The following is a 48,723-nucleotide window of genomic DNA, read 5'->3' as shown; positions in this document are numbered from 1 at the left end:
ATTTTAGGTCGCCTTGTATATCTGCGATAGCTTGATTTAATTTTTGAAGCATGGGATTGATATAAGCAACAAACAATGTTTGTCCCGCTTTATAGGCAGCACCTGATAAGGTGCCTGAATCAATCACACCGATTAGATGTTGACTACCTTTAGAGAGACGATTGAAGATTTGGTGAGCGCCTGAAGTGAGTACAAATTCAAATTTTACACTACGAAAAAATGACTTACTTACCAATTTCTCTGCAATAGCTAATTTCAAGCAAGATTTACATTTTCTAACTTTTTAGAATCAACATTAATTTTAAGATTATATTGCGTTCTTCCATACTTGTCTGCATTTTTAATACTTGTTGCAACAACAGATATATAATCTGGAAATTCTTGAAAATATTCCAAAGAATAGTCAACAGGACTAGATATTAAAAATAACTTATTTCCCATGGAATCAAATATTAAAACACCATTATTAACAAGTATCGTTGTCATATTTTTGCTAGGAAAGTAACCAACTTGTGAAAAATCATAATTTTGAATAGAGTTTCCAGTACTCCAATTAAGGACTCCTTTTTCTAAATCAAATGATAATAATAATACGCCAGAGAAATCAAAAAAATATCCAACCTGCGCAACAAAATTCTTTCCTGTTTCAACATAAACATAATGATTAGAAGTATTTTCAGTAGCAGTAATTATATCATCTAAATCCTTTTCAATAATCGCAGTTTCAAAACTCCACTCAACCTTGTTTGTTGTATAATTTAAATCATCTAACATTACTTTCTCCCTTATTTAATAGTTTTTACAGATACAATCTCTAAATATTTCATTATATCTTGATTAGGAACATCAATTTGAAACTGATTTGCTCCACCTGAAAGATATTTATCAGTAACAAGATCAATCTGAGGACCAACTGGTCCACTTTTTACTGGTAGTTCGACACCTACTTTCACTCGATATTCAACAACCCTGTCAATGGTAGGTTTCCATTCTTGTTTTACCGCTAAATTTTCTCTGACAGAATCAATAGAAGGTATCGTATTACTTTCTGTTGCAAAATTTCCAGGTTTATTAATTGGTTGTCCTTGACTTAAAGCTATTTCAAGGGTGTCTCCTGATTTTAAAGTTTCAGATACTGGAATAAAATCTTTAAGCCATGGCGATTGCTCTTTGATAAGTAATTCATAATCTTTTAAAGTATTTTCTGGATTATACTTTAAGTACTCTTCAAGCGTCACTTGACTACCAATATTATCAACATAAATTTTCCCCTTGCTAGTTCCTTTCAAATCATCCATAACATTCGCAACATTAGCACCAGTACTAGCCTTAGTCTGCAACTTACTAGCCGCATAAGAAAGTCCAGCAATCAGCGCCAAATCAAGCAAACCACTCTTTGAACTATACCAATAAATAGAGTCCGCAAAGCCTCCAGCTTGACCCCACTTTTCCCAGCCACTAGGCAGCTGACCGTCCGTAAGATAATTCTTGCCGTTCCCTTTTCGCATTGCCGCAAGGTCTAGCTCATAAATCTTCTCCCAACCAACAATTTCATACATACCAACAAAGTTTTTGCCATATTTTTCGACATAATCTTGTAATTCCTCATCAAAAATACGCACACCGTCCTTGTCAATAAACCACATGATTTTAACTTCTTTGGTTTTCGGGTCTTCATATGGCATGGCATAAATGTTATATTTCTCTAACACTTTTATTTTCGATTTGTGATAAATTTCTTCCTTACTTTCCGAAAGATTGGAACTTGAATTTATTTATAGAATTAGTTTTACAAACCTAAAGCTGTTTTCACTTCTGATAAAAGATGTTCATATTCAGCTTTATCGCTAGGTGTTTCGGCAATTCTTTCATTAACGACTTCTACCAAATAATCATAGAATTCATCAAAATTGAGATATAAATTTTCTTCTACTGGTGCTGCTGGTGGGTCAGCATTTAATAAAACTTGATTATCTTTAATTTCGGATAATTCTTGTTGAAATTCGTACGGATCTTCTTCTAACTCTTCTTTAAAATATATTCCAATAAAATCATTCCCATAGCCTATTTTTTTTGAAAACATTTTCAAACTTCTTTTGTCTATATTACTTGCATAAGTTCTTAATAAAATATGTCTTTCTTCTTGATTAGTAACTATCAATGCCATTTCATTCTCCTTAATTTAACATTGGAAAAAAATTAGTTATTTTTCCATCTTCAATGAATCCTTTAAATTTTAAACCATTATTTGCTATTCCAGTAATTTCACGTTTATCTATAACCCCATTCTTCATTGCCTCTTGTCCCCACACATATATTTGCTTATCACTAATAATACCAGGGTCATAAACAGTTTTAGGTCGGTTGATAAGTCTATATTCCGGTGGAGTTAATGCCTTACCATCAATTCCTTTTTTAGGAACTTCATAGAATATCTCTTTAATTCCTGAAATATTTGGATGAGATGTTTCTGATGTAATTCTTCCGCCAACTTCATCTAAACTTTCAAAGAAAGCCTTAGAATTGTGACCACCACTAATACCTTTTTTTCCAACTCCCTCCACATTCTTCAAATGATTTACAGCATTTTCCCCTATCGGAATACCATTCACATCATCCATAACATCCACAACATTAACACCAGTACCAGCCTTAGTCTGCGACTTACTAGCCGCATAAGAAAGTCCAGCAATCAGCGCCAAATCAAGCAAACCACTCTTTGAACTATACCAATAAATAGAATCCGCAAAGCCTCCAGCTTGACCCCACTTCTCCCAGCCACTAGGCAGCTGACCGTCCGTGAGATAATTCTTACCGTCCCCTCGCCGCCTTGCCGCAAGGTCTAGCTCATAAATCTTCTCCCAACCAACAATTTCATACATACCAACAAAGTTTTTGCCATATTTTTCGACATAATCTTGTAATTCCTCGTCAAAAATACGCACACCGTCCTTGTCAATAAACCACATGATTTTAACTTCTTTGGTTTTCGGATCTTCATAAGGCATGGCATAAATGTTATATTTCTCTAACTCTTTTATTTTTGATTTGTGATACCTTTCTTCCTTACTTTCCGAAAGATTGGAACTAAATTTTTCACTACCTAACTTCGCAGCCCAACTCATATCAGCACCCGCAGGAAAAGTAATCGTACCGTCTGCACTTGCGGTTGACTGATTGATAACATCAACGCCTTTCATCGCATTTTCAAAAGCACGTAAGCTATCTCGAAAAAGTGAGTTAGTCGAACTTGCAAAGGTTTCTAGCGCTTTCAGTTCTTTTTGGCGTGTCGCTTTAATTTTTTTTAAATTTTCTAGTTGGTCATAGAGGGCGGGCAATTCTGATAAAGCATTACCAACCTTTTCAAATCCACCACTATAAAACTGATTGATAAAATCTCGGTCATCTTTGATTTTTTGCTCAACCAAGTCAATCATATTCTGAGTGAGTTTTAGAAGTTGTTCATTATTTGACAATGACTTTGGAAATTCGGAATTTGATAAATACTCATGCTTTTTTTCCTCGCTTTATCAAATTTTATGCCAACAGGAATTTCCTATTTCTCAATATAACTCTCTGCAATATCAATATCGTTAGTCATCTCTAATTTTGGAAATTTTTCATCCAATTTTCTTAAACAACTTATAAATTTCGGACTTTGAAAAATTTCGGATAAATCTTCAAAAATCTCGCTGATATAATACAAATCTTCTTTTTCAACTGATTCAAGATAGTTTATAGTACTATCTTCATTTTGAGACAAAAGCTCTACCATTTCTTCCCATGATTTTTCAATTCCAAAATCATCGTTTATATTCAAAATTTTTCTATTTTGTAATTTTTTATTCATATCGTTTTTTAAATTCATTTTTTATTCCCTCCATTCGCATTAAGGTTGTTGTGTAGCATCTGGAAAAATAGTAGCCGGTTTACCTTCAGTCTTTATCACACCTACTCGAACTCCATTATAATCTCCAAAAATAACTTCCCCATCTTTAATTACATTAAAATTTGATTGACTAGCAATGTGCTGACCTGCATTTTCTATATCTTTAGCTGTCCAATTATCTGGAAACCAAGATTGATTGTTACCAGTCCTCTTGGCTTTAGTTTTATGGCTTGGCACATTCCCTGTTCTAACACCATTAGGATAAGTGTTTTCAATATTGACTTCAAATCCATTTTCTTTAAGAAAATCAATATTAGACTGTCCATGACCACCGCCTTTCATTTTTGATATTTCATTAGTGGAGGGATTAACTGTAAAGCCACCTAAATCAGCATGCTTAATGCTTTCTGAAGAAATTCTAATTTCTACACTTTGCGAATTTCCTTTTCCAACTCCTGAAGCAACATCATCCATAACATTCGCAACATTAACACCAGTACCAGCCTTAGTCTGCGACTTACTAGCCGCATAAGAAAGTCCAGCAATCAGCGCCAAATCAAGCAAACCACTCTTTGAACTATACCAATAAATAGAATCTGCAAAGCCTCCAGCTTGACCCCACTTTTCCCAGCCACTAGGCAGCTGACCGTCCGTGAGATAATTCTTGCCGTTCCCTTTTCGCCTTGCCGCAAGGTCTAGCTCATAAATCTTCTCCCAACCAACAATTTCATACATACCAACAAAGTTTTTGCCATATTTTTCAACGTAATCTTGTAGTTCCTCGTCAAAAATACGCACACCGTCCTTGTCAATAAACCACATGATTTTAACTTCTTTGGTCGTCGGGTCTTCGTAGGGCATGGCATAAATGTTATATTTCTCTAACTCTTTTATTTTTGATTTGTGATACCTTTCTTCCTTACTTTCCGAAAGATTGGAACTAAATTTTTCACTACCTAACTTCGCAGCCCAACTCATATCAGCACCCGCAGGAAAAGTAATCGTACCGTCTGCACTTGCGGTTGACTGATTGATAACATCAACGCCTTTCATCGCATTTTCAAAAGCACGTAAGCTATCTCGAAAAAGTGAGTTAGTCGAACTTGCAAAGGTTTCTAGCGCTTTCAGTTCTTTTTGGCGTGTCGCTTTAATTTTTTTTAAATTTTCTAGTTGGTCATAGAGGGCGGGCAATTCTGATAAAGCATTACCAACCTTTTCAAACCCGCCACTAAAAAATTGATTGATGAAATCTCGATCATCTTTGATTTTTTGCTCAACTAAATCAATCATATTCTGAGTGAGTTTTAGAAGTTCTTGAATTTGGTCGCTATCCAAATGATTACCCACAGCACTTATGGCACTATCTGCCGATTGATAAGATTTTAGGTCGCCTTGTATATCTGCGATAGCTTGATTTAATTTTTGAAGCATGGGATTGATATAAGCAACAAACAATGTTTGTCCCGCTTTATAGGCAGCACCTGATAAGGTGCCTGAATCAATCACACCGATTAGATGTTGACTACCTTTTGAAAGACGATTGAAGATTTGGTGAGCGCCTGAAAGGTTAGCTTCTAAGGCTGTTATCAGATTGCTTGAATCGCCACTGTCATAGATTACCACGGTAAGTTGTTCCTTTCTCTGCTCAAGTTATCAATCTTATCTTCAATATCACGTCTTGTTCTATTTGAGGACTGCCTAATCTTCTCATTTTGGATTTCAAAGCGAGATTTTAAGTTTGCATAAACACTTTGATAAATTTCATTTTCACCTTGTGCTTGCCTAGAATTCAATTGTGAATTTTCAAAAATAGAGCGTGCATTATCAATATTACGCCTGATGTCTGAAATGAAGTTTTCATTATTTTGAGTAAGCTTGTTAGTCATACCCTTGAGTTCATCTATATCTGATTCTTGACGCATAATTTCTTGGTAAAGTGCGTTACGTTTAGCTTCAATGTTATCTTTCGGTTGTTGCTTATAGCTTGTAGTATTCTCAAAAAGAGAAGTTGGAACTGCTTTTTCTTTTTTCTCAGCAGCAAACTTTTTCAAAGATTATTGATACTTGACCCTATCAGCTTCTTTTTTAGCAAGTTTTTGACGTTTTTCTTCAGCTTGTTCATGAATTGTTCGATTAGCATAAATTAAGCTGACTTTTTCTTCGTCGTCTGCCTTTTCAAAGTTTAGCCGTGTCCGTTCAATGCTAATATGCCAATATTCTGCCCAGTCTGTCCAGTCATAATCTTCCCACCGAGGATTTTCGATGATTTCTTCTTCAACTTTTTTGGTATCATCTACTAAATCACGCTCGGGGGAAATTGTCCAAAAATCATCAAAAAGCCCTTTTTTAGCTGTTTCTTTAACCATTATCTAAACCTCTGACTATCTGCAATATCACGTTCTTCAATCGCACGAGCTAATTCTGGAAATTTATTAGCTTGTGATAAGACGCATGAAACAACTTTTGAAGTATGATTCATGAGTTGATTGACTAGTATCTGACCTGCAAGCATACTTGAAATATTACTTGAACTGAAATCAACAGATTGGTTCGCAAAATTAGTTGCGCTTATCCCTGTAAGTTCTGAAATTGCGGCTTGTGCATCTACGGTACTTGATTTTATTTTCCCTGTTGGCATAAATTCTCCTATATCTTAGTTACATTTTAAGATATTATAACATTTTATTGAAAGCATTTCCATAATTTGATATATATTAAGATATATTTTCAAATAAATCATTAGTTCTTTTATTCATTTATCTACAAAAAAAGCGGTAGGTTCCTACTCGCTTAAATTTATAGATATTTTATTAGTTATTATTTGGGAAAGTTTCAAAGTCGTTTTTCTTGATATAATCAATTTTCTCAGCCGTCTTTTATCACTTCATATAAATTTTGTTCATAACCTAATCGAAAATACTCCTAATCTAGTCACTTTCCTAACTCTTATAATTACGACAGATTTTTCTTAAAGGAACATCTGTTGCGAGTTCTGTTATATCCTTAATAGTATTTTCAGTAAGTATTGTCTCACTAGTTTTACTATTCATTTATCATAAATTTGCGCTAAATGTGTCAAAGCATGCGGGATATTTTTCTCAGGCGTTGCCTCCAAACTTGCAAACATCAGTGGTTTATCTCGTTTTAAAAATTGTAAGATTTGGTCATATTTCATCATGCCAGTACCAACAGGAACAATTTTGATTTGCTCATTTTCAACGATAAAATCTTTCAAATGTAGCGAACAAATATCATCACGGAGTAAGTCTAACGCTTGATAAACAACCTTTTCTTGCGATTGATAATTCTCGATTGAAATCAAATTAGCACAATCTAGTATCACTTTCAAGTTTGGCGATGCCATTTCTCGAACCAAGCGTTTGGCTAATTCAGCAGTATATAAGGGATGATTAATGCCAGCCTCAATGCCAACAATTACCCCCAAATGTTCTGCATAGTCAACCAATTCACTCACAGAATTTCTCGCCACACAATAAGCAGTTTCGGTAAAATTTTCCTGCGTATAACCATTGCCAAGACTGCCTGTCTCAGTTCCAACAACACTAGCATTAAACTGATTCGCAAGCGATAAATGATGTTGGAAGGCTTGAATTGCTTGCTCACGAACAAAGTTATCTGGACTAGAAATATTGACATAACAGCCCAAAATTGAAATTTTTATCCCTAATTTCCCCAGATAATCGCCGAGATAATGTCCTGTACCACTAGAAATAGCTGTCACATTTGGCGCAAATTCGGGAAAAGATTTGCCGACAGCCAACTGAATATGGCTAAAACCAAAATCAAGCAATTTACGCCCAAGTTCCTCGCGAGAATTTGCCGAAATGTCATGCGCACGAACTCCAATATTAAATGGCATCATGGCTAGTCCTCCAATAAATCATACACCGCTAAAACAGCCCAAATAAAGACGGCAACACCATGCAAGTCATTTTCAGAAGTCGGACGCGACACATAATAATCATAAGTCCCCGCAGAAGTGCCGATACAAATACTGTTTAGCGCAAAATGCTCGCCAGAAACGACCACCATTTGCTTGATAATACCAGCCAATGCCGTCTGAATCGCCTCAGATAAGTCTTTACCAATCAAGCCATGATTCATTGCCTCAGCAATTGTGTAGACAAATAGCGCACTACAAGAAGATTCTAGCCAATTATCTGCGTGCGTCCCCTTATCCACGATTTGATACCAACAATGGCTATCATTATCTTGATAGGACATCAACGTCTTGCTATATGCGGCTAATTTTCGCATCAATTCAACACGTTCAGGGTGTTTTGGGGGCAATAATTTCAGCATATCAACCAAAGCCGTACCATACCATCCAGCACTCCGCCCCCAAACTTCAGGCGAACACCCTGTTTTCTGATTTGCCCATGGTTGCTGACATTTTTCGTCCCAAGCGTGATATAACAAGCCTGTTTCACGATTATACAGATGCGCAAACATCAGTTTTTCTTGATACAAAACTTGCGCAATCAAGTCTGATTCGCCAAAATATTTGGCACAAGTCAACAAGAACGGTCCCGCCATATACAAACCGTCAAGCCACATTTGATAAGGATATTTATCCTTATGCCAAAAACCACCCTCAGAAGTTTTATTAATGCCGTAGACAATATGCAGCAATTTTTTCGCCGCAATTAGATAGCGCTCATCCCCCGTTTCTTCAAACAAGGGAAAGAGTAATAAACCAACTTGTAATGAATCCAACTGATCACGGTCAAACATCAAATTTCCATACTCATCAATTATCGAGTCATAATAACTTTTAATATAAGCAAGGTATTTCTCCTCGTGATTGAGCTTGTAAAAACGGTACATACCGTCCAAAAACACCCCTTGATGATAATGAAAATGCCCAGCAGGTGGTAAAGTTTCAGGTGTAAATTTCGCCATTAGCGTCTCACAAGCCTTGCGTGTTAAGGCAAGTAATTCTTTTTTATTTAACATGATTTTATCATTTCCTTATATTATACTGATAATCAAATAACTGCTGTCTTATTCTAACTATCAGCTAAAATTCAACAACAGTTATTTACGGACAGGTCTAAAAACTCAGATTTCTCAAATTTCAGACATGCCTTTATTTATTTCATCGCTTTGTCATATTTTTCTTTTGAGGCTTCCAAGTCTGCCGCCCATTCGTTCAAAAACTCTTTGACTGTCTTATCGCCACTCATCACAGATTGAATACCTGGGTCAACTTTATTATCCAAGATTGAACGGTAATCTGGCAAATAAAATGGTGGTTGATATAATTTGGTGCTATCATCATCGTAGACATCAAACGCCACTTTCAAATGCTGCGCATCTTTCATCCAATCTTCTTTTAACACATCAGAATTAGTCGGAATTTGCCCAACTGCTTGATTCCATGTACTTTGGCTAGCTGCATTGTTCATAAACTCAATCAATTTAAAGGCTTCATCTGGATGTTTAGAATTTTTAAACATCGCAAGTGAAATTGTATTGCCACCCTCAGCAACATAGTTACCTTTCACTGATTTAGGCAATGGTGCTGCCTCAAATTGATTAGCTTCAAGCGATTTGCTGTGTTCGCCAAATGAGCCAATATTATGATGCAAAATGGCTACTTTACCTGTATCAAAACCTGCAACCATTTCCTTATAACCATTGGTAATATCACTCTTAGGCGTATTTTTTTGGTACAAGGCAAAATATTTTTCCAAAAATTCAACATGTTTTGGATCATTAACCGTCGCCTTACCATCTTTGGTAATGTAGTCAGTAATACCAGAATAAGCGTACATCAAACGTTGCAGCTGCAACGAACCACCAGCACCTCCACGAATCGTATAGCCATAAGTATCGCCTTCTGTCAATGTCTTCACATCTGTGAAGAAATCATCCCAATTTTCAGGCGCATTCAAATTATTCTTAGCAAATAAATCTTCCCGCAACCATAAAATATCCAAGTTTTGCGTGTAAGGAATGCCATAAAGCCCGCCGTCTTTAACAATTTCTTTGTTAAATTCAATCGCACCTTTATTAATCAACGTTGAAATATCAGATTTTTCATAATAATCATCAAGTGGTGCTAAAGCGCCACGGATAGAAAATTCTGGTAGCCAGCTTGATTGAACAGATGACACATCTGGCGTATCATTTGCTGCAATTACCGCATCAATTTTAGATTTTGCCTCATCCTTTGGTAAACCAACATATTCGACATCAATATTAGGATTTTCTTTCTCAAATTTGTCAATAATTCCCTCCCAAAGCGGCGTGCGATCTGGTCCTGCATTTTCATCCCAGAAAACTAATTTGACAACTTTATCTTTTTTGCTGCTTTTGTCAGCAGAACTTGAATCGTCTTTTTTAGCACCACATGCTGCAAGTAAAACAGCTGATAGCACTACTGCACTCATACTTAAAATCAATTTTGATTTTTTCATTGTAAATACTCTCCTTATTTTTATAATATAAAAATTTTAACCTTTAACAGCGCCACCCATACCATTTACCAAATGTTTTTGAGCAAATAGGAATAGAATAATTGACGGAATTAATGCAATGATACTACCAGCAGCCAAAGCACCATAATTGATATTAAATTCACCAAGCATGAAACTCAAGCCAACAGGCAAGGTAAACTTGCTCTGCGTATTAACCAACATCAAAGCCAAGACAAACTCATTCCAAGCATAAACAAAGATATTGATACCTGTTGCCACAAAACCTGGCAATAACAGCGGTACAATAACTTTTATAATTGCTTGAATGCGAGTTGCACCGTCAATTGATGCCGCTTCTTCCAATTCAGGCGGAATACCCGAGATGAACCCTTGCATCAAAATGGCTGAAAATGGCACTTGCACCGCTGAATAGACCAAAACAAGTGAAATTGGATTACTAATCAACCCAACTTTACTAAACATGACAAACAATGGAATAATCAACATTGAGCGTGGGATAAATTGCGTCATCAGTAAGATAAGCATGAAAATTCGTTTACCTTTGAAATCATAGCGGGCTAAGGCATAGCCAGCCAAGACAGACAAAATCAATGTTAGAAAAACAGTGCCAAGTCCAACTACGAAACTATTTTTGAAATACTTTTCAAAGCCAACATCTCGCCAAGCATTGATAAAATTATCAACCGTTGGACTTTTAGGCAAGTATTGAAGTGGTGATTTGACAATATCGCCCTCGGGCTTGAATGCTGTGTTGAGTGTCCAATAAATCGGAAATAGTGTCCACATCAACATTGTGGCAAGTGGCAGATAAAAAGTCAAGGTTTTATCTAATTTACCTCGTTTATTTTGCATACTATGCCTCCTCAAATTTAGATAATTTTAGATATGCCAAGGCAATCAGTGTCAAGATAATAAATGCCACAACTGTCAAGGCTGAACCGTAACCAAAGTCACTACCATTAACCGCAGTTTTCACGATGTACATTGAATAAGTCATGGTCGAGTTGGCAGGACCACCATTTGTCAAGTTGTAAAGTAAGTCAACATTGTTAAACTCCCAAACCGTTCGGAGTAAGGTTGTTAAAACAATCGTTTTCTTCAGCTGTGGCAAAGTGATATAAATCAAATCCGTTAAACGATTTGAACCGTCCATTGCGCCCGCCTCATACAATTCCTCAGGAATGCTCTGCAGTGAGGCAAGAAGTGTTACCGCAAAAAACGGAATCCCACGCCAAAGTTCAGCGATAACAACTGCGATAAATGCGCTCGTTGTACTAGATAAGAAAGCCATAGGTTCATGTATAATGCCGATTTTCATCAAAATGTCATTGAAAACGCCCATATGTTCATTATACATCATACTCCACATAACCGAAGTCAAAACACCCGAAATCGCCCATGGCACAAAAACAAATCCCCTCGTCAAACCTCTAAATTTGAACTTTTTGTTCAAAAGTAAGGCAATGCCTAAGCCAAAAACTAATTGGAAAAAAACTTGTGAGACAATCCACTTGAAACTGTTGATTAAACTCGGGATAAATAATTTATCTTCTGTAAAAATGCGTTTGAAATTGTCAAATCCTGCAAATGAATCGTAAAATGGTGCTGAAATATCATAGTTTTGCAAACTATAATAAAAAATACGCGCCATTGGAAAAAAGAGCAGGCCAGCAATTAAAACAAACGATGGCAATAACAGCAGATACGGTGCTTTTTGAAACTTTTGTTTGTTAGTCAGCGCTTCTGTTTTCATAAAACTTCCTTTCATCATTTTATATTTCTTTTTAACTCTGTTACTAGCATAACAGAAAACGCTTACATGGCACTACAAAAATTTTATGCTGAAACTATAAAAATTTAAGAATTACAACGTGTAAACAAAAGTAGTTTTTAGAAATGCTCTTAAAATATTAGAAATATAGCTTAAAATATTTGTCTTTTAATACTTTAAATTACGCTATACTCGTTTAAAGTATAAAAGCGACAAAATGTCGAAAAATAGGCAAAAGTGTTGACTTTTTATGCTTAAATAACTAAAAAAATGAGGAAAAGCAATGACTGATTATGTGATAACAGATTTTTTAGACGAAAATTCCCCCAGTGCAACAAATGCGATTGCAAGAGCAATTTCACTAGCCTCACAATCTGGTGGTGGTCGGGTAATTATTCCTAGTGGCGTTTTTCAGACAGGTGCTATTTTCCTAAGAAGTCATATTGAGCTACATCTAGCATCTGGTGCTGTGCTGAAATTTAGCGATAAACCTGAAGATTATCCGCCTGTTTTTTCTCGTTGGGAAGGTGTTAATCAGCAAGTTCATGCCTCTTGTATCTACGGTAAAGATTTGGAAAATATTGCGATTACAGGCTTTGGGACGATTGACGGCAATGGCTATTTGTGGTGGGATAAACAGCGCAATCACCCAACAGAACTCAAGTTACCACGTCCTAAACTTATCAGTTTTGAACGATCAAATCGCCTAACAATTCGCGATGTTCAGCTGATTAATTCGCCAAGTTGGACGGTCAATCCCATTCTTTGCCAGAATATCACGATTGATAATATTTCGATAAAAAATCCTACCGATTCGCCAAATACTGACGGCATTGACCCAGATTCTTGTCAAAATGTCCGTATCAGCAACTGCCATATTGATGTCGGCGATGATTGTCTTGTCATCAAATCAGGAACTGAAACGATAGCTGACAAGCAACCTTGCGAGAATATCACGATTAGTAATTGCACCATGGTTCACGGACACGGCGCAATCGTGATTGGCAGTGAAATGAGTGGCGATATTAGAAATGTCGTCATCACAAATTGTATTTTCAATCAAACAGATCGCGGTTTTCGTTTCAAATCTCGGCGTGGTCGTGGTGGCACGGTTGAGGATATTCGCATTAGCAACATTATCATGACAGAAGTTATCTGTCCTTTTGTCATGAATCTTTACTATTTCTGCGGTCCTAACGGCAATAAAAAATACGTTTGGGACAAAACGCCTTATCCGATTGATGCGTATACACCTTGTTTTCAGCGCATTCATTTTGCCAATATCACGGCGCGAAATGTTCATGCCGCAGCTGGTTTCATCTGTGGTTTAGCAGAACAACCGATTTCAGACATCACATTTCAGCAGATTGACATTGCCATGAAAGATAAGGCCCTTGCAGCTCTACCTGCCATGATGACTGGTCTTTCTGAGATGAAACAACAAGGGTTTTATCTTGAAAATGTACAAAATTTCCTATTTGAGCACGTCACGATTGCCAATCACGAGGGCAAGGCTTTTCACATTGAAAATGGTAAGGAAATTAAAATGCGTCATTGTCAATCAAAAAAATAGAAAAACCGCATGAAAACATTGATTTCATGCGGTTCTTCTATTTTATAATTAGCTAAATTATGCTAATTTTCGACTTTTGTCCCAGCCTCCATTTTATACTACCATAAACACATCATTCAAATTTTCCGTAACTCACGAACTTGATTTCTAAATTGTTTGGGCGACACATTTTGCCACTTTTTAAAGCAACTCGAAAAATAATTTGCATTATTAAACCCAGTCATCATAGCAATATCAGTAATACTTTCGCTCGTCATTTCAAGTAAACGATAAGCCACTTTCATCCGACATTCAAAGATATATTCCGTGTAATTTTTCCCAACTTCTTGCTTAAACAAATTACTCAAATAAGGATGCGAGACATGAATTTCATCGGCAACCTTTTGCAAAGAAATATCCTCATCCGCATAATGTTCATCAATATAAGTCACAGCTTTAGCAATCAAAGAGCCATTTTTGAAATTGCCACTCTCAAAAATCGCATGATTGTCCTGAAACTCTTGCATAGCAAGTTTTGCCAGTCGCTCCTCCTCAATCAAGCAAAAAGCATTTTCTACTTGAGGCAATAAAATATCTTGGTCAACAGGTTTCAAAATATAGTCAAATGCCTTTAGTTTAACCGCCTCTTGCGCAAAAGTAAACTCATCATAACCCGTCAGAAAAATAATCTGACACGCAAGATTTTCAACAACCTGTTTCGCCATGGCAATGCCGTCAAGAAAAGGCATATTAATATCTGTAATAATCACTTCTGGTTGCTGTTCAAGTGCCATTTTCAAGCCAAGTTGCCCGTCACTTGCCTCGTACACCTGTTCAACCCCAATCAATGACCAAGGTAGTCCTACCAAGGCTTTGCGGATAATCCACTCATCCTCAACAATTAATAAACTTCTCATTTTACTCCTATTTGAACTTCAAGATAACTTTCTTTGGGAATCACAATCTTAATCAGCGCACCACTTGCGCACGGCTCAACCCACAGCCCATAGTCATTACCGAAATATTTCTTAATTCGATGATTCACACTGCGCAAGCCAATCCCAACAATCCGTGCACCACCGCGGTCTGGACGATTAATTTCTTCGTTAATGCGGACAATTTTCTCATCAGGAATCCCATGACCATTATCCTTACAAGTAATCAAAATACCCTGCGAAACCTCCTTCAACTCAATAAGCAACAGCCCTAGCTCATTGGTTTCTTTCATACCATGGTAAATGGCGTTTTCCACCACTGGCTGCAAAGAGATTTTGGGAATTTTCAGCGCTAAAATCTCATCATTAACAACAGTAATTTTATAGGTAAAACGATCTCCATAGCGATATTTCATAATCGTCAAATAGTTTTGCAAATGACTGATTTCCGTTCGCAAGTCAATCAAAATCTGACTATCACTAATGCCTTGCCGATAAAAATCTGCTAGCGCCCTCGTCATCAAAGCCGCATCCTTATTCATGCCTAAATCGCTCAACGATTGGATAGAATATAAAGTGTTATACAGAAAATGCGGATTGATTTGCGACTGCAACAGCTCAATTTCAAGTTTATTGCGCTCGGTCATATTTTCTTGGTTTTTTGCCATCAATTGCTCATTTTTAAGCATCATTTTATTAAAACTTTGATATAAAATAGAAAGTTCTTTGAAATATTTCTTATCTAAATAAAGCGCTGAATGACTCTCGGTAATGCTCGTATTTTCAATCTGTGTCGCAAATTGTTGAATCGGCTTAGAAATCAAACGCCCAATACCAAAAGTCATTATCGTGCCAATAATAGCCAAAAAAAGCATCAATATACTAGCAAATTTCAAATATTCTGTTCGATTATTTTGCAAATCAATTTGCGGATAAACCGCCATCAAACGCCAATCATTGAGTTCAAATTTTTTTGATAAGGTATAATAACGCATCCCATTTATCGTCAGATTGTAATCGCCCGTTTTATCATGTTTCAAGACCGCCTTAGGAATAGTCGAACGCTTAGGATAACTATCACCTGTCTCGCTAATAAGAAACAGCCCACCATTTTCAGTAATATGTCCGTCATTTAGTAACTCCAAAATCATGTCAGACTTCAGATTAAAAATAATCACACCATTCGCCTCAGAATCAAGCGTACCAATGGTCTTTCCCATTGCAATTTTAGGTTCATCTGCTGTCGAAAAAGGATTTTGTGTCCGATCAAGCCAAAAATACTGGGCACCAATACTGGTGTGAGCAAAAAAATCAGTGTAATCAATGGCATTCAAAGGCTGAGTAATCGCCCCACCCGAAAAGTAAAATTCGCCACCATTGATATTGATATAAACCGAACTCAGAACATCTTGAAAACGATAATAAAGACTTCTGATATTGGCATTCATGGTAACCGCTTGCTTGAGCGCCCCCTCTTTACCGTTGATAATGTCGGAGAGATTCGGATTGTTATTTAAAAACACAAGCTGTTCAAACAGTTGATCAAAGGTTTTATTAATCGTGTGATATTTATCATTCAGCGTATTTTCCGCATTTTCATGTGTCGTCATCCCAATTTCCCGAGAAGTCGTCAGACTAGAAAAAAGTAAGGAAAAAATGATAATTAGCATGATCAGCACAATATAAAAAGTGTTGATGATTCGATTTAAAGAATGCGGACTTCTAGCTTTAGCAGACATTTTACGAACTCCTATTTATGCCAATCAAATTAAATTATTCTATCGCTGAATCGCACCCGAACCACTTCTTGCAAAATCAAGGACTTCTTTTTCTGAAAATTGATTGGTATCACCGTGAATCGTATGTTTCAAACTTGAGGCAGCCGTCCCAAAATCAATCGTTTTTTGTAGCGACCAATCTGATAACAAACCATGCAAGACACCACCAGAAAAAGCATCGCCACCGCCAACACGGTCAACAATTGGTGTTATATCATGCGTTTTCGATGTGAAAATACCATCAGTTTTCGACCAAATATGACCTGTCAATTTGTTATGGCTACTACTGATAACCTCACGTTTCGTCGCATAAAAGAGCTTGATATTTGGAAATAAGGCTGACATTTTTTCATAATAATAAACCAATTTATCAGAAATTTCTTCGGGTGCTTTTGGAATCCCCAGCAAATAAAGCGCATCCATATGACCAGCCGAGCAATAATCAACATAGGGCAAAATTGTTTGAATCACAGCACCACATTCAGCCTGTGTCCACATTTTGCCACGATAGTTCACATCAAAACTGATTTGACACCCCGCAGATTTGGCTGCTTTGACAAGCTCAAGTGTCAACTCACGCCATTTTAATGAAACTGCCGGTGCAATACCTGAAATGTGAAAAAGGTCAACACCCTTGAACATCTCAGCCAACTCCCACTCAATTTCAAGCATCTCAGCAAAACTTGAGCCTGCGCGGTCAAAGAAAACAGCTGCGCCACGCTCTCCGACACCCGCCTCCATATAGTAAGTTCCCAAACGAGACCCACCCTTTAACAGAAACTCAGTCGAGACACCATAGCTATTAAGATGACGTTTGACCGCCTCGCCAAGCGGATTTTCTGGCACTTTACTAGCAAATGCGACCTCATGCCCAAAATTCGCCAACGAAATCGCCACATTTGCCTCGCCACCACCGTAAACAACTTGAAAGTGTTCAGCTTGCGCAAGACGATTCCCCGCAGTCGTCGAAAAGCGCGCCATGATTTCGCCTAAGGTTACAATTTTCATTTTCGCCTACCCACTTACTTAGAAATTTCTGCAAATTTTTCAGCGTATTGTTTAGCAATCGCTGTCACACCGTCAAAATCACCTGTCGCTGCGGGTGCTAGAAGATTGCCACCAACCCCGACAGCCACAACACCAGCCTTGAACCAATCCGCCATATTTTCCAGCGAAACACCGCCAGTTGGCATAATATTAAGCTGCGGCATCGGCGCCTTGAAACCAGACACAATGCTCGGTCCATACACACTGCCAGGAAAAAGTTTGATAATATCCACACCTGCTTTGAGCGCTGTTTTCATCTCAGTAATGGTCATACACCCAGGCAAGTAAGGAATTTGATAGAGATTACAGATTTCAGCACTCGCCAAATCAAAAGTCGGACTGACAATAAATTCTGCCCCAGCCATAATGGCAAGACGAGCCGTCACTGCATCAAGCACAGTCCCCGCACCCACGACAACTTTTTCATCGCCTTTGTATTGAACCGCAAGTTCCGCAATCGCCTCTTGAGCGTTTGGCACAGTATACGTCACTTCAAGACCCACAATCCCGCCTGCAACAAGCGCGTGTGAAGATTTCACAGCCTCATCTTTACTACTACCACGGACAACCGCAATCACGCCTGCTGCCTCTAATTTATTCAAAATTTCTTGTTTTTTCATCACTTTTCTCCTATCTTTAAACTTTAAATTAATTTCTTACGAAGGTTTGCGACTGTATCAAATTCTTAATTCTAAGGTTGTTTCCCAATATAAGCCAAAATCCCGCCATCAACATACAAAACATGCCCATTAACAAAATCTGATGCCTTAGATGCCAAGAAAACAGTCGGACCTGCCAAATCATAGGTCGTTCCCCAACGATTAGCGGGCGTTTTTGCCAAAATGAAATCGTTAAATGGATGACCATTCTCACGCAACGGCGCAGTTTGTGGCGTTTCGATATAACCCGGGCCAATACCATTACATTGGATATTGTATTGGCCGTATTCGGAGGCGATATTTTTCGTCAACATCTTCAAACCACCTTTGGCAGCTGCGTAGGCGCTGACTGTCTCGCGACCGAGTTCGCTCATCATCGAACAGATATTGATGATTTTCCCGCCACCTTTTTCAATCATACTTGGAATGACCGCTTTTGCTACGATAAATGGCGCATTTAGGTCAACATCAACGACTTGACGAAAGTCCGCTGCACTCATCTCAATCATCGGGATACGTTTGATAATACCCGCATTGTTAATCAAAATATCAATAACACCAACTTCTGCCTCGATTTGCTTAATAGCTGCTTGGACTGCCGACTCATCTGTCACGTCAAAAACGTAGCCGTAAGCCTTGATGCCCTCTGCTTTGTAGGCTGCGATGCCCTTAGCCACAAATTCTTGTTTCAAGTCGTTGAAAACAATCGTTGCGCCAGCTTTTGCGAGCGCTGAGGCAAGTTCAAAGCCAATACCATAAGTTGCACCTGTTACTAGGGCAATTTTTCCGTCTAATTTATAATCTTCTAATGAAAATTCCATCTGATAACCTTTCTAATCCAGTTTTTAATGAGCAACACCTAGGGAAAAAGATAAAGTTTAGAACCCTGACTACTCACTTTGCGCTTTAGCGCTTAGTGAAGTAGCTACACACAACGTGCCTTAGCGTTTTAACGCTTAGGCGTTGGGTGCGCGAGCGCAGAACCTTAAAATTTCCTATTTTCCTACGGTGCTGAACGCTCATTAACACTTTTTGTCTAATCCAGTTTTTAATGAGCAGCACCTAGGGAAAAAGACAAATTTTAGAACCTGCGCGAGCGCAGAACCTTAAAATTTCCTATTTTCCTACGGTGCTGAACGCTCATTAACACTTTTTGTCCTACTTCAAATCCTTAGTTGCCACAAAATCCATATCATCATAGGTGATATTTTCGCCACACATTGCCCAAATAAAACTGTAATTTGTTGTCGCAACGCCGCTGTGTATTGACCAGCTCGGCGAAATCACGGCTTGGTCTGGCGCAACAATCAGATGTTTGGTTTCGTCTAGTTTGCCCATGAAATGAAAAACTCGCTGTTCTTCGTCAAAATCGAAGTACAAATACGCCTCCATTCGCCGTTCATGCGTGTGGCACGGCATGGTATTCCAAGAACTGCCAGGCTCAAGAATCGTATACCCCATTTGAAGTTGGCAACTTTCACAGATATTTGGATGGATATATTGGTAAATGTTGCGATCGTTCATGGCCTCACTTGCGCCCGTTTTCATCGGTTTAATTTCTGAAATCTCAATTTTGACGTTGGGATATTTTTTTTGGGCTGGAGTTGAGCTGATATAAAATTTCGCAGGATTTTCGGGGTCATCAGACTCGAAAATCACTTCTTTGGTTTCCTTGCCAATGTAGTAGCCGTCTTGCTTGACCATAGATTCAGTTTTGCCATCAATGGTAATCTTGCCCGCACCGCCGATGTTAATCACACCGAGTTCTCGGCGCTCTAGGAAATAAGCAACGCCAAGTTCCTTGTTTAACACAATCTCCAAAGGTTGCGTTGTGGGTGTTACGCCACCAAAAATCATGCGATCGTTGTGCGTGTATGTGAGCTTAATTTCGCCCGAAACAAAAACTTGCTCGACCAAAAATTCCTCGCGGAGTTCCGCTGTATTCAAGCGCGCAATGTCCTTGGGACTGTGCGCATAGCGTGTGTCTAATGTTGTCATATGTGTCCCTTTCTTGTTACAAGAAATATTCTGGATATTTAGAAATAACGAAATCTTTTTCATCTAACATCATGTGAAGATGTAAGGTCATAATAAAGTCCATCTCGTCAATATTTTTGCTCAAAATCGTGTCAATAATCGTCTGATGCTGTTTGATAATGCCATCCCAGTCCATTTCCTCAATAGCGACCCGTAGCCACCTAAAGCGATCCAGATGAATACTGTTTGCTGTCAACCAATTCCAAATTTCCTCGCGCCCCGCAATTTCAAAACAAGTTTTATGGAAAATATTATCAAAGAAAAAGAAGTCACGCTTGTTGCGACTAAGTGCTGCCTCACGTTGCTTTTCGATAATATAAAGCAGCGCTTTTTTTCCCTCCTCATCAATCTGCGTAATACACTCAGCCATCACGCGCCGCTCTAACTGCTCCCGTGTAAAACGCGCATTATCAGCAGATTTCAAGTTAATTTTAGAAATATAAGTGCCACTTTGCGGTACAACATCAATCAATTCTTGCTTTCTCAACTGAACCAACGCCTCACGAATCGGCGTTCGCCCGATTTTTAAGATTTTTTCTAGTTCTTTTTCGGAAATTTTTTGTCCTGGCGCAAAATCTGAGTAGATAATCTTATGCAGAATAGTTTCATAAGCTTGCTCTTGTAAACTCGTATATTTCATCGGTTGACCTTGCCTTTCATTAATATACTTGTTATTATAGCATATTTTAAACACGATTTGGGCAATGAATCACTTAAATGAAAAGACAGTATGAAATTCTTTTTGAGAATTTGGCACTAAGATACAATTGCCGTCTTTTACGATTAATTCAGCACTTTTTTCATAAATATCTGGGATACCGTAAAATGGTTCTAGGCAGACAAAATTAGCCTTGTCACTCGTCTGTGTCCACAAACAAAAGTAAGGAAAGTCTGTTGTATCAACTGTAACTGAATGCGCCGATTTTGGACTTGATAGCGTGACAGACTTTATCTCAGGATTGTCAAAAACAATCAAACCGTTCTCAAAAATATCACGTGTCAAAGCGATTTTGCCGTCAACACAAGCATCAAACGTTAAACTAACGCCACTACGATGTGGCATGGGTGTCATTACAAATTCAAAGCGTTTTAAAACAACAGTTGTCGGCTCAAATGACACAACGTAATCTTCAAAATTGCCATCATTTCCCAAAGGTACTTGAAAACCCGGATGCGCACCCAATGAGAATGACATGACTTCATCAGTCAAATTTTTAACCGTGTAATGCGTGGCAAGCCCAGTATTTGTCAAGCTATAACGCAATATCAACTCAAAATGAAAGGGAAAACGTGAAAAAGTACTGTCATTATCACATAGACTTAAAGTCACACTTGTTGCCGAATTTTCAAGAACCGTGAAATCAAATTCTCCCGCAAATCCGTGATGTGGCATATCATAAGTCGTGCCTTTATGCGTATATTGGTCGTTGTTTGACTTGCCGATTGATGGAAAGAGAACTGGCGCATGTTTTGCCCAAACTTCAGGCGTGCCATCCCATAAATAATCAATCTGATTTTCTTTGCTGAAAATTTTCTGTAATTCTGCACCTTTTTCTGAAATTTCAACTAAAAATTGCTCATTTTCAAGTTTAATCATACTCACACCTCTTTCGGCAAATCAAAGCCAAAGTAAGTGGCTGCATTGCCATAAGCAATATTAGCGACAATCGGTCCAATCAATTTGCTGTCTGCTGGTAATTGACCGTCCTCCATCCATTCAGAAATAACTTGACACAAGATACGGCGGAAATACTCATGACGTGGATAAGACAAGAAACTACGCGAGTCAGTCAACATGCCGACAAAATTACCGAGTACGCCTCCTTCAGCCAAATCAACAATTTGCTTGCGCATGCCAGAATAATTATCATTGAACCACCAACCAGAACCATACTGAATCTTTCCTTTTTGACCACCTTGGAAAGCACCCATTAAAGCGATAAGCGAGATGTGGTCTTTAGGATTGAGCGAATACAAAATTGTTTTTGGCAAGCCACAGGCAAGCTCGACACGGTCAAAAAGGCTCTGAACTGCCGCCTCAATAAAACCGTCAGCAATCGCATCGCCGCCAACATCTACGCCAACTTCATTGAACAATTTCGTCGAATTACTCCGTGTCGCTTGTAAATGCAGCTGAACCGCCCAATCTTTAGCTTGATACAATTTCATCAAATTAAACATCAATTCAGATGAATAAAACTCAATTTCATCAGCAGTCAAAGTTTCGCCATTTAAGGCCTTAGTAAAAATGCCTTCAACCACTTCAATCGGCGCTTGTTTAACTGGAAATGGATTAAAGCCATGGTCAGACAAACGACCGCCAACACTGTGGAAAAAGTCGATTCGTTCTTCCAAAACCTGGATCAAATCAGCAAAACTTTTAACTGTTATACCAGATACCTCTGACAGTTCTTTGATATTTCCCGCAAAAGCAGACGTACCAATGGCGAAAGCCTTATCAGGACGGAAAGTCGGATAAACTTTAAATGCTTGTTCTTCTGCTGCCAATTTTTGATGATAGTCAAGCGTACTTGCAGGATCATCTGTCGTACAGATGACTTTAACATGCGCATTTTTGATGAGCTGACGCGCACTCATCGTGCCATCGGTAATCTTCTGATTGACTTTTTCCCAAATCATCGGCGCATTTTCAGCAGTCAAAACGTCGTCAATATCAAACAAACGTTTTAATTCCAAATTTGTCCAAACGTAAACTGAATTACCGATAGCATTTTCACAACTTTCAGCAAAGGCTAGAAATTTATCATAATCTGAGCCATTTCCTGTTATCAATTTTTCTGGCACACCATTGGCACGCATCAAACGCCATTTATAGTGATCGCCATACAACCACGCTTGCGTGATATTTTCAAACTTGATGTCATCATAAATTTCTTTTGGTTCTAAATGACAATGGTAATCAATAATCGGCTGTTTCGCCGCATAATCATGGTACAATTCCTTGGCAAAATCATTCTTCAATACAAAATCTTTATCTAAAAACATCGCTTTCCTCGTTTTCTAATCTAGCAATATATCCCGACACAAATTTTCATCTGTCTCGGGATATATTAAGTTATTTTATTTCTTCTCAAGCGCCTCCCACAAGCCATTGAGGTAGGTCAGACCGAGCGCGCGGTCATATAAACCATAGCCTGGGCGACCTGTTTCGCCCCAAATCATGCGACCATGGTCTGGGCGAATGTAGCCGTCAAAACCATTGTCATGCAGGGCTTGCATAATCGCATACATATCAAGCGAGCCATCACTTGACAAATGCGGTGCCTCATAGAAGTCTTTTGCCGCAACATCAGTAAATTTGATATTGCGCACATGAGCAAAAGGAATCCGACCACGTTTAGTAAATTCAGCCAAAATCGCAACCACATCATTGGCAGGATCTTCAGCAATGCTACCTGTACACAAAGTAATACCATTAAACGCTGAATCAACTGCGTTCATCATCCAGTCCAAATCATCACGGTTTTTGACCATGCGTGGCAAGCCAAAAACGCTATACGGCGGATCATCTGGATGACAAGCCATTTTCACACCAACTTCTTCACAAGTCGGAATAATCGCCTCTATAAAATATTTAAAGTTAGCACGCAGATCATCATCAGAAATATTTTTGTAAAAATCAAATAAGGCCTTACATTGCGCCAAACGTTCAGGCTCCCAACCTGGTAAACTAAAACCCTCAGCACCATCTGCCATGTTTTGAATCAATTCCTCTGGTGAGGCGGGCAAATCTTTGGTAACAAACGACAAAGTTGACGAACCGTCTGCCAATTTGAAATCTAAATCTGTTTTCAACCAATCAAATACAGGCATAAAATTATAACAAATCACTTCAATTCCAAATTCAGCGAGATTGCGAATCGTCGTTTTGTAGTTTTCAATCCATTTATCACGCGACGGCACACCCATTTTGATGTCTTCATGAATATTGACACTTTCAATCACTTTCAGCGTTAAACCTGCCGCCTCAATTTCTTCTTTCAAGGCTTTAATGCGCGCCTTTGGCCAAACTTCGCCAACAGGAATATCCATCAAAGTCCCAACAATTCCTTTACAGCCTGGTATTTGACGAATGTCAGATAATTTTATCTTTTCTTCATTTGCGCCATACCATCTAAAAGTCATTTCCATTTCGTAAAATCTCCTCAATCATTATTTATTCAGCAAATCATGCAAAGTGTTACGGACAGCACCTGGTCCAGCAATTAACTCAGCAATAAAGCCTTCGATTTTCTCGCCAAGCCCTGCCTCATACAGATCCACACCAAAGATTTTCTCATTATGCAAAATCGGTGCCACTTTTTCATGTAAATCGCCTATATTACCTAAAGTCACGCCACTTAATTGCGCTTGCAAATCAGCAAGCAATGGATCTGGACTTATGACAAAAGATTCTCCACTATCATCAACACCAAGCAAATAGCGAACCCAAGCAGCTAAAGTCAGTGGAATAAACGTCAATTCAGAAACATCTAAGACATCACTTGCGACATATTTCTTAATTGTTTCGCCAAAGCGAATCGCAACTTTCTGCGATGTATCAGCTGCAATGCGTTGCGGTGTATCTGGAATATTTGGATTGACCAAACGCTTGCCTACTACCTCATCAATAAAGACTTTCGGGTCAATAATTTGAGGATTAACAACAACTGGCAAGCCCTCAACATAACCAACTTCTTTGACAAGCGCCACCAAATCAGCATCTGTCATTTCACCAGAAATTGATGTAAAACCTAGCAGGTTGCCAAAAATAGCAAGCGATGTGTGCAGCGGATTCAAACAAGTCGTCACTTTCATCGTGTCCGCCTTATCTACCGTGTCACGATTCGTCAAAATCACGCCCGCCGCCTCAAGCTCAGGACGACCATTAGGAAAACTGTCCTCAATAACCAAGTAATGACAAACTTCCGTATTGGCAAATGGTGCAATATTCGTGCCTTTTGGTGTATGAATTAAGTCAAGATTTTCAAAACCGTCATTTTCAAGCGCAATTTTTACACTTTCAGATGGATTGGGTGTAATTCGATCAATCATTGACCATGGAAAACTCACTTTTTTATCTTCTTCTAAGTAATTGATAAAGGCTTGTGGTGCATGATTTTGTGCTACCCACCCCTTAGCAATTCCCAAAATACTGTTTTGGAATTTCTGACCATTTTGCGAGAAATTATCCGTTGTGACCATGGCAATCGGCATGCCACCCGCATTAAAACGTGCCAGTAAGAGACTTGCCACAATCGCCATGGTATGCTCAGCTGAATCTGGTCCTTCAATAATATCTTTTTCAACAACTGCTGTATAATTGCCGTTAATATCGGTCAGATTGTAACCTTTTTCGGTAATCGTAAACGTCGCAAATTGCAAACTCGCATTTTCAAAAATCGCCTTAACCGCCTCATAACTTGCAGGACGATCTGGATTGCAATAATAAGCTGCTGCTGTTGACTGTAACAATTTCTTTTCAAGCTCGCCATTTTCGTGCATAATCACTTCTAAAATGGCGTTATTATAAGGATAATAAGCCTCATCAATGATATTTTCATCATAAGTCTCACAAACGATTACACCCGTTTCAAGTTTGCCTTGATTAATCAATTCTTGTGCGACTTCAGCGTGAAAACCACGATAAAGATTGCCACCACCAAAATGAATCCATTGTGGCATCTCACTTGTATTTTCTTTCAACTGTTCAAAATTTTTCTTGGTTAATTGCACATCCATATTAGCAAGTTCGCTAATTTGACAAGATAACCCTCTATTTAATTTAATTCCCACTTATTTACCTCTTATTATTTTCTAAGCCAATAATTCAAATACCCTTGGATTGAAAGGTAAGTTAGTCGCTATTTTTGAAAAGTAAATAGCGCCAATTTCACTTGCACACTCTAGCGGTACTTTTTTGACGCGATTGAAAAACTTTTTTTCAATCCATGCGTTACGCGTATAAATTGTCGGGTCATTTTCTTCTAACATATGAAATAATTCATGCCATAAGACAACAATTTTGATGTTGACTGCCCATTTTTCATCTCTTTTAGCAAAATTTTGAAGTCTTTGCTCAACTTTTTCAATCATTTTAGCATTCAAAGTTAGCTTCTTTTCTGCCGAATGACATAGTGCAAAGACTGGCACATTTTCCATTGCCACATCTTCTACTAATTTAAAACCTAAATTTTTAATATGCGACAAAGGAGACAACTCGATTAAATTTTCAAATTGACTAATAGCTGCCGCTTGACAGGATTCAATGATAGCCATTTTTTCATCAAGCGAAAGTTTTCGCGCAGGACTGTGCGCAATCAAGTCTAAAAAGAACGCAGCATCACAAGTCTTAGTTTCGGCATCAATCAATTCATAATTTTCCATGTTATTTTACAGATAATAAACAAAATAGCCAACTAATAAACAAGCCACCGTAAGCACCCATGCCCATGGTAAATTTGTCTTAATATATTCCTTGGTATCAACTTTTGTAAAGTTCAATGCCCACATTGTCCATGATTGTGTCGGACAAGAAGATGCCACAATTGACACAGGTGGAATCATAAAGATAATGAACAAAAATGACTCGTCAAATGTTCCCATAGCTTGTAAAATCGTTGCTAGCGCAATTCCAGAACCCCAAATCATCAGTGGCCCACGGAACAAGGCAAGCGGTGCTAAAATACAAAAGGCAATCAAGATGATAACTGGCGAATTTGGAATGAAATCTGCCAACAAATCTTGCAATAAAGGTGCAATTTGTTTTGCTGCAGCTTGGAAAATATTAACACTATACAACATCCCAATCAATAGACCGCTATCAGCTACGCCGTCATATAACGTTTTTTGAACTTTGGCAACAGCTAAATTATAATTTTTCAAATTGCCAGTTAGGAGTAAGCCCAAGAAAATTCCCATTAAAAAGGCAGGAACAGGTTGCCATTTTAATAACGCCACTGTAACAATTGGCACAAATGGCACGATGACAACATAACCTTTCAAGTCTGTCTCACTCATTGGTTTTGCGACTGCCCAAGCACGAACTTTTTTCTTCTTAGAAAAACCGTAGTTAAATAAAATATAAAGCACCAAAATAGCCAAATGAATACCTGTCGCGATTGCTCCAAAACGAATATAACTATTGTCATATTTAATTCCTGGAAAAACAGCGAAAAATTGACTCACATAAGCAATATTTAACCACATACCACCCGCTACCGCAAGCATATAAGCACCCGCAGCAATTTTTTTGTCTATTCCAAGTGTCATCAAAATAGGCAAAATAATCATCCCGATTGCCATAACTGAACCAACACCAAAGGCACTGGTAAAAATTAACATACAAACAATGTTGATAAGTAAAGTCGTAACCAACGGCTTATCGCCAGTCAATTCAACTGTTTTTTTGATAATATAACCAGCAATTCCCGTATCAACAAGAACGCGACCAAACCAAGCCCCAAAGACAATAACAGCGATTGTTCCACCATAAGCTGCAACTGAGTCTTGGAAAATGGTCGTAACCACCGTTTGCATTGGCACTAAACCAATGACACACCACGCAACTGCAGCAACTAAAAACCCAATGAGCAGATTCTTACCTTTCATACAATAAACCACTAAAACCAAAAAAGTGGCAAGTAACAATATCCCTGATATGATTCCAAACATTTTAACTTTCCTTTCTTAAACTAAACCCCAAAACTTCTTGATACATCTTTCTTGCCTCTTGCGGATTATAGGCATAAAATAACACTATATCAAGTAACGCTGGTGAAAATGCCAAACCGTTCATCTTTTTGCTAAATGCCATGGCAGCAATTTCACTCAAAGCACGCACCTGCGACTTACTTTCGTAAAACGGTAACTTCCAAAGTACAATCTGCTCACTTTGCGTATAAGTACTCGGCTCGGAACACTCCAAATGATGATAAAGTTCATGCGCTAGGACAATCGCCTTAATCTCATTTTCACTTTTCCAATGCGGCATGGCTTTGACAATTTCCATAATCGGATTTTTCATGACAACGATTTTATCTGGCGGCGTATACATAGCAAATAAAATACGTTCGCCAATTTTTTCCTCCGCATGATAAGTCAGCACCAAACCTTCCGCCTTGACAATTTCTTCAATTGACAAATTCGGATATTTGGCTTGACACTTTTCAGCCATAAACTCGCCTGCTGCCGTTGCTTTGACAATCATTTCTGCTTTCAAGTCGGGTGAAATTTTCTTTTTCAACAATTCCTTAGTAAAGGCAACCTCACCCCAAACATTATCCGAAATCGGCAATAAATCAGTCAGCATCTTCCAAAGTTCCTTATCATCGGCATCCTCAGCCTTCACTGCTGGCTGAGGTTTGACCAAATCATTCAACTTCTCAAAAGTACTTTTGCCCGTATAGGCTTTAAGTTTGGCTAATATTTGCGGCAACAATCAATACCTCTTCTGTTGGTTCAAGCATTGACACTTCTAAATCAGTCAATAATGTGAGTTGTTCAAAATCAGTCGCCGAGAAGTCCATGACACGCGCACCAATACACAAGTAAAAGTCTGGTCGTGCAATCAACTCCGTTTGGTAAACTGCCATATCATCCCAAAGACGTTCCATTTGCTCCAGATAAGACTCAGCTGTTGTCCTCGCAAACATGGCATTTGCCCGTTGCACCTTGATAAAGCCTTTTTTATCAACAATCCGCATAGCTTGTCCCTCTTTATCGTCTTTTGTTTCGCCGACAATATAGAAGTAGTTATTTTTCGTCTTAATTTTAATTTGGTCTTGTTTCAAGCGCATGTCTTCTGCCGCCAATTCAAGCACTTCGGCATCTGTCACTTCTTTAGTCAAGTCAGTTGCCTTAACTTCCGTCGAACCTGTCGCAATGGCAGTGACTTTAGAGGTTTGTGGGTCAATTTCGATATGAATTTCTACCGATTCTGGCGTTGCACCCGACTCAACCGCTTTATTCAAAGCCTCATTTTTCAGCGCGCGAATGTCTTCTTTCGATGGCGATGGCATAATCCGTTCAACAACATCACGCACCATTGCCAAAGCCACCCCGATAGATGAAATAACTTCCGCATTTTCAGGAATTGAATACTTAACTTTATACTTATCTGAGAAATAAGTAATCAGCGAGGCAGCACCGCCACCCACACCAACCAAGGAAATTTGGTCATGTTCCAATTTATATTTCTCAGCAAAGCCAGAGATAATTGGCTCAATCTTACGATAAGAGGCCGCCATGATTTGCTCAGCAATATCTTCCACCGTTGTGCCACAATAATCTGCCAAAGCCTTGAACGCCTTGCGTGCAGACTCAACATTTCCATAAGAGAAATGATCTGGACTAACCAAGCCAAGAATATTTGCCGCACAAGAATTTGTAATCGTAACTTCAAAACCATCTTCCATCACGACTTTAACATAATCTTCTGGGTCTCCAGGTTTTGGCGAGAAGAACTCAACACGCGGACCTTTAATCTGGTCAGTATCTGTGTAAACCGAATAACCAAGACCAGCGATATGGGCAGAACGTGGGCCAACATCAACAATCCCTGTTTTATTTGCCCGAACCATTGAACCGCCCGCACAACCGACAACTTGCACGTCAAGAGACGAGATATAAGTCGAGTGACCACCAACAACCGAGTAATCAATAGCTGGTCGACCATTTTTGATAACACCGATATTAGTCGTTGTGCCACCAACCTCAAAGTAAACACCATTTGAGGCGCGCAGATACATGAGCGACCCCATAACTGAGGCAGCAGGACCTGACAGCATTGTCAAAACAGGACGTTTTTTCATCTCGCTAATTTCCATTACCCCGCCGTCGCCACGCATAATCATCAGCGGTACTTCAACACCAGCGCCCTTGACAGATTCCTCGGTTGAAGTCGCTGTATCAAGCATTTTCGGCAAAATTGAGGCATTGATAGCTGCCGTTCTCGTCCGACGTGTCAGACCATACAGTTTGGTAATATCTGATGCCATAGTCGTTGGAATACCGTCAGCATCAGCAATTTTGTGAATCAATTCTTCGGGCGATCCGTCATCAACGCCAAATGCCATTGAGGCAACCAAAACACTAGCGCCTTGACCCTCCAAACGTTTAATCGCAGCCGTTGCATTTGACTCATTCAATTCTTTTAACTTGATAAACTCATTGACAATTTCAATTTGTTTCTTTTCTTCCAGTTGGATATTGTCAAGTTTCAGTTGGCGTTTGGCAAGGAATCCTTCCAAACCACCTTTACTCATGCCAATAATCCCAACTTTTGCCACATCACCTTCAACAAGCGCATTTGTTGCTTGCGTTGTTGAATGCGCAACGAATACAACATCAGCGGGCGCAATCCCATTTTCTTCCATACATTGCACAAAAGATTCAACAACACCAGCCGCCACACCACTTGGGTGATCATGCGATGTTTTAACTTGAACTTTTCCGACAATTTCATGTGTTTCATTATCAATAGCAACTGCTTTGGTATGTGTCCCACCAACGTCAATTCCCATTCTTACTTTACGTGCCATTTTATTATCTCCAATTTTTATTAAGTATATACTCATTCAAGCATAAATTTGTGTGCCGTTTTTATAGTTGAACGCGTATAAAACCAAACAGGTTATCGAACAACTACATCGACATCTCATGTTTGGTTTTATAGTTGTGCTTATTTTAAGGGTATCTCTAAAAACTCAGACTCGCCCATTTTTGCACCTGCGGTTACTCGGTGCATGAAAAAATTGCTGAAAATGAACAAAAGCCGATTTTAGAGATGCCCTTAAACTAAATTGCCATACAAAACATAGACAACAGCACAAAGAATTGCGCCGACAATCCAGCCTGTTGGAATTGATTTTGTCATAAAGTCTTTTGATGATACTTTCGTGTAACCAAAGCCCCATGCAACCCATGATTGTGTCACATCCAAATGTTGTGGTGCAATCGTTGTAATCGCAAACAAAGGGTACAAGAACGCTGTTGGAATATTTGGATTCGCCGCAATCACAACTGATAGAATCGCAGCACCCGCACCAACCAAGTTAAGCGGCCCACGGAAGAAGCCAAGCGGTGTCAAGACACCCATAACAAGACATAAAACCAAAGCACTCGTTGGTACAAAGCCACCAATTACTGCTGTAAAGTACGGTTTTGCAAATGTTGCTGCATTGTTGAACATTGATAGCGCAAGCAAGAAACCAACCATTGGTGCTACGTCAATCGCACCATCAGTGAACAATTTGGCAAATTTGCGACACAATTGTGTGTAAGTGCCTTTTAAGTTGCCTGTTGTAATCAAAGCATAACATGCTGAAAGAATGAAACACAAGATAACTGGCAATTTGAATAAAACGAGACCCAGTACAGGTAAAACGATTGAAATCCATGAAATCATTGGCGCATCGTCACTTGTTGCTTGTTTAGCTGAGGCTGCCCAAGCGTAAGATTTTTTCTTGTTCAATGACAACATTGAGACGGTTAAGACAACGACTAATGACACGATTGTGCCGATAATACCGATTGTGAAGTAGTCATTGTAAGTGTAGCTCATTGCCTCTTTGCTGAATGTTTGGAAAATGGCGATATATTGTGCGAAATGCACCATATTTGAGAAAACCCCAGCCATGATTGAACCCATAAAGGCGAACATGGCGACTGGCGCTGGAATGCCGAGTGACATCAAGATTGGCAAGACGATAACGGCAACTGAGATAACTGGACCAATCCCTGTCATTGACATAAATAATACCGACGTTACGATACATAACAGACTCATGGTAATTTTAGGCTTGTCGCCACCGAGTTCAACAACTTTACGAATCAAAGTTGCAGCAATCCCTGTGTCCATCAAGACACGACCAAAGAATGCACCAAAGAAAACGTTGACCAACATAGCTTTAGCATAGTTAGCGGGACCATCCGAGTAAACATAAGTCAACAAATCAACAAGTTTGCTACTCATATCACCTGTTGAGGTCGGTGCCTCCATGACAATGCTCGGATCAAGTGAATGCCCGATAAACGTGAGTGCCAACCAAAAAGTTGACATAACGACAAACCCAATCATGAGATTGTAGTTCTTGACACAATACCAAACCATGAAAAAGAATGATAGTATCAAGAGGATACCAATAATAGTTTCCATTTAGAAACCCTCCTAAAAAAAATTAATTGTATTGCGGAAAATACGGCTTGATTTTCAATTCAGAAAAAAGCAAGCATTTGGAGAATCTGCAGAATCACCCATAACTGATATATCAGTTACTCTATTTATAGAATACGCTTCCAAAACTAGATTGTCAAGTGTTTTTCGCTATTTTTGATGAAAATTTATATTTATTTTGAAAAATCTATCTCTTTTTAGACTTTCATTGTTAGTTTTTTCGTCAAACTAACATATTAGTTTGATAGCATTTTTGATATTTTAGGTCAAAAAAAAATCATTCTAGTAAGCTAGAATGACTCAGTTTTGATTTTTGCAATCAAAAATTTATATCGCATTTCGTAAACGAATGCCACCATTTTCCAAAACACGTACACTACGTGGCAAAAAGGCACGAATTTCTTCTTCGTTGTAGCCGATATGCAAACGTTTATTGTCCATAATAATCGGACGGCGCAAAATTTGCGGATTTTTTGAAATAATTGTAACTGCCTCTGACAAGGACAGCTCCTCAAAATCCACTTCTAAAGATTTAACAAAACGATTTCTACTGGAAATCAAAGACTCAATCCCATCATCGCATTTTTCTAAAATATGTTTCACTTCGTTAGTCGAAAGCGGACTTGACATAATGTTTCGTTCATCGTAATCAATCTCATGATCCGTCAACCATTTTTTCGCCTTTTTACAACTTGTGCAAGACGGCGCTGTATAAATTGTTATCATATATCTCCCCCGTGTTGGTACACATAACGCATGTTGAGTTACTTATATGTTATCAATTATAACATAGTTTGTCGTCAGTCAAAAGACCTATTTTACAATAAATCGTAATTTTTATCACTTTTTTTCAAAATTATCAAAAATTTGTGGCAAATTAGGTTATTTTATAACAAAGACAGATAAATTAGAAGAACGTGCATTAAAAATCATTTACTAAAAAAACGTATTGTTTTTTCAAAAAACATACCAATTTTTACATCGTTTGGTAATTCTTATTTTTATTTTCAAAAATAACAAACTCCGATTTTTGTAAAAACGGAGTTTATTTCTATCCAATCTCTATTCTTCAATCTCGATCGCATCAAGTTCAAGCTCAACAATCTCGACTTCCGGCACTTCAGCCTCTTCTTCTTTTTTCGCTTTGGCTGATTTTTTAGCCTTACTAGCCTTTTCATCAGCCTTAGCTTTCGGCTCGTCAGCCGTTGTTTCCCCGTCAATCATCCCATAATGCTCACGCACCTTGCGATCAATTTCAGCAAAAACTTCTGGATGTTCTTTCAAATAAGCCTTGGCTTTTTCAGACCCTTGACCAATCTTTTCGTCATTGTAAGAATACCAAGAACCACCTTTTTTGACAATCTCAAGGTCACTAGCAATTTTAAGCAATTCGCCCGTTTGCGAAATGCCCTCGCCGTACATGATTTCAACTTCTGCAGCCTTAAACGGTGGCGCAACCTTATTTTTCACGACTTTAATCTTCGTTTCTTTACCAAGCGACGTGTCTTTTTCATCGCCAGTTCCCTTAATTTGCGTATTACCACGCACATCCAACCGAACAGAGGCATAGAATTTCAACGCTCGACCACCAGGTGTCGTTTCGGGATTCCCAAACATAATGCCAATTTTTTCACGCAATTGATTGATGAAAATGGCAATTGTTTTCGTTTTATTGATAGAGGCTGACAATTTACGCATCGCTTGCGACATCATCCGCGCTTGCAAGCCAACGTGAGAATCACCAATATCCCCGTCAATTTCGGCGCGTGGCACTAAGGCTGCCACTGAGTCGATGACAACCAAGTCAATCGCGCCAGAGTCAATCAATTTACCAGCGATTTCAAGCCCTTGCTCCCCAGAATCTGGCTGAGAAAGCAGCAACTCATCAATATTGACACCCAAAGCCGTCGCATAAGCTGGATCAAGCGCATGTTCCGCATCAATAAATGCCGCAATTCCGCCCTCTTTCTGACACTGCGCAACGGCATGGAGCGCAACCGTCGTCTTACCAGAGGACTCGGGTCCGTAAATCTCGACAATCCGCCCCTTAGGATAGCCACCCGCGCCAAGCGCAATATCAAGCGCCAACGAGCCCGAACTCATAACTTGAACCTTTTGCGCCGCTTTGTCGCCAAGACGCATAAGCGCCCCTTTACCAAAATCTTTCTCGATTTCTTTCAGCGCAATATTGAGCGCCTTGTCGCGTTCTTCACCAAATTTTTTGGTAATATCATCTAAATTCTTCGCCTTTTTCTTAGCCAATGTTCTTCTCCTTTATTTGAATTTCAAGCTAACTTTCAAAGTTTGCGACGACATCGCTCGCTTTCAATATCATATTTTAAAATTCTTAACACCCCATTATAGCATTTTTCCGTCTACTTTAATATACGTAAAAACTCAGCAAAATGCTCAAATTTTTTTCAATTTTTGACACTTTGGACAAAAATGCGTGCCACGACCCGACAATTTATACTTCTCGATAGCCGTCCCACACCGCTCACACGACTGCCCAGTCTTACCATAAACTTTCAGATACTCTTGCATCGTCCCGTCAAGTCCAAGCGCATTTTTATAGCTGCGAATGGTTGCACCACCACGTTTGACACCTTCTGCTAATACAGCAATGACAGCGTTTCTGAGCACTGCCACTTTTTGAGGCGACAGATTTCGCGCAAGTTCAGACGGATGAATTTTTGCTAGCCACAAAACCTCATCCACATAGATATTGCCCAAACCCGCAACCAAAGACTGATCAAGTAAATAAGGTTTAATCTTCTTTTGACTCTCTGAGAGCCGTAACTTAAACGTTTTCAAATCAAATGCCGTCTCAGTTGGTTCTGGACCCATTTTTTTACGAACAAAAAAATCATCAAGCGCAGTCGTATCAACCAGCGCCATAGTGCCAAACTTTCGGACATCTTGATACACGAGCGTTTCGTTGCTACTCAACTCAAAAAAGACATGAAAATGCGGATTATCAGGGACTTCAGCACTCGGAAAACGCAAATATTTCCCCTCCATACGCAGATGACTGACAAGCGTTTTCTCGCCAAGATTGAACAATAAATATTTGCCACGACGGTTGACCTCATAAATCATTTGATTGGTCAGATAAGCTTGAAATACCGCCAAATCTGACTGAATCATCCGCTCATAATTGATTTTGACAACTCTAATTTGCTTGCCACAAACGAGCTTATTCAGCCCACGTCTGACAGTTTCAACTTCTGGTAATTCTGGCATGGCTACTCCCTTAGTGATTGAGTGACAAAGTGACGTCAACTTAGGGAAGTTGCTATCTACAATGTGCCTTAGCGATTTACCGCTTAGGCGTTGGGGTGGCTACTCCTATTGAAAATAACTCCAAATCTCAATACTCTATAAAGACACACTTCAAAAAATTCACATTCTCTTACCATTTTACCAAAAAATTCGCTGTAAAGAGTAAAATTTGACATGTGTGATGAAAAGCGATTTTTGTCTGGGCTGTTTTTTAACCTTGTTGGTATGGTATAATAGACCTATGATAACTTTGAAAAATGTTGTATCAATTCTTAAAAATGACCAAAATTTCCGTGACCTCATCATTGGCGGTGAGTATTTTTCTAGCTGTCATGTTGCTTGTACTTTTGATAAACTCAGCTATGATAGCCGTGACGTGACTGACAGCACGCTGTTTTTTGCCAAAGGTTTAAACTTTAAACGTGACTTTTTAACAGATTTGGCGATTCCTTTTTATGTGTCCGAAATTGACTATGAGGTGGCGATTCCTGCACTCATTGTCAATAACATCAAGCATGCTATGAGTTTAATCGCCATGCACTTTTACAATCAGCCTCAAAATGAGCTGAAAACATTAGCATTCACAGGCACAAAAGGTAAAACGACGGCAGCTTATTTTGCTAAAAACATACTTGACACGCATAACGGTGGGAAAACAGCCCTATTTTCGACCATGGACACGACACTTGACGGCAAGACTTTTTTCAAATCGGCGCTGACGACACCTGAGAGTCTTGATTTGTTTCGGATGATGCGTGAGGCTGTCGAAAACGGTATGACACATCTGGTTATGGAAGTTTCATCGCAAGCTTACAAAACGGCGCGCGTTTATGGGCTGACTTTCGATGTCGGCGTTTTTCTCAACATCTCGCCCGACCATATCGGACCGATTGAGCATGCGACTTTTGAGGATTATTTCTACTGCAAGCGCCAGTTGCTTGCCAATTCTCGTTATGCGGTGGTAAATGCCGAGATGGCGCATTTTGAGTTTGTCAAATCAGAGTTGACCACTGACCACGCTTTTTATGGCAAGGGGGCTGAGTTTCCTATCTCTAAGTCTGAGGCGTTCAGCTTTTCAGCACTTGGTCAGAAATTTGAGATTCAGTTAATTGGTCGTTTTAATCAAGAAAATGCCGTGGCTGCAGCGCTTGCAAGCATTCGTCTGGGAGCAAGGCTCGCAGACACCCAAATCGGTATCGCCAAAACAACTGTCCCTGGGCGCATGGAGGTGCTGACGCAGGCCAATGGTGCCAAGGTTTTCGTTGATTACGCGCATAATGCGGATAGTTTGGAAAAGCTGATTAGTGTTGTGACGCCACACCAGACGGGGCGTGTTACCGTGGTAATCGGGACGACTGGCAACAAGGGCGAGAGTAGAAGACGGGGCGTTGGGGAGTTGCTTGAGCGTCTGCCTGAGATCGACGTGATTTTGACGGCGGATGACCCGAACTTTGAGAATCCCGCTGATATTGCACAGGAAATTGCCAGTTTTATCACGCGCGAAGTGCGCATTATCGTTGACCGCGAGACAGCAATTCGCACAGCGTTGTACGAGACCTCGAGCGCTAGTGATGCTGTGATTATTGCTGGGAAAGGTGTGGATGCCTTTCAGATTGTGAATGGCGCTAAAGTAGCTTATGCGGGCGATCGCAAGATTGCTGAAAAATATTTGTGACAAAATGCTCGTCAGGTGTGATTTCTGACGAGCATTTTCTTATATTTGGCTAGCTGCATAGGCTGCACCGACAATACCAGCGTTATTTTTATGATAGGCAACTTCGATTTTCGGAAAATCAATGCTGTCATAGCGTGGAAAACTATTTTTAATTTGCGCAATTTCAGCAGTCAACTCTGTGATAAAAGTCGGTCGATTTGTCACACCACCCGCCAACAGAACCTTTTCAGGGTCAATCGTGACGATTGTATTGATAATACCGAATGCCAAACTTTGATAGAAATGTTTCACGGCTTGAGTTGCAAGGTCGTCATTTGCCTCATATTTTTGGAAAATTTCTTTGGCATCCACTGTCTCATCGCCTGAAATCTCATGATAATAGCGCGCCAAACCGCCAATCGTTGCACCATGACGTGAAAAACTAATGTCTTCTGCCGCATTATCGGAATAAATATCAAGTGATATAAGACCAAATTCACCCGCCATACCTGTTGCCCCCGCAAAAATCTGACCATTGATAACAATACCGCCACCAATACCTGTACCAACAACAATCAAAATATAGTCAGAAATGCCTTGTGCATGACCACTCATAGCCTCAGCAAGGGTCGCAGCATTGGCATCGTTCAAAATCGCAACAGGTTTATCCGTAATTTTCAACATCTCGGCATAGAGATCAACACCAAACATGCTATGAATCGCCCCCGCCGTTTTCAGATAGCCCTTGCCTTGAATAACACCTGGAAAAGAGATACCAACAGCCGAGACATTGCCACTTTCACGAATAATAGCAGCAAACTTTTGCAGAACATCCGCCTTATCATCAATAGTCGGTAGGGAACTTGAACTCAGCACCTCTCCTTTTTCGTCAACAATGCCGTATTTGATAGCTGAACCGCCAACGTCGATGCCTAGGTATGTTTTTGTCATGCTTTCTCCTAAAATATATGTGATAAATTTATTATACTAAATTTTTCCAAATTTAATAAGGGGCAATCATATTCTGAATACGATATTGCTATATTTTTCATCGTAATTCTACATTTTCCTCTATGTGTAAAAAATATGGTAAAATGGACTCTATGGACAAAATTATCAAAACAATTTCAAGCAACGGACATTTTCGTGCCTATGCACTTGAGGCGACGGAGACAGTTGGTGAGGCGCAACGCCGTCATCAAAGTTGGTCGACTTCAACTGTGGCGCTTGGGCGCACGCTGATTGCAGCGCAAATTTTGGGGGCTAACCAAAAAGGCGAGGATACGATTACCGTGCGCATCCAAAGTAACGGCGCGATTACGATGATTGTTGCTGTTGCCGACACGCGTGGCAATGTCAAGGGCTATATCAAAGAGCCAAACGTTGACTACAAGCGCGGATCGACTGGCGAGGTGCTAGTTGGCGATTTGCTCGGCAATGGTTGGTTTTCTGTCGTCAAGGATATGGGGCTGAAAACGCCTTATACAGGGCAAACACCACTGATTTCTGGCGAAATTGGTGAAGATTTGGCTTATTATCTGACAACTTCTGAGCAAACACCGTCTGCCGTGGGACTCAACGTTTTGCTAAATGACGATGAAACCGTCAAGGTTGCGGGTGGTTTTTTGGTGCAAGTCATGCCCGACGCGCCTGAGGACGAGATTGCTGCGTTTGAGGAACGGATTCAGAAAATGCCCGCCATTTCGACACTTTTGCGCTCAGATGACCACTCAAAAGCCATTTTAGATGCGATTTATGGGCAGGATCAGTATAAGGTTTTAGAAGAATCGCCACTGGCTTTTCATTGCGATTGCTCTCGGGAACGGTTTTTAACTGGTATCTCTAGCCTTGGTCGTTGTGAAGTTGACACATTAATCGCTGAAAATCATGGGGCTGAAGTAATTTGCCAATTCTGCAAAACAGTTTACAATTTTTCTGAAAATGATTTGAAAGACTTGCTAACAAATGGATAAAAAATACAATTCGCCTTGGAAAATCGGCGACGTTGCAATTGCCAATCGACTCGTCCTTGCGCCCATGGCTGGCATTTCAAACAAGGCTTTTTTGAGTTTGGCTAAGGAATTTGGTGCTGGCTTGGTTGTAACCGAGATGATTTCTGACAAGGGAATTGAGCATCGCAATGCTAAAACCTTGTCAATGCTTGACTTTGACGGTGTACCAAATCCACTATCAATTCAGATATTTGGTGGCGATGCGGCGACATTGGTCGAGGCTGCAAAATTTGTCGAGGCAAATACAACTGCGGACATCATTGACATTAACATGGGTTGTCCTGTGCCTAAAGTCACCAAAAATGAGTCGGGTTCGCGTTTATTACTTGATCCCGACAAAATTTATGACGTGGTTGCTGCCGTCTCATCTGCTATCAACTTACCACTGACAGTCAAGATGCGGATAGGCTGGGATTCTCATCATCTGTACGCTGTCGAAAATGCGCTAGCTGCCGAAAAAGGTGGTGCTGCTGCCATTGCCATGCACGGTCGCACACGTGTGCAAATGTATGAGGGAACAGCGGACTGGACTTGGCTTAGGAAAGTGGCGAGCAAAGTCAGTGTGCCGTTTATTGGCAACGGCGATGTCAAAACGCCCGAGGACGCGCAACGGATGATTGATGAAACGGGCGTGGATGCCGTCATGATTGGGCGCGCGGCGCTTGGTAATCCGTGGATGCTCAAGCGAACAGCGGAGTTTTTGGCGACAGGCGAGCTTGTGCCTGAGCCAAGTGTAGCCGAGAAGATTGAGACGGCCAAGGTGCATTTGGCGCGTTTGACTGCGCTCAAAGGCGAGAAGATTGGCCCGCGCGAGTTTCGGCAACATGCCGCTTACTACCTCAAAGGCGCACCGCGCGCAGCTAAGGTTAAGGTGGCGATTAACCAAGCTGAGACGGTTGAGCAGATTGTTGGCATTTTCGATGATTATTTGATGTCGTTTTGATTTTTATGAAAATGATACTGGATAATTTCCTATTAGACATTTTCGCTTGTCCCTATTAGACATTTTCGAGATATTTTAAACCACGGTCGTTTCATAAGTTTAATCTAAAACATAATTTTCGGAATTTTTTATGAAGAGTTGCTTTTTAACGGAAAATCCATGAAAAGTCACTTGTTTTTTTAAAAATATTAAAAAATATAATCAATAACTTTTGAAATAGATTAACTAGAAATTAAATTGACAACTTACATGTATATTCCAGAAAAATTAAATTTATGAAACGACCGTGCAATTTTGCAGCACTATATTATACATTTTTGGCGTTTTATACTAGACGAATTTTGAAAAATAAAAAGAGACTGGGACAAAATACCACAGTCACTGAACTAAAAAAGCAAACTAATCAATTTTGATTGCCCAGTTTGCTTTTTCTCTTTTATTTACGCCATGTCCGACAGTTCGCTATCAGTTTTCTGAGATTAATCACCATCAAAGCTAAACCAATCTCCTGTCTCACCTTGTCTTTGCCTCTAACCGAAAATCGTCTGAAGCCCAAATTAGCCTTCAGACCTGCAAAGGCAGGCTCTACATCAGAACGATTTCCGATGGTAATCGTCCATAGCCTATTTTTTAGAGGACTTTTGTCTCAGTCCCCTTCATCAACTCTCATCCTCAACAAACCGCCCCAAAACCTTCACATTTTCGGCTACGGAAACGAAAGCGGTTGGGTCTGATTTTTTCATAATTTCCTTAAAATCTTGATATTCGGCTTGGGTGATGATGGTTATCAAAATTGTCATATTATCGTGGCTATATGCGCCTTCAGCCGAATTGACGACGGTCACGCCACGGTGCAAGTCATCATGTAGGGCGCGCGTTATCGTCTCTGGTTGCTTGGTAACAATCGTTGCTTGCATCTTTCTTTGCTTGGTGTAAATGGCATCCGTCACGCGACTGGACACAAAAATCGTCAAAAGCGAGTATAGCATGTACTCCCACCCAAATAAAATACCCGCAATCAGCATGATACCAGCATTGAAAATCATACTAATGCTACCGACTTGACGACCTGTTTTTTTGCGAATATAGAGGCTGATAATGTCGGTTCCGCCACTGGAAATGCCGCTACGAAGGGCATAGCCGACACCCGCACCCATGACCGCACCACCAAAAACAGCGTTGATAATCGGATCCGTCGCAAGCGTGTACTCGGGAATAATCCGAATGAAAATCGAGCTTAGCGTGACCGTAATCACGGTGTAAATCGTGAATCGCTTGCCAATTTTGAGCCAAGCTAAGACGAGCAAGGGGAGATTGAGTAGATACAAGGTCACAGCGACTGGTAGATTAAAGCCAAGGAGCTTGACCGAAAGGGTCGTAAAAATTTGCGCCAAACCCGTGATACCACTGGAATAGACGTGTCCCGGCTGAAAAAAGAAATTCAGTGCAACAGACGATAAAATCGCATAGACGATTGAGGCGGAAAGTTTTTGTGTCAGCTTTTCAAGTGAGATATTTTTTAGCGTTTTAATCATTTTCTAATTTTGTCCGACTTTTAGAAATACTTAAAGCCAACTCATCAAGTTGCTTATCCGACACCAAGCTCGGCGCTTGAGTCATGGGGTCAGTCGCCTTATTATTTTTAGGAAAAGCGATAACCTCGCGAATATTATCCTTGCCAGCTAAAAGCATGACAAAACGGTCAAGACCGAGCGCCAATCCGCCATGCGGTGGGAAACCGTAGGTCATTGCCTCAAGTAAGAAACCAAACTGCTCAGTCGCTGACTTTTCACTAAAGCCGAGCGCCTTGAACATGCGCTCTTGCAGGTCTTTGCGGTTAATCCGCAGACTGCCGCCGCCCAGCTCATAGCCGTTAAGCACGATGTCATAAGCAACCGCACGCACCTTGGAAAGATCGCCCTCAAGCTCATGCGCACTCGCCTCAGTCGGCAAAGTAAAAGGGTGGTGAGCACTCGTGTAGCGACTCTCCTCGTCGCTCCATTCAAACATCGGCCAGTCGACAACCCAAAGAAAGTTATAGAGCGTTTGGTCAATGAGGTGCTGTTCTTTGGCAATTCGACTGCGCAACGCACCCAACGTTGCATTTGCGATCTCTAACTCATCAGCAACAAATAACACCAAATCATTATCAGTCAAAGTAAGTTTATTAGACAAACCATCTGTAATTTCTGGCAAAAATTTAGCAATTGGTCCTGCAAATTCTCCCTTATCAAATTTGACCCATGCAAGACCTTTAGCGCCAAACTGTTTGGCAAATTCTGTCAGCTTATCAATCTCCTTGCGCGAATACTTATCAGCAGCGTTTTTAGCAACGATTGCTTTAACCACTTTCGCCTGTGAGAAAACCTTGAAATCAACAGTTTTAGCGATGTCCGTCACATCCGTCAGCAGCATATCAAAACGCGTGTCGGGTTTATCAGAACCATAACGATTAACCGCCTCATCATAGCTCATACGCGGAAACGGCAAGCTCACGTCAATGTTTTTTGTGTCTTTCATGACCTTGGCAATCAAGCCCTCAGTCAAATCTTGAATCTCATTTTCATCAAGAAAGGAAGTTTCAAGGTCAACCTGTGTGAACTCGGGCTGACGGTCACCGCGCAAATCTTCGTCACGGAAACACTTGACAATCTGATAATAACGGTCAAATCCCGCAGTCATCAAAAGCTGTTTGGTAATCTGCGGACTTTGTGGCAGCGCATAAAAATGCCCCTCGCTAATTCGACTCGGCACCAGATAATCACGCGCGCCCTCAGGTGTCGATTTGGTTAAAATCGGCGTCTCCACATCAATAAAATCAAGATCGTCCAGATAATGACGAATTGCCTTTGTCACATTGTGACGGAGTTTGAAAGTCGCAAGCATTTCGGGACGGCGAAGATCGAGATAACGATAGCGCATACGTGTGTCGTCGCTAGCCTCAAGGTCATCTTTGATTTCAAATGGCGTTGTTTTAGCAGTATTTAGGACTGTCAAACTTGATACCTCAAGCTCAACTTGCCCCGTTGCCAACTTATCATTGGCTTGCCCCCGCGCAACGACAGTTCCCATCACGTCAATAACAAATTCCGAGCGCAGACTTTCCGCTGTTGCAAGCACTTCAGCACTGACAATCTCAGGATTGACCACCAACTGCATGATTCCCTCACGGTCACGCAAGTCAATGAAAATCAAGCCACCAAGGTCACGACGACGCGCCACCCAACCTTTTAAAGTCACTGTTTGTCCAATGTTTTCTGAGCGGACTGCGCCCGCGTATAATGTTCGTTTCATTTTTCTCCTTTATTTATTTCTTGATAAATTTATCGGGTAATTCTTGTTTACGTGTCAAAGGGTCAATTATAAAGTGTTCCGTTTTATCTGCACCAAATGTCTCATTAATTTCAGAAAGATTGTTAGTAGGCAAGGCATAAACGAGGTCAATATTATCACACCAAACTGATGCTTCAGCTGTTTGCGACCACTTTTCCAAATTTTCTAAACTTGTGAATAATGGTGTTAGACCAGCATTTTTAAAGAATGATTTTTCCTCATTTATTTTGACAACAGGAATAAAATAAGAGAGTTTTTTTAATAAATTTGTAGGTAAAATTTCCGTCAAATCTATTTTTTCCAATAAATTAACATTGTAAAGATCAATCTTTCTGTAATCAACACGAGATAATATAAAATCGTGGTACTTTTCTTCGTCTATATCAAGTTGCGCCCCTTTTTCAGTTGCGATAATAAGAGGTGACAAGTGATGATGCGTTGCGATATTAAAGCATTTTTCCAAGTCAAGTGCAACATTTCCATTACTTTTTTTACCTTGCCAAGCCAAAAAATCAGTCAGCCCTTTTTCAGTAGTAAAAACTTGCATGGCAAGCATTGTATCATCTTCATCTGGCGTGAAAGTCGTTATCGTATCAGCTTGACTATAAAACTCCCAGTTAGAGAGAGCTATCGCTAATCTTTGCTCATCAAACCATTTTACATTTGAGTTATTTAAAAATTCTTCAATTATTGGATCAATTTCCCCAATTCTTATAGGCTCTTCTTTTTTCTTTTTATGCCAAAATGCCATATTTTCTCCTCTATAATTTCCCCAAAACCATCATCAACACCTGCAACCCAACCGCCACAAGCACCAAAAACAGAGTCAGTCTACTCCTTGCCAAAAAGGCATTGATTTTCCTAAAAGCAACGGCATAGAGGGCGACAAACCACAAAAGATTCATTCCTTTATAATTGCCATGTGCAATCATTGACAGGCTAATCACAATCATCAAACTTGCTAAAATGCGACTGAAAATCTGTATTTTCTTTTCTGTCATCATGACCTCGCAAGCAAAATTCTCAGAAATAAGACAAGTAAAGTCACGATGAAAATGCCCAAGGCGACTTTATTCTTGGCAAAGGCTTTGTCTCGATTGAAAATTAGTGCGACAATGCAATAAATCAGCATGAGCGTTGAATTAGAAGTCTGATTTTTCGTGACAATCTGATAAAATGTGACAAACGTTATCAAACCAGATAAAATCGCAAACAGTTTAATCTTATCTTTTTTCATCATTTAGCTGTCAATTCTGCAAAAACGGGAGCAAAATTGTCTTCAATTTCACGCAAAGTTGTTTTGATTTCGGCTCGTGTCGCATTATTTTTGACGATAATCTTGTCTGTTTCGACCTCTGATTCGCCGAGTGTGATGAGTGTTTTTGCCCCAAATTCTTCCGCTGATTTGAATTGCTGCTTAATCTTGCGTCCTAGATAGTCGCGTTCTACGGCGTAGCCTTGTTCGCGCAGCGACTGCACTAACTTCAAGCCTGCAACATTTGCGCCAGCGCCCAAAACAACAACATAAACGTCAAGCGCCCGAGTAAGCGGGAGTGCCACGCCTTGCGCCTCTAAGACGAGCAAAAGGCGCTCCATGCCGAGCCCAAAGCCGAAACCAGCCGTTTCGGGACCGCCGAAATAGCTGACGAGCGTGTCATAGCGCCCACCGCCGCAAATCGTCAGCTCCTTGCCCTTAATCTCGGTCATGAACTCAAAAATCGTGTCGTTGTAGTAATCTAGCCCACGCACCATGTTTTGATCAACGGCATAGTCGATGTTGAGGCTCTTGAGCATGGTCTTGACAGCCGACAAGTGCTGCTGACTGTCGTCAGTCAAGAAATCTAGGATTGACGGCGCGTTTTTGACGATTGAGATGTCATTTTTATCCTTGGAATCTAAGACACGCAAGGGATTTTCATGCAAACGACGTTTAGAATCGTCAGACAAGTTAGACAAATGTTGTTCAAGATAGGCAATCAGCGCCGTCCGATAACGCTCACGTGTCTCAGCATCGCCGAGTGAATTGATAACTAACTTAATATTTTTTACACCAAGTTTGTCGAAAAAGGCTTTCGCCATCGCAATCGTCTCCACATCCGTCGCAGGATTTTTCGAGCCGAAATTCTCAACACCAATCTGATGAAATTCCCGCAAACGCCCAGCTTGCGGGCGTTCATAACGAAACATCGGTCCTGTATAATAAACTTTAAAAGGTTTTTGGACTTCTGGCGCAAACTTTTTATTTTCAACATAAGACCGCACAACTGGCGCAGTTCCCTCAGGTCGCAAAGTAATATGGCGGTCGCCTTTGTCATAGAAATCATACATTTCCTTGGTAACAATGTCTGTCGTATCGCCAACCGAACGCGAAATAACCTCATAATGCTCAAAAATCGGCGTGCGAATCTCACTAAAATGATAATTAGCAAAAACTTGGCGCATCGTTTCCTCAACAAATTGCCATTTTTCACTCTCACCAGGGAGAATATCATTTGTACCTTTTGGTCTTTGTAATTTCATTGGTTACTTTCCTCTCTTAATCAAAAAACGCCCACGAGCGCAGAAAAATACGCTCAAGGACGATTATATCGTGGTACCACCTTGGTTTCTAGGTGTATTTGCCTAGCTTTTTAGCTGTAAAGTTGCTAACTATTAAACTCATCACTCTCTCGCTTAACTTTGCGGATTTTCAGCAATCATCCACTCTCTGTCATTCTAATTATATCTTAGTCTAGCCCATTTTGCAAGATTTACGATAGATAATCTTCTAGCTTAGAGAGCGCATCTGCCAATTTTTTCAAAACGATTTCAGTGATACTGCCATTGACAATTTCTTTGTATTTGTAAGTCAACTTGACAAAAGCACTATTTTGCCACATCTCATCTATTTCAGTCAAACCATCTGGCTGCCATGACTCAATCATTCGATCCATCAAATGATAATTAAACTGCTCATCTTTTGGACTATTTTCAATCATTTGACGGCAATTGGCATCAAATGCCTCAATAATAATAAATAGCATATCAAATGTATAGTAATTATCATACTGCTTATGTGTTACCATATAGCGCTCAAGCGTTGCCTGTAACATGACCACTAAGCGATTATTTTGATTCGTCGCAAACGCATAAGCAAAGATATTTCCCGAATCTGTGCCTGAAAAGTAAGGGTTTTCTTGTTGGCGATAAGAGTTGATTAGCGCAACACCACGGTCTGTCGCAAGAATCGTTGAATCAAGCCAAGTTCCCGAGTATCGCGCAAGCAATGCCACACGCAGCCACTCCGAAAAGTAAGTTGGACTAACAGTTTCAGCTGTTTGATAATATCTAACCGCATCTGGTATATCCAAAAAATCAGTAACTGTTGACTCATCTAAAAAATGATAAGAAATCGCATGCCGATTTAGCTTATCAGCATTTATCTTTGCCAACTTTTGAACGATTTCAGGCGCGTTTTCTAACCCTTTATTCCAAAAACTAAAAACGGCAAATGAGGCATCGAACGCTTGATTTTCCCTTGAAATTTCCATCGCTCGTTTGTCAATCTCATTTTTATTTTGAAAAAACCACACCAATAAATGCGGAAAAACATCAGCAGTCAAAGGCAATCTTGTTCGCCCAAATAAAATCTGCATATCTAGCGTTCGATCAAGGAGATTATGCACAAGATAATTCGCCTTTTGTGTACCAATGTGTCGTTCAAACATCAATTCTTCAATTCGCAGTGCTTTTGGATAATCAATCATCTTCGATAAATAATTAGTCGCAAGAATCGCTGTTAAAAATTGATTGAGATAACGTTTTTGAAATCTATTAACTTTTCTAATAACTTCCGATACCAAAAAATCACGATCAACTTTAAGTTGAATATCATCAATAACTCTCGCTTCAATTAACATTTTCTCAAATGCAGGAAAATTATCAACTAGCCCACCATGAACAATGTGATAAGCCATTTTAGAGAGCGGATCATCCTCTTTAAAATCACTTAGTAATGTTTCGCTAATACTTATTGTCATCTTAATTCCTTTATTCTATAAATCGTTAGAGGCTACTTACAAACTATCTGTCTAATATTATAACAAAAATATGCTAAACTCTCTCTAGTTTAAGTTATTATTTTTTAACTTTACCGTTTGCAATTCAAATACGGTAGTTATAAAACAATAACAGTCCGAACATCTAACCACCCGCACTGTTTTTTGATAAACAATGAAGTATGACTTATTCTTTTTGCCATACTGCATATAAAACGGCATCATTATTGACCCAATAATCATCTCCAAAATTATATTTTGTCGCATAACCTAGCGTTGGCGTACTATTCCACCCTAAAAACTTATAACCTATACGCCTTGGTATTTCCGTTGCAATTTGTACTTTATTACCTTTGTAAGTCTTTATACTTTTAGGTATCGCACCATTGCCACCATTTAAATCAAGCGTAACTGCATAAATAGGTAATGGTTTCCAAATTGCATAAAGCGTTGTATTATCATATACAAAATAATTATTTGAAGGCGGACAAACAACCTCTTGAGAATTAGGATCTAGTCCTAAACCAATATAAGTATATCCTTCTCTTGTAGCTTCTGCACTAAGATGAGTTCTAACTCCTCCATAAGCAACTTGATACTCACGCGGTGTTCCTGTACCACCATTCAAATCAATTTTTAAGGTATAAATTTCTTTATCCCATACCGCATATAAGGTAGCATTATTATTTACCCAGTAGCCATCTCCAAAGTTATATTTTGTTGCATAACCTAGCGTTGGTGTACTATTCCATCCTAGAAATTTATGCCTACACGAGTTGGCACTTCCGCTGCAATTTGTACCTTATTACCTTTGTAAGTCTTTATACTTTTAGGCGTTGTCCCCTTACCACCATTTAAATCAAAATTGACCGTGAGAAATTCTTTTGCCATCCAAGATTTCAACTGCGCCAAATTACTACCTGTCAAACGAGCCGCAACATTGGTAACTGAAACTCCTGGAATCCAACCTGCATGAATCGCAACTAGCTTATTGTTACTGTTGACAACACTACCGCCTGAAGTACCACCTTCAGAATCCATCGTATAAGCTACTTTATCTGTTGACAAACTATTAATTGTTCCTGTACTGGTATAGAGATAAATGCCTTTATAACCTGACAAACGTAATGTTTCATTAGCTGATATAGTTTCTTG

At 39.7% G+C, this 48,723-nt stretch carries 47 protein-coding genes and 2 pseudogenes; 4 read left to right on the top strand and 45 right to left on the bottom strand.

What is annotated here, in order from left to right:
• The 15 genes and pseudogenes from Hs30E_RS02590 to Hs30E_RS02520 all read right to left on the bottom strand — a co-directional run.
• A pseudogene (locus Hs30E_RS02590) lies at positions 1-259 on the bottom strand (hypothetical protein); the annotation flags it as partial.
• The gene (locus Hs30E_RS02585; RefSeq protein WP_172207721.1) at positions 256-774 is read right to left on the bottom strand and encodes a hypothetical protein; all 519 of its coding nucleotides are present in this window, start codon (positions 772-774) and stop codon (positions 256-258) included. The gene Hs30E_RS02585 and the pseudogene Hs30E_RS02590, both read right to left, overlap by 4 nt.
• An 11-nt stretch (positions 775-785) precedes the next feature.
• Positions 786-1,685: a hypothetical protein gene (locus Hs30E_RS02580; RefSeq protein ID WP_172207720.1), complete on the bottom strand. Its 900-nt coding sequence runs from the start codon at positions 1,683-1,685 to the stop codon at positions 786-788.
• A 104-nt stretch (positions 1,686-1,789) separates the two neighbouring features.
• Positions 1,790-2,167 (bottom strand): ribonuclease toxin immunity protein CdiI, encoded by a 378-nt coding sequence (gene cdiI / locus Hs30E_RS02575; protein WP_172207719.1) that lies wholly within the window; start codon positions 2,165-2,167, stop codon positions 1,790-1,792.
• Between the two features lie 10 nt (positions 2,168-2,177).
• Positions 2,178-3,476, bottom strand: coding sequence for a CdiA family toxin C-terminal domain-containing protein (locus tag Hs30E_RS11080; protein ID WP_228461973.1), 1,299 nt, complete (start codon positions 3,474-3,476; stop codon positions 2,178-2,180).
• An 80-nt stretch (positions 3,477-3,556) separates the two neighbouring features.
• Complete coding sequence (locus tag Hs30E_RS02565) at positions 3,557-3,868, bottom strand: hypothetical protein (protein ID WP_172207718.1); 312 nt, start codon at positions 3,866-3,868, stop codon at positions 3,557-3,559.
• A gap of 21 nt (positions 3,869-3,889) precedes the next feature.
• Positions 3,890-5,512, bottom strand: a complete 1,623-nt coding sequence (locus Hs30E_RS02560; RefSeq protein WP_172207717.1) for an EndoU domain-containing protein — start codon at positions 5,510-5,512, stop codon at positions 3,890-3,892.
• Positions 5,506-5,940: a hypothetical protein gene (locus Hs30E_RS02555; protein WP_172207716.1), complete on the bottom strand. Its 435-nt coding sequence runs from the start codon at positions 5,938-5,940 to the stop codon at positions 5,506-5,508. The genes Hs30E_RS02560 and Hs30E_RS02555 overlap by 7 nt, the downstream gene beginning before the upstream one ends.
• Positions 5,941-5,943: 3 nt before the next feature.
• Positions 5,944-6,255, bottom strand: a complete 312-nt coding sequence (locus tag Hs30E_RS02550; protein ID WP_172207715.1) for a hypothetical protein — start codon at positions 6,253-6,255, stop codon at positions 5,944-5,946.
• Positions 6,255-6,527 (bottom strand): TIGR04197 family type VII secretion effector, encoded by a 273-nt coding sequence (locus tag Hs30E_RS02545; protein ID WP_172207714.1) that lies wholly within the window; start codon positions 6,525-6,527, stop codon positions 6,255-6,257. The genes Hs30E_RS02550 and Hs30E_RS02545 overlap by 1 nt, the downstream gene beginning before the upstream one ends.
• A 408-nt stretch (positions 6,528-6,935) precedes the next feature.
• The gene (locus tag Hs30E_RS02540; RefSeq protein WP_172207712.1) at positions 6,936-7,772 is read right to left on the bottom strand and encodes a sugar phosphate isomerase/epimerase family protein; all 837 of its coding nucleotides are present in this window, start codon (positions 7,770-7,772) and stop codon (positions 6,936-6,938) included.
• Between the two features lie 2 nt (positions 7,773-7,774).
• Positions 7,775-8,866, bottom strand: a complete 1,092-nt coding sequence (locus Hs30E_RS02535) for a glycoside hydrolase family 88/105 protein (protein ID WP_172207711.1) — start codon at positions 8,864-8,866, stop codon at positions 7,775-7,777.
• A gap of 137 nt (positions 8,867-9,003) precedes the next feature.
• Positions 9,004-10,332 carry an ABC transporter substrate-binding protein gene (locus tag Hs30E_RS02530; RefSeq protein ID WP_172207710.1) on the bottom strand — a complete coding sequence of 443 codons (1,329 nt, stop codon included), beginning with the start codon at positions 10,330-10,332 and terminating at the stop codon, positions 9,004-9,006.
• Between the two features lie 36 nt (positions 10,333-10,368).
• Entirely contained in the window at positions 10,369-11,205 is an 837-nt protein-coding gene (locus Hs30E_RS02525) for a carbohydrate ABC transporter permease (RefSeq protein ID WP_172207709.1), read from the bottom strand.
• Between the two features lies 1 nt (position 11,206).
• Complete coding sequence (locus tag Hs30E_RS02520; protein WP_172207708.1) at positions 11,207-12,106, bottom strand: carbohydrate ABC transporter permease; 900 nt, start codon at positions 12,104-12,106, stop codon at positions 11,207-11,209.
• Between the two features lie 301 nt (positions 12,107-12,407).
• On the opposite strand from Hs30E_RS02520, the gene Hs30E_RS02515 reads away from it, so the two are divergent.
• The gene (locus Hs30E_RS02515; RefSeq protein ID WP_172207707.1) at positions 12,408-13,697 is read left to right on the top strand and encodes a glycoside hydrolase family 28 protein; all 1,290 of its coding nucleotides are present in this window, start codon (positions 12,408-12,410) and stop codon (positions 13,695-13,697) included.
• Between the two features lie 116 nt (positions 13,698-13,813).
• Here Hs30E_RS02515 and Hs30E_RS02510 read toward each other — a convergent pair whose 3' ends face one another.
• The 19 genes from Hs30E_RS02510 to mutM form a co-directional block, all read right to left on the bottom strand.
• A complete protein-coding gene (locus Hs30E_RS02510; protein ID WP_172207706.1) occupies positions 13,814-14,593 on the bottom strand; it encodes a response regulator transcription factor in 780 nt (259 codons plus the stop codon).
• Positions 14,590-16,350 carry a cache domain-containing sensor histidine kinase gene (locus Hs30E_RS02505; RefSeq protein WP_172207705.1) on the bottom strand — a complete coding sequence of 587 codons (1,761 nt, stop codon included), beginning with the start codon at positions 16,348-16,350 and terminating at the stop codon, positions 14,590-14,592. The genes Hs30E_RS02510 and Hs30E_RS02505 overlap by 4 nt, the downstream gene beginning before the upstream one ends.
• Positions 16,351-16,389: 39 nt before the next feature.
• Complete coding sequence (locus Hs30E_RS02500) at positions 16,390-17,397, bottom strand: sugar kinase (RefSeq protein WP_172207704.1); 1,008 nt, start codon at positions 17,395-17,397, stop codon at positions 16,390-16,392.
• Between the two features lie 14 nt (positions 17,398-17,411).
• Positions 17,412-18,056: a bifunctional 2-keto-4-hydroxyglutarate aldolase/2-keto-3-deoxy-6-phosphogluconate aldolase gene (locus Hs30E_RS02495; protein WP_172207702.1), complete on the bottom strand. Its 645-nt coding sequence runs from the start codon at positions 18,054-18,056 to the stop codon at positions 17,412-17,414.
• 71 nt (positions 18,057-18,127) lie between these two features.
• Positions 18,128-18,916, bottom strand: a complete 789-nt coding sequence (locus tag Hs30E_RS02490) for a gluconate 5-dehydrogenase (RefSeq protein WP_172207701.1) — start codon at positions 18,914-18,916, stop codon at positions 18,128-18,130.
• 337 nt (positions 18,917-19,253) lie between these two features.
• Complete coding sequence (kduI, locus tag Hs30E_RS02485; RefSeq protein ID WP_172207699.1) at positions 19,254-20,093, bottom strand: 5-dehydro-4-deoxy-D-glucuronate isomerase; 840 nt, start codon at positions 20,091-20,093, stop codon at positions 19,254-19,256.
• 16 nt (positions 20,094-20,109) lie between these two features.
• Positions 20,110-20,772: a GntR family transcriptional regulator gene (locus Hs30E_RS02480; protein ID WP_172207698.1), complete on the bottom strand. Its 663-nt coding sequence runs from the start codon at positions 20,770-20,772 to the stop codon at positions 20,110-20,112.
• A gap of 69 nt (positions 20,773-20,841) precedes the next feature.
• Entirely contained in the window at positions 20,842-21,729 is an 888-nt protein-coding gene (locus Hs30E_RS02475) for an aldose 1-epimerase family protein (protein WP_172207696.1), read from the bottom strand.
• 2 nt (positions 21,730-21,731) lie between these two features.
• Positions 21,732-23,138 carry a glucuronate isomerase gene (gene uxaC, locus Hs30E_RS02470; RefSeq protein ID WP_172207695.1) on the bottom strand — a complete coding sequence of 469 codons (1,407 nt, stop codon included), beginning with the start codon at positions 23,136-23,138 and terminating at the stop codon, positions 21,732-21,734.
• A gap of 75 nt (positions 23,139-23,213) precedes the next feature.
• On the bottom strand, positions 23,214-24,284 hold the full coding sequence (gene uxuA / locus Hs30E_RS02465) for a mannonate dehydratase (RefSeq protein ID WP_172207693.1): 1,071 nt from the start codon (positions 24,282-24,284) through the stop codon (positions 23,214-23,216).
• Between the two features lie 21 nt (positions 24,285-24,305).
• Positions 24,306-25,874, bottom strand: coding sequence for a mannitol dehydrogenase family protein (locus Hs30E_RS02460; RefSeq protein ID WP_172207723.1), 1,569 nt, complete (start codon positions 25,872-25,874; stop codon positions 24,306-24,308).
• 75 nt (positions 25,875-25,949) lie between these two features.
• Positions 25,950-26,504 (bottom strand): hypothetical protein, encoded by a 555-nt coding sequence (locus Hs30E_RS02455; RefSeq protein WP_172207692.1) that lies wholly within the window; start codon positions 26,502-26,504, stop codon positions 25,950-25,952.
• Positions 26,505-26,525: 21 nt separating this feature from the next.
• The gene (locus Hs30E_RS02450) at positions 26,526-27,806 is read right to left on the bottom strand and encodes a citrate transporter (protein ID WP_172207691.1); all 1,281 of its coding nucleotides are present in this window, start codon (positions 27,804-27,806) and stop codon (positions 26,526-26,528) included.
• A gap of 1 nt (position 27,807) precedes the next feature.
• Positions 27,808-28,569, bottom strand: coding sequence for a hypothetical protein (locus Hs30E_RS02445; protein ID WP_172207689.1), 762 nt, complete (start codon positions 28,567-28,569; stop codon positions 27,808-27,810).
• Complete coding sequence (locus tag Hs30E_RS02440) at positions 28,544-30,673, bottom strand: hydantoinase/oxoprolinase family protein (RefSeq protein WP_172207688.1); 2,130 nt, start codon at positions 30,671-30,673, stop codon at positions 28,544-28,546. The genes Hs30E_RS02445 and Hs30E_RS02440 overlap by 26 nt, the downstream gene beginning before the upstream one ends.
• 251 nt (positions 30,674-30,924) lie before the next feature.
• Complete coding sequence (locus Hs30E_RS02435; RefSeq protein WP_172207687.1) at positions 30,925-32,289, bottom strand: citrate transporter; 1,365 nt, start codon at positions 32,287-32,289, stop codon at positions 30,925-30,927.
• 345 nt (positions 32,290-32,634) lie between these two features.
• Positions 32,635-33,033: a transcriptional regulator Spx gene (gene spx / locus Hs30E_RS02430; protein ID WP_172207686.1), complete on the bottom strand. Its 399-nt coding sequence runs from the start codon at positions 33,031-33,033 to the stop codon at positions 32,635-32,637.
• Between the two features lie 336 nt (positions 33,034-33,369).
• A complete protein-coding gene (gene recA / locus Hs30E_RS02425; protein ID WP_172207685.1) occupies positions 33,370-34,569 on the bottom strand; it encodes a recombinase RecA in 1,200 nt (399 codons plus the stop codon).
• A gap of 147 nt (positions 34,570-34,716) precedes the next feature.
• Entirely contained in the window at positions 34,717-35,550 is an 834-nt protein-coding gene (gene mutM, locus Hs30E_RS02420; RefSeq protein ID WP_172207684.1) for a DNA-formamidopyrimidine glycosylase, read from the bottom strand.
• Positions 35,551-35,830: 280 nt separating this feature from the next.
• Here mutM and Hs30E_RS02415 point away from each other — a divergent pair, with 280 nt between their 5' ends.
• A complete protein-coding gene (locus Hs30E_RS02415; protein WP_172207683.1) occupies positions 35,831-37,264 on the top strand; it encodes a UDP-N-acetylmuramoyl-L-alanyl-D-glutamate--L-lysine ligase in 1,434 nt (477 codons plus the stop codon).
• A 39-nt stretch (positions 37,265-37,303) separates the two neighbouring features.
• Here the strand turns inward: Hs30E_RS02415 and Hs30E_RS02410 are convergent, their stop codons facing one another.
• Positions 37,304-38,194 carry an ROK family protein gene (locus tag Hs30E_RS02410; protein WP_172207682.1) on the bottom strand — a complete coding sequence of 297 codons (891 nt, stop codon included), beginning with the start codon at positions 38,192-38,194 and terminating at the stop codon, positions 37,304-37,306.
• A gap of 152 nt (positions 38,195-38,346) precedes the next feature.
• On the opposite strand from Hs30E_RS02410, the gene hslO reads away from it, so the two are divergent.
• Complete coding sequence (gene hslO / locus Hs30E_RS02405) at positions 38,347-39,216, top strand: Hsp33 family molecular chaperone HslO (RefSeq protein ID WP_172207681.1); 870 nt, start codon at positions 38,347-38,349, stop codon at positions 39,214-39,216.
• A complete protein-coding gene (gene dusB / locus Hs30E_RS02400) occupies positions 39,209-40,198 on the top strand; it encodes a tRNA dihydrouridine synthase DusB (RefSeq protein WP_172207680.1) in 990 nt (329 codons plus the stop codon). The genes hslO and dusB overlap by 8 nt, the downstream gene beginning before the upstream one ends.
• Positions 40,199-40,634: 436 nt before the next feature.
• Here the strand turns inward: dusB and Hs30E_RS02395 are convergent, their stop codons facing one another.
• The 10 genes and pseudogenes from Hs30E_RS02395 to Hs30E_RS02345 form a co-directional block, all read right to left on the bottom strand.
• Positions 40,635-40,811, bottom strand: coding sequence for a transposase (locus Hs30E_RS02395; protein WP_172207722.1), 177 nt, complete (start codon positions 40,809-40,811; stop codon positions 40,635-40,637).
• Positions 40,812-40,857: 46 nt separating this feature from the next.
• Positions 40,858-41,733 (bottom strand): YitT family protein, encoded by an 876-nt coding sequence (locus Hs30E_RS02390; RefSeq protein ID WP_172207679.1) that lies wholly within the window; start codon positions 41,731-41,733, stop codon positions 40,858-40,860.
• Complete coding sequence (gene aspS, locus Hs30E_RS02385; protein ID WP_172207678.1) at positions 41,726-43,492, bottom strand: aspartate--tRNA ligase; 1,767 nt, start codon at positions 43,490-43,492, stop codon at positions 41,726-41,728. The genes Hs30E_RS02390 and aspS overlap by 8 nt, the downstream gene beginning before the upstream one ends.
• Before the next feature lie 13 nt (positions 43,493-43,505).
• Positions 43,506-44,282: a hypothetical protein gene (locus Hs30E_RS02380; RefSeq protein WP_172207676.1), complete on the bottom strand. Its 777-nt coding sequence runs from the start codon at positions 44,280-44,282 to the stop codon at positions 43,506-43,508.
• A 10-nt stretch (positions 44,283-44,292) separates the two neighbouring features.
• Positions 44,293-44,532: a hypothetical protein gene (locus Hs30E_RS02375; protein WP_172207675.1), complete on the bottom strand. Its 240-nt coding sequence runs from the start codon at positions 44,530-44,532 to the stop codon at positions 44,293-44,295.
• Positions 44,532-44,771: a hypothetical protein gene (locus Hs30E_RS02370; RefSeq protein ID WP_172207674.1), complete on the bottom strand. Its 240-nt coding sequence runs from the start codon at positions 44,769-44,771 to the stop codon at positions 44,532-44,534. The genes Hs30E_RS02375 and Hs30E_RS02370 overlap by 1 nt, the downstream gene beginning before the upstream one ends.
• Positions 44,768-46,051 (bottom strand): histidine--tRNA ligase, encoded by a 1,284-nt coding sequence (gene hisS, locus Hs30E_RS02365; protein ID WP_172207673.1) that lies wholly within the window; start codon positions 46,049-46,051, stop codon positions 44,768-44,770. The genes Hs30E_RS02370 and hisS overlap by 4 nt, the downstream gene beginning before the upstream one ends.
• Positions 46,052-46,281: 230 nt before the next feature.
• Positions 46,282-47,550 carry a capsular polysaccharide synthesis protein gene (locus Hs30E_RS02360; protein ID WP_172207672.1) on the bottom strand — a complete coding sequence of 423 codons (1,269 nt, stop codon included), beginning with the start codon at positions 47,548-47,550 and terminating at the stop codon, positions 46,282-46,284.
• 205 nt (positions 47,551-47,755) lie between these two features.
• On the bottom strand, positions 47,756-48,202 hold the full coding sequence (locus tag Hs30E_RS02355) for an InlB B-repeat-containing protein (protein WP_228461974.1): 447 nt from the start codon (positions 48,200-48,202) through the stop codon (positions 47,756-47,758).
• A 119-nt stretch (positions 48,203-48,321) separates the two neighbouring features.
• Positions 48,322-48,723 (bottom strand): annotated as a pseudogene (locus Hs30E_RS02345) (hypothetical protein); the annotation flags it as partial.

Origin of the sequence: Pseudolactococcus hodotermopsidis, assembly GCF_011170085.1 — a bacterium.
Taxonomy (GTDB): domain Bacteria; phylum Bacillota; class Bacilli; order Lactobacillales; family Streptococcaceae; genus Pseudolactococcus; species Pseudolactococcus hodotermopsidis.
The sequence above is the reverse complement of the archived record's forward strand: the minus strand, read 5'-3'. Positions and strand labels throughout refer to the sequence as shown.

Coding starts and splice junctions, on each gene's coding strand:
- Hs30E_RS02585 (WP_172207721.1), bottom strand. CDS start 774: ATGTTAGATGATTTAAATTATACAACAAACAAGGTTGAGTGGAGTTTT.
- Hs30E_RS02580 (WP_172207720.1), bottom strand. CDS start 1,685: ATGCCATATGAAGACCCGAAAACCAAAGAAGTTAAAATCATGTGGTTT.
- cdiI (WP_172207719.1), bottom strand. CDS start 2,167: ATGGCATTGATAGTTACTAATCAAGAAGAAAGACATATTTTATTAAGA.
- Hs30E_RS02565 (WP_172207718.1), bottom strand. CDS start 3,868: ATGAATTTAAAAAACGATATGAATAAAAAATTACAAAATAGAAAAATT.
- Hs30E_RS02550 (WP_172207715.1), bottom strand. CDS start 6,255: ATGGTTAAAGAAACAGCTAAAAAAGGGCTTTTTGATGATTTTTGGACA.
- Hs30E_RS02545 (WP_172207714.1), bottom strand. CDS start 6,527: ATGCCAACAGGGAAAATAAAATCAAGTACCGTAGATGCACAAGCCGCA.
- Hs30E_RS02540 (WP_172207712.1), bottom strand. CDS start 7,772: ATGATGCCATTTAATATTGGAGTTCGTGCGCATGACATTTCGGCAAAT.
- Hs30E_RS02535 (WP_172207711.1), bottom strand. CDS start 8,866: ATGTTAAATAAAAAAGAATTACTTGCCTTAACACGCAAGGCTTGTGAG.
- Hs30E_RS02530 (WP_172207710.1), bottom strand. CDS start 10,332: ATGAAAAAATCAAAATTGATTTTAAGTATGAGTGCAGTAGTGCTATCA.
- Hs30E_RS02525 (WP_172207709.1), bottom strand. CDS start 11,205: ATGCAAAATAAACGAGGTAAATTAGATAAAACCTTGACTTTTTATCTG.
- Hs30E_RS02520 (WP_172207708.1), bottom strand. CDS start 12,106: ATGAAAACAGAAGCGCTGACTAACAAACAAAAGTTTCAAAAAGCACCG.
- Hs30E_RS02515 (WP_172207707.1), top strand. CDS start 12,408: ATGACTGATTATGTGATAACAGATTTTTTAGACGAAAATTCCCCCAGT.
- Hs30E_RS02510 (WP_172207706.1), bottom strand. CDS start 14,593: ATGAGAAGTTTATTAATTGTTGAGGATGAGTGGATTATCCGCAAAGCC.
- Hs30E_RS02505 (WP_172207705.1), bottom strand. CDS start 16,350: ATGTCTGCTAAAGCTAGAAGTCCGCATTCTTTAAATCGAATCATCAAC.
- Hs30E_RS02500 (WP_172207704.1), bottom strand. CDS start 17,397: ATGAAAATTGTAACCTTAGGCGAAATCATGGCGCGCTTTTCGACGACT.
- Hs30E_RS02495 (WP_172207702.1), bottom strand. CDS start 18,056: ATGAAAAAACAAGAAATTTTGAATAAATTAGAGGCAGCAGGCGTGATT.
- Hs30E_RS02490 (WP_172207701.1), bottom strand. CDS start 18,916: ATGGAATTTTCATTAGAAGATTATAAATTAGACGGAAAAATTGCCCTA.
- kduI (WP_172207699.1), bottom strand. CDS start 20,093: ATGACAACATTAGACACACGCTATGCGCACAGTCCCAAGGACATTGCG.
- Hs30E_RS02480 (WP_172207698.1), bottom strand. CDS start 20,772: ATGAAATATACGAGTTTACAAGAGCAAGCTTATGAAACTATTCTGCAT.
- Hs30E_RS02475 (WP_172207696.1), bottom strand. CDS start 21,729: ATGATTAAACTTGAAAATGAGCAATTTTTAGTTGAAATTTCAGAAAAA.
- uxaC (WP_172207695.1), bottom strand. CDS start 23,138: ATGTTTTTAGATAAAGATTTTGTATTGAAGAATGATTTTGCCAAGGAA.
- uxuA (WP_172207693.1), bottom strand. CDS start 24,284: ATGGAAATGACTTTTAGATGGTATGGCGCAAATGAAGAAAAGATAAAA.
- Hs30E_RS02460 (WP_172207723.1), bottom strand. CDS start 25,874: ATGGATGTGCAATTAACCAAGAAAAATTTTGAACAGTTGAAAGAAAAT.
- Hs30E_RS02450 (WP_172207691.1), bottom strand. CDS start 27,806: ATGTTTGGAATCATATCAGGGATATTGTTACTTGCCACTTTTTTGGTT.
- Hs30E_RS02440 (WP_172207688.1), bottom strand. CDS start 30,673: ATGGCACGTAAAGTAAGAATGGGAATTGACGTTGGTGGGACACATACC.
- Hs30E_RS02435 (WP_172207687.1), bottom strand. CDS start 32,289: ATGGAAACTATTATTGGTATCCTCTTGATACTATCATTCTTTTTCATG.
- spx (WP_172207686.1), bottom strand. CDS start 33,033: ATGATAACAATTTATACAGCGCCGTCTTGCACAAGTTGTAAAAAGGCG.
- mutM (WP_172207684.1), bottom strand. CDS start 35,550: ATGCCAGAATTACCAGAAGTTGAAACTGTCAGACGTGGGCTGAATAAG.
- Hs30E_RS02415 (WP_172207683.1), top strand. CDS start 35,831: ATGATAACTTTGAAAAATGTTGTATCAATTCTTAAAAATGACCAAAAT.
- Hs30E_RS02410 (WP_172207682.1), bottom strand. CDS start 38,194: ATGACAAAAACATACCTAGGCATCGACGTTGGCGGTTCAGCTATCAAA.
- hslO (WP_172207681.1), top strand. CDS start 38,347: ATGGACAAAATTATCAAAACAATTTCAAGCAACGGACATTTTCGTGCC.
- dusB (WP_172207680.1), top strand. CDS start 39,209: ATGGATAAAAAATACAATTCGCCTTGGAAAATCGGCGACGTTGCAATT.
- Hs30E_RS02390 (WP_172207679.1), bottom strand. CDS start 41,733: ATGATTAAAACGCTAAAAAATATCTCACTTGAAAAGCTGACACAAAAA.
- aspS (WP_172207678.1), bottom strand. CDS start 43,492: ATGAAACGAACATTATACGCGGGCGCAGTCCGCTCAGAAAACATTGGA.
- Hs30E_RS02380 (WP_172207676.1), bottom strand. CDS start 44,282: ATGGCATTTTGGCATAAAAAGAAAAAAGAAGAGCCTATAAGAATTGGG.
- Hs30E_RS02375 (WP_172207675.1), bottom strand. CDS start 44,532: ATGACAGAAAAGAAAATACAGATTTTCAGTCGCATTTTAGCAAGTTTG.
- Hs30E_RS02370 (WP_172207674.1), bottom strand. CDS start 44,771: ATGATGAAAAAAGATAAGATTAAACTGTTTGCGATTTTATCTGGTTTG.
- hisS (WP_172207673.1), bottom strand. CDS start 46,051: ATGAAATTACAAAGACCAAAAGGTACAAATGATATTCTCCCTGGTGAG.
- Hs30E_RS02360 (WP_172207672.1), bottom strand. CDS start 47,550: ATGACAATAAGTATTAGCGAAACATTACTAAGTGATTTTAAAGAGGAT.